The following is a 57,671-nucleotide window of genomic DNA, read 5'->3' on the forward strand; positions in this document are numbered from 1 at the left end:
CTTTTTCCAACAGTTCGTCGACCTGCGGATTGCTATACTCGCCGTAGTTGTTGCCGCCCGTCGTCGTCCACTGGTTGTAGACCGCTTTGTCCGGATCGACGATATTCAAGAGACCGAACATCGCGATATCGTACTTGTGAGCGAGCAGGTTAGCCAGGAACGTCGGCGCTTCCGTCGTCACGACTTTGGCGTCGACGCCGGCTTTGACAAACTCGTTCTGCAAGTATTCGAGCGCCTGCACGCGATTGGAGTCTTCCACGTACGTCGACAGCTCGATCGACAGCTTCTTGCCGTCCTTATCGACCATTCCGTCGCCGTTGGTGTCCGTCCAGCCGGCTTCGGCCAATAGCGCTTTCGCTTTCTCCGGATCGTAGTCGAACCCTTGGATATCGTCCGTATGCGCGAACAGCGGCGGGATAAGCGGCGACTTGGCCGGCTTGTCCATGTTCTGATAAATATCGGCCGAGATCACCTGCTTGTTGGTCAGATGCGCGATCGCTTGACGCACCTTCACGTCGGACAGGAACTGATTCTTCTGATTGTAGGAAAGGTACGTGTAGCCGAGTCCTTCCGTCTGGGTGACGGTAAACTTGTCATTGTCCTTGATCCGGTTAATGTCCTGCGGCGACAGCGGCGAATGAACGAAATCGATGTCGCCCGCCTCCAGCGCGGACACCCTTGTCGTGTTGTCCGGAATGACGAAATACGTCATTTGCTTTGTTTTGGCTACGCCGTCGTGGTATTTGTCGTAGACTTCGAAGAACAGCTTACTGTTCTTGTCCCACTTGACGAATTTGTACGGGCCGGTTCCAATCGGGTTCGTCGCCAGCGTCCCGTCGTTCTTCTCGCCGATATGCTTGGGCACGATGCCGAGATCGAGATAATACAGCAGCGGCGCGCTAGGCTGCTTCAGCGTGAACTTGACGGTGTAGTCGTCCGTCGCTTCGACGCTGTCGATCGCCTCGTACAGCTTGGCGTTCGGCGCTTTGAACTCCAGATCTCTGATCGAATCGTACGTGTACTTCACGTCTGCGGAAGTAAACGGCGTGCCGTCATGGAAGGCGACGTCCTTGCGCAGCGTAAACACGATCGTCTTCGGATCGGGCAGCTCCCATTTCTCCGCCAGATCCGGCACCGGCTCCAGCTTCTCCGTCAGACGGACGAGACCGCTGAACACGACTTCCGCTACGCGAGCGTTCGACGTATTGCGGCCAAGCCGCGGATCGAGAGTGTCGGGATCGACGTCCAGCCCGATTTTAAGTTCCCCCGAAGCGGCGGCCGGCAGATTACTCTCCGTCCCGCTGCTCTCGCTCGCATTTCCATTGTCGCTCGTGCCGCTCGCACTCGATCCGCTGCTGCTGCCCGAGTCGTAGCTGCAGCCGGCAAGCATCGCGCTTGCGAGCATCATGCAAACAATCAGTAAACTGACCAACGATTTTCTGCTCATATGACAACTATCCCCCCTGATGATTGTTCAAATGAATGTTTGCTCAGTTCGATCCCATCTGTCCGAGCTGCCTGTCCAACTCGCGCAGCTCGTCGAGGTTCGCCAGCGTAAGCTCTCTTTCCCCGCGCTCCGCTTCTTTAATTAGCCGGACCAGACATTCCAGACGAGGCACTGCGATCGACTTCTCCTGGGCGCGCTGCACGACCGGGCCGACGATCTCGTTCACTTCCGTCGGGCGGCGATGAATCGAGAGATCGCGCCATACGCCGGTGCGCCGCTGGTCATGCTTGTACCAATAGGCCTTCTGCGCTTGCCAGCAAACATTCACCGCTCCTTCCGGCGGCTCGGCCATCGCGAAGATTTTCGGGTCGAAACCGTCGATCACCTCGCATACGACGCCTTCCGCCTGGCACACCTTAACCACTTCGCCAGCAAGACTGCCTAACACGCCTCTGTATTCCAGCCGATCGAAAATGTCCGGGACGTCTTCGCTGACAAGCGCTGTGGCGAAATAAACGGCGCCGACGGCGGCTTTACCCCATAAAAATCCGAAAATGTTGTCGGTAACCTTAATAGGCTGCAACGCGGACAGCACCTGCTCCAGCTCGTTCAAGCGCGGAGTCGTCCGGCCGTCCATCTCGCCGATGCAGAACGAACCCGTGCCGCCGAACGATACTTCGCCCGGCTGTACGTAATGGCCGCCGAACGTCAGAAACGCGCCAACCGTTCGCTCCTCGCCGACGATCTTGGCGATCTTGTACTCCTCCAGTCCGTTCTGAAGCGAAAGTACGTAGCCGCCGGGCGTCAAATGCTTCGCGAGCGGTTCCAGCGCCGGGGCTGTATGGCGGGCCTTCACCGCCAGCAAGACCGTCTCCAGCGGCTCGTTCACTTCTTCCGGCAGCAGGATTCGCGGATGAACGACGAAATCGGCTTCTCCCGATACTTTCAGCCCGTTCTCCCGAATGGCCTGCACATGCTCCCGCTGCGCTTCTACGAAAGTGATGTCGTGACCCGCCCGAATCAGATGGGCGCCCAGAATGCCGCCGATCGCGCCTGCGCCCACAATTGTTATTTTCATTGCCGTCTATCCTTTCTGAAAATATTGATCGATGACCGCAATCGCATCGCGAAGGCTTACCGCTGCGCGATTGCGCTCCCTAATTAGTCGAGAGGCGAGAAACTTGAATTCGTCGCTGTCGGGATCTAGTCCGCCCAGCCGCGGCATATCGCTTAAAGCAGGCAGCGAGTGCTGCTTCAGTGCCGGATCGTGACTGAATCTGTCGCCGTACGTGTAATCGAGCGGGACGAGCACCCGGCTGAGTTCCTTCAAACAGCCGTTCAGCAGCGCCGCCGCCTTGCCGGACTCTTCGCCCTGCGCCCGAATCGCTGCATTGAGCCGATTGGCTCGCTCCTCCAGCTCTTGCGCCTGTTCCGTCAACGGCGCGAGCGACAGCTTGTCGCCCGCCTGCTCCTCGTAACGTTTCAGCGTTGCGAGCGCTTCCCGCGCATAGGCGGCGTAATCGAGCGGCAGCACCTGATCGGTAAGCAGCCGCCAGACCGTATATTGATAGATGCGTGTATCCCTGTCCAAAATGTCTGCATCGATCTTATCGCCCGTATCGTGCGGCGTATGCCACCACCAGCCGGTTCCGTGACCGAGTCGATTCTGGCAGCCGAATACGGCGGCGGAGGCGTTGGAGCTGCCCGGCTTGGCCGGCTGCTCGCTCATATTGCCGAAGATGGCGGGGACGCCAATGCCCCAGAACGACTGGTCCCCGGCCCGCTCCATCCGACGGCCGGTGAAGTCTTGTCCGGCCTGTGTGCTCAGCGCCTCCTGCGCCAGCTCGGCAAGCTCCGACGCCGCCGTCGTGTCGCCAACAACGGTATTGCCGAGACCGCCGGTCGAATCGACGTTGACATGCACGAGAGCCCGGCGCTCCAGCTCCTCCCAATGATGATCGGCGTACCAGGAAGAACTGGAGTAACGCCCCTGGGAGTGACCCGACCAATAGATGACGCGTAAACTGCGCTCCCATAAATCCGCCCGCTGCACGCACAGCCGCGATACTTCGAGCATCGTTGCGTTCGCGCCGCCATTGTCCATTACTCCGTAATACCACGTATCATGATGGCCCGTGTACAACACGAAAGGATCGTCTCGATCGGCTCCCGGACGAATGTAATCGGCCACCAGAATCGGCGTCTTGCGCCAGCCCGTATCGACCTCGGCGAACAGGGCGACGTCGACCGGCTCGTTGTCGGCGATCGCCTGCTTCAAACGCTGTCCGGTTTCGAGCGGCACAGTGACCACGACCGATTTGGGCAAAATCCCCACCTGATCGTCGCCCGGGCTGCCCCATACCGCCGAGATACACATCTCATGCACGTATTCGTGCGGACTGATATGAATCTGCCCGATCGCTCCCTGCCGATTCGCTTCCAATGTGGCAGCCGGGTTCGCGATACCTTCCAGCAGCACTACGCAACCGCTTACATTTAATCCCTCATAATCTTGCGGTCGGCCGATTCCCGCATAGACCAAGCGACCAGTCGTGCCGTCAGGACCGCTGGATCGGGAAAACGAATGGGCAATGCAGCCGAAGCTTTCGCCCAGCGCATCGACGCGGGCCTCGCCCGGCAAACTGATATAAGCATCGTGCAATATAAGTTGCGTTTCGTAACCGTAAGCCTGCATTTCCCTTTCCACATACTTCAGGCTCTCCAATTCGCCTTCCGTTCCGGCATGCTTCGTCCATCTGCTGAATTCTTCGATATGAGCCATCATTTTTTCTTTCGACATTTCATTCATAAGCGGGGCCAATTCAGCAATTTTCAACGTTGTTCCTCCTTCTCGACACTTCCATTCGTGTCGCCGCGTTGCTCAATAAGTAGGATGCCCACGATTTAATATAGAATTTCTCATAGAACAGATTGTTTTGTCAATAACATAATCTATATTGATTTCGTTATATATTCGTCGTATAGTTATACAAAACGTAAACCATTTTGCAAAAATGCCTACTTTATTAAACTTTCCAGGAGGTTCTATATGTTAGTTTATACCGAAGCGAACGGACTTCCTCCGATGCAGCTTGACGACATCGACAGACAAATTTTGGACGCTCTGCATGAGAACAGCCGCATCTCCTATACGGATCTCGGCAAGAAAATCGGCCTGTCCCGCGTTAGCGTTCAAGCCCGCATCAACGCCCTGATCGAGAGCGGCACGATCGAACGTTTTACTGTTGTTATCAACCCGACGAAGGTCGGTATTCAAGTGTCCGCGTTCTTCAACGTCGATATCGAGCCGGCATATTTGGATCAGGTAGCCGAGAAGCTGGCCGACGAGCCTTCGATTACGAGTCTCTATCATATGACCGGTCCGAGCACGCTTCATATGCATGGCATTTATCCGAGCAATCAGGAAATGGAGAAGTTTCTGCTCGAGAAGCTGTATACGATGCCGGGCATCGTTCGCGTGGAAACCCAAATGTTGCTTAAACGCTATAAGAGCAGGATGGGCATGAAATTGTAAGGAGGACGCTTGATGGCTGCCGGATCAGCAACGTACAGACATATTGTTTTCGCCATGGTGCGCACCGGCATTTTGGGTTACGGGGGAGGGCCTTCGGTCATTCCGCTCATTCGTTACGAAGCGGTCACCCGTTATCGTTGGCTGAACGACGACGAATTCGGCGAGACGCTTGCGCTCGCCAACGCCTTGCCAGGTCCGATCGCGCCGAAGATGGCGGCCTATCTCGGATATAAGCTAAAGGGCTCGATCGGAGCGACCGTCGCTATTCTTGCGCACATCCTTCCGACAAGCCTGGCCGTCATCGCCCTGCTCGGAACGTTGTATTCGCTACAGCATTCGAAGATTGTTGCCGGAATGATCGCGGCCGTCCGCCCGGTCATTTTTGTCATGCTTGCGATGATGGCCTATGAATTTATCGCCAAAGCATGGAAGGGTCTCGGGAAAGCTTTCGCGCTGTTGTTCAGCGCGGCGGCCTTTGCGCTGCTGTTCTTCGCGAACGTGCACCCCGGCATCGTCGTCGTGCTGTTTCTCGGCTACGGAGCTTTCCATCTGACGTTGGTGGAACGTTATCGGCGGCGGAAGGATACATCCGCATGAGTCTCTTAAACGATTTGCTTCAGCTGTTTTGGGGATTTTTTGTCGCGAATTTGCTCGGCTACGGCGGAGGTCCGGCATCCATTCCGCTTATGCAGCAGGAGGTTGTCGATCATTACGGCTGGCTGACGACGGCTCAGTTCGCCGATGTGCTGGCGGTGTCAAACGCGCTGCCCGGTCCGATCGCTACAAAGATCGCCGCCTTCGTCGGGTATCAGGTGGCCGGCTGGATCGGCGCTCTAGTTGCGACGGCTGCCACGGTCGTACCGTCCGCCGTCGCGCTTATCGTGCTGCTGAAAATCCTGAACCGCTACCGCCAATCGTCTGCGGTCAAAGGAATGACGCTGCTCGTCCAGCCCGTCATCGCCGTCATGATGCTGCTGCTCACCTGGGAGATGGGGGAAGTATCGGCGGAATCGATCGGCATCTGGCAGTCGCTCGGCATCGCCGCCGTCGCGCTGCTCGCGATGACTAAATGGCGGATTCATCCCGCCCTTGTCATTGTCGCCGCTTTCCTGTACGGAAGCCTAGTGCTCTCGCATTCGATGTAAGGAAACGAAAAAGACAGATGCAAACGGCTCGAAATTATTGATCCATTCCGGGAGGATGCCATGTTAAACATCGATCCGCTGTATGACCCCTATCCGTCGCGCCGCTCGGCCGTCTATGCCGCTAACGGAATGGTAGCCACCTCTCAGCCGCTTGCCGCACAGGCCGGCCTCGATGTTATGAAGAAGGGGGGCAACGCCATCGATGCGGCGATTGCCGCGGCCGCGGCGCTAACCGTCGTAGAGCCGACTTCCAACGGCATCGGCGGCGACGCCTTCGCGCTCGTCTGGACGCAAGGAAAGCTGCATGGCCTCAATGCAAGCGGTCCCGCTCCGCTGAGCCTGTCCATCGAAGCGCTGAAGAAGGCAGGCGTTGAAGCCATTCCAACCCATGGCTTCATCCCGGTCACCGTGCCGGGCGCTCCCTCCGCTTGGGCCGAGCTAGCCGCCAAATTCGGCAATCTTCCACTGACCGAATCGATACAGCCGGCCGTCGAATACGCCGAGCGCGGCTACCCGCTGTCGCCTGTGCTTGGCAGCTATTGGAGAAGAGCGTTCAACAACTTCAGCGCATCGTTGAAGGGCCCGGAATTCCAACCATGGTTCGATACGTTCGCGCCTAATGGCAGAGCGCCGGAAATCGGCGAGCTTTGGTCTTCTCCCGACCATGCCGCTACGCTGCGTTCGATCGCAGAGTCGAATGGCGAGTCGTTCTATCGCGGCGAGTTGGCCGAGAGGATCGACCGGTTTTCACGTGAGCACGGCGGATATTTGCGCTTGGCCGACCTCGCCGCCTATAAGCCGGAATGGGTCGAGCCCATCGGCGTCAACTATCGCGGCTACGACGTGTGGGAAATTCCGCCGAACGGCGGCGGGCTTGTCGCGCTGCTGGCGCTTAATCTATTGAAGGGCTTTGACTTCTCTGAACGGGATACGGTCGATACGTATCACAAGCAGCTTGAAGCGATGAAGCTCGCGTTTGCCGACGGCGCCCGACATATCGCCGCCCCCCATTCGATGAACGTGCGCGTCGAGGATTTGCTGTCGGACGCCTATGCCGACGAACGCAGACGATTGATCGGACAAACCGCGCAGCTGCCTGAGGCCGGTCAGCCTCCCAAAGGCGGAACCGTCTATCTCTGCACTGCAGACAGCGAAGGCAATATGGTATCTTTCATCCAGAGCAACTACATGGGATTCGGCTCCGGCCTTGTCGTTCCGGGAACGGGCATCGCGCTGCAAAACCGCGGCCACAACTTCACGCTCGACCCTAATCACGCCAACTGCCTGGAGCCGGGGAAAAAGTCTTATCATACGATCATCCCCGGTTTTCTCACTCACGGCGGCCAGCCTGTAGGACCGTTCGGGGTTATGGGCGGTTTTATGCAGCCGCAGGGACACGTGCAGGTCGTGATGAACACGGTCGACTTCCATCTTCATCCTCAAGCTGCACTGGACGCGCCGCGCTGGCAGTGGATGGAACGGAAGACGGTCGAGCTGGAGCATACGACTCCGTCTCATATCGTCGATGCGCTCGCGCGCAAGGGCCACGATGTGAAATGGGCGCTCGGCTCCGGCAGCTTCGGACGCGGCCAAATCATTTGGCGGCTGGACAACGGCGTGCTGGTCGGGGCAACGGAAGCGCGGACGGACATGTCGCTTCCTGGTAAAGCTGCTTCATATGAAAAGAGTCGTATGAAATGATAATCGATAGGGAATGCTGTCGTGCATGTGTCTCCTTAGAACACATGCACTTTTCTTTCTTAATCGTAGGACGTAAAAATAAATAGAGCGACACATTCGCCGCTCTATCTATAAAACTACCGCCGTAACGACACCCGGATTCCAATATCCCTACACCAGCGATTGCTTGGTTGATTGCCTGCTGCTTAATCATAGGAATCCTCATCAAAATCTTTATAGCTAAATGGTTTAGATCCGGTATATCCCCGACTAATAAGCTTATTATAGCCGTTGCTTTTGTTGTAGGACATGCTGCTATTCAGCAAAGGTGCGCTGTTGTAGGCATTGCTGCCGTTCAGCAGAGGCGAGCTGTTGTAGGCGTCGCTACCGTTCAACAGAGGCGAGCTGTTGTAGGCGTTGCTGCCGCCCTGTGCAGTCTCCTTTTTGTAACCCTTGCTGCGTGCTTGAGCTTTACCGCCATCTTTAATAGCAGCGCTATTACTCGCCACCGCACCCCAGACCTCATCAGCTTCGCTTGTCTTCACATTGTTGTCTCCGGCAACGGGCAGGCTGCTCCGGGAGCTGCGCTCGTTGTCATCCACTACCAGCTTTTTGTCGGGAAGATTGGATATCGAGCCATAGCCAAAATATTTCTCCTGCGGCAGGTCTGGAACAGGCGCTGCTTTCTTCCGTTTCGCCAGCAGTTCCTCCATCACACTTGCATGCTTCGACTGCACATCTCCGCGATAATCGTATGCGATGGGATCGTGACGCTTGGTCTTTATAAGCAGTTCTCTAAGCATTTTGTTTTTCTGATCGTGCGCGTCGCGCATACGCTCTTCAGCAGCATCGGGAACATGGTCCGCATACCCGAGCAATTCCAGCGCGGAGACTTGCATGTTCTTCGTGAACGATTGCTTCCCATTCTGCATCTTAGGCATCAGATTGCCGTCAACGTCGCGTCTACGCACTTTTTTCCCCGTCGTCGGATCGACCTTGTCCTCACCTGTTAAATAATCAAATTCGTACTGAAATTCAGGCTTTCCTACAAACTCCACGCCGAGCTGTTCAATCGGAACATTGTTTTTCTCCAGTTGTTGTACGGTCTGCACCATCTGCTTCGAACCCGGCTTGTAATGACCGCTTGCATCGGAAAGCAATTCAACTTGTCCATCGCGAACTTGAAGCTCGCCCGCACCGGCAATGTCATCCCCGGCATTAAAGGTGGAATGATGGATTCTCTCCATTGAAGGGAGCTGCATATTTCGCAGTTCCGCTTGAAGCTGCGGTTTATCCTTCAAATCTTTCAAATCCTGTTTGCGCTGATCATGAACACGCTTGGAGCGATCCGAGTTTTCCTTGACAGCATCCATCGAATGAAATTCGCCCAGAGCGTTCATCGTGAAAATATGCCGATCCGCCTTCGCCCCCACCGTCGACGATTCTAAAGCTCCCATCGTATCCAGCGATTTACCGTCTGTCGCGTTGATCATTTTACCGGACTTATCGAAACCGCGGGCATAGGAGGCTCGCTGGGATTCATTCGCATAGAAGGTCGTCGAATTCAGGTCCACCCCACGAATACCGCCTCCGTACAGCATATCTTTATCAAATTCGGATTCTTTGTTTTTCTCCAGCGCAAAACTCGATCCCGCTCCAGCAGGCTGAAGGGATTGAGCGATCAGCCCGGACAACTCGTCCTTGTTGGCGTTATTCGAGTCATCATCATAATCGTCATCGGAGTCATCGTCAAAATCGTCGGGCTCTTCGTCAAACAAATCCTCTCTCACCCGAGCCGGAAACACCCCTTGCTCCGGTGTAATCGCTCCTACCGCAGAGGAAGGCGATGTGTTGGTCGTCGGTGTCGTACTGCCGCTCTTGCTGCTGCTCTTGCTGTCCCAGTCATCGTCAAAGTCATCATCGTCCGACTCATCGTCGATCAACTCATCATCGTCCTTAAACGGCGTGTATCCCTGCGGCAACGGCTTCGACCCTGAGGATGTCGTGAAACTGCTCTTGGTATTCGAGTTAAAACTCAAATCAACATCGTCCGACTTATCGTCGTCCTTAAACGGCACATAGCCTTTCGGCAGTGGCTTCGACTTTGGCGCTGTCGTTGCACCGCTGCCGAGATTCCAGTCAAAGCTCGAACCGGCATCCTTCGTCTCTCCGGTATCAAACGGCACATAACCCTGCGGCAGTGGCTTCGATTGCAGGGAGTCCGACAACTGCTTCGGCGTTGTTGGGTTCTCGGTCACAGGCTTCGATTCCAGTGTCGGCTTCGTGCGATGTCCGCCGATTTGTGTCTTTATTCGATGCGAGCCAAGGGTGGGCTTTGGCACTGTCGGCACAAACTTCTGCGTCGCCTGATTTCCGATCATCCCCTGCATATCCAACACCTGCTGCGTACGGTGCCCGCCGATTAGAGACTTCGTGCGATGCGAGCCGATAATCGGCTTTTTCGACGGCTTAGCCCCGGTGAAAGGCGCATTCTTCGAAGAGACGGCGTTACTGCGTTCTCTAGGCATGGGATACCCTCCGGTTATCAGTATTCTTGCGGTATCTTTGATCACGATATTTCTAATGAGGAATCTTTAAAACGGCCGCCCTATTGATGTCCTTACGGTCTGGCAGACCGCGAGCGAATTCGGGCGGTCGACCGCTTCATGCAGTCCGGTAGGCGACGCTCGAATGAAACTGCGATCTAATCCACCATACCTAGCGCTTGCAACGTTCGGATAAACACGGTTGCCGCCTGCGCTCGCGTTACTTGACCCTGCGGATCGAACGCATCTTTCGATACCCCCATCATGATCTGCAGTTTGACCATTAGCCGAACGTCTTCTAGGTAGGCTGGATCTACACTTTCGATGTCTTTGAAGTTATCTGCGCCGATCAATTCCGTTGCCGTTGGCAACTTGCCCTGAGCGATGACGGCAGCGAGCATGCTTGCCATTTCTTCGCGAGTCAGCGGTTGATCGGGGTGGAAACTCATGCCGCTCACGATATCAAGCAGACCCAGTTCCTTCGCCTGCGCGACAGCATCGGCGTACCACGCTTCGGGCTTTACATCGACATACGCAGCCGAGCTTGCATCGAAAGCTCCTCTCCCTAACGACCGGACAAGCAGCGTTGCAAACTCCGCTCTAGTCATCTTTTTATCCGGAGCATACTTCTCGTTCCCGATCCCCTCCACAAGCCCTTTCACCGCCGCCAGATCGACGAACGACCTCGCCCAGTGCTGCTCCATATCAGAAAAGCCGACCGTTTTCGATGCTGCGAAATAAACGCTGTTCGTGAAAGATAAAATCGAGATGTAAACTACACCATCCTTCTTCACCTTCTTCGCAGGGACGAATTCGAGCTTGTTGTTCATCTCGTTATAACGAAAAGCACCCCATAATTCCGGCAAATCGGTCGAGTTGTTAGGCATCGGGATCAATCTCGTCAGCGCCTGATTAAACTGACCCGCCGTGCCGATCGTCAGCCCTGTATTCGTATGGACGATATCGATGCGGAAGTCTACAATCTCCCCTAGCACTTTGCCATTCGGCAAGACGCTTGCGATCGCCGCTTGCAAAGTCTTGTCGCCGGACTTGTCTGTTAACGTAATTTTGAAGCTGACATCTTCGGCTTTGAGACGATTTTTTTCAAGCAAGGCACTGAATTCGGGAATCCGCGAGACCAGATTAACAGGTACTTGGTAAATGGCGTACGGCGTTGTGATCTCCAGGTAAAAATCGGCATTCTTGACGGACAAGTCGGTTAAAATACTCGCCGGAACGCTGACATAAGCCGCCCAATCTTTCGGCGTTGCTGCCAGCGTAACGAACGGCTTCTTCGTGTCGATGCGAGCAGGGTCCAGCGTCTGTCCGTTCAAGTCGATGACAGGTCTGCTGATGAATGCACCTCCACCACCGCCTCCGCCGGGTGAAATACCGGAAGCCGCGCGGGTGATGTCGATCTTATAAGTTTTAGTCGCGCCGCCCAGCGTCGTTACGACAAGCGAAATCTCGTTGCTCCCCGCATTTAACGGAAGCGAAAAGGCTGCCGTTCCGCTCGTCATTGCGAAAGGTCCGCTGGTCAGCGTTCCGGTGCTGTTATAGACGCTCACCGTTGTTGCCGCCTTGTCCATATCCGACACTGTCATCGTTACCGTGACGTTGGAGATGGCAGCCCCCACGCTTGCCGTATATTGAATCGTATCCGGGTCGAACGCCGGGCTCAGCGTTCCGCTTGACAGAGATAATCCGCTCAGACTTGCTTGACCGCCGCCGGCAGCTCGCGTCACCGTCACCGTATATATCTTCGTTGCGCCATCCTGCGCCGTCACGACAACCTCGATTTTGTTGTTGCCTTCGCTCAGTGGAAGCGCCGGAGACGCCGTTCCGCTTAGCACGATATGCGGCCCGCCTACCAGCGTCCCGCTGCCGCTATATACGCTGGCCGTTACGGAAGCGTTCGCGGCCTCCGACAATGTCGGCGTTACCGTGATGCTGCTCACGGAATGCCCTACGCTCGCCGTGTAGGTTCCTGCGAACGCTGGCACCAGCGTCCCGCTCGACAGCGTTAAATTACTCAAATCCGCGTTGCTGCTTGCGCCTCTCATCGCCGTCACCGTATATGTCTTCGTAGTTCCATCTTGCGCAGTGACCAGCACGGTAATCGTATTGCTTCCCACAGCAAGTGGCAAAGAAGGAGACGCCGTCCCGCTTGGCACTGCAAACGGACCGCTAACCAGCGTCCCGCCGCCAGCATACAGACTGATCGTAACTGTGGCATGAACCGTATCCGCTACCGTTGGCGTCACCGTGACACTGCTGACTTGATGCCCCACGCTCGTTTTGAACGTTCCCGGCACGAACGACGGAATCAGTTCCCCGTTCGACAGCGTCAAATCGGTCAAGTCTGCATTGCTACTCTCTGCTCGCGTTACCGTTACCATGTAAAGTCTTTTCGTGCCGTTCTCTGCAGTAACCTCTACCTTAATCATGTTGCTCCCAACAACGAGCGGGAGCGGCGCAGAGGCAAAACCGCTATTCACCGGCACTTCGTTCACAGTCACTCCCGCGCTGCCGTCCGCTGTTGTCGGCGTCACTGTAATGCTGCTTACGCTATTCTCGACACTCGCCTCATAATCGGTCGTACCCGCTGCGAACGCCGGACTGAGCGTACCGCTGGACAATAATAATCCGCTTAAATCCGCATTTGCGCTTATCGTTCTCGTTACGTTTATCGTATAAGATTTGGTTGTTGTCCCATTCTGCGCAGTCACAACGATCTCAATCGGGGTGATGCTGCCCATGTTAAGCGAAATCGGCAGGGATGTCGTACCGCTCACAACCGGCGTCCCATTCACCTTCACCGAAGCCATAGCATCCGACAATGTCGGAGTGACCGAAATCTGACTCTGACTGGCAGTCGCCGTATAGGTCGTTGTTGTAGAGATAAATGTCGGGCTTAACGTACCGTTCGACAATGATAACTGACTCAAATTCGCATTACTGCTAACTTCTCTCTTTACAATTATCGTGTACGGTTTCTCTGTTACACCGTCCTCCGCTAAGACCACCAGGTCAATCCGATTATCCCCTACATCCAGATTGATGTCTCCGGACTCGGTTCCGCTTGCGATCCGCTGACCGTTCACCTTTACGGACATCAAGGAATTCGTGGTCGTAGGCGTCACCCGAATACTGCTTATGCCATTTACGACGCTGGCTGTGTAGTCGGTCCTGCCGGGTTCGAACGCCGGGCTGAGCGTACCGCTCGACAGCATTATGTTGCTCAGACTTGCTTCGCTTGAAGGAATATACGGATCTTGTATGCGTATCGCATAGTTGTATGTATCGGCGATGATCAGGTTGCCGGCGCTATCCAGCGTTATTCCAAGCGGCCCATTCAATTCCGCCAGAAGACCCGAGCCCCCATCTCCCGAATAACCCCCTGTCCCGATTCCTGCTATTGTCATGATCGTGCCGCTCGGAATCACTTTTCTGATCCTGTTGTTGTCCGTATCGGAGATATACAGATTTCCGCTGTCGTCTATCGCTACGCCTTCCGGTTCATTCAATTGCGCCTCAACGGCCGAGCCTCCGTCTCCGCCAAAACCATCGGTCAACGACGACCCGGCCACTGTGCTGATGATGCCGATCCCGCTCGAAAAATCTACTTTACGAATCCTGTTATTGTAGGTATCCGCGATATACAGATTCCCGCTGCCGTCCACCGCTATTGCGCTCGGATAGTATAGTCTAGCCTCGACAGCCTTGCCCCCGTCCCCCGAATAACCGCTATCATCCGATCCCGCTACTGTATGGATGTTGCCAGCAGCGTCGATTAGCCGAATTCTATGGTTCGATGTATCGGCGATATAGAGATTCCCGTCGTAAATCGCTACTGCGCTCGGATTGCTTAATGCAGCATCAACGGCCAAGCCGCTATCTCCCGAGTAATCGTTTACTCCCGTTCCTGCTATAGTGGAAATATTGCCGTCCGCGTCTATTTTACGGATTCTATTGTTGTATTTATCAGCAATATATACATTGCCGTCATCGTCCACCGCCACTCCGGTCGGGTTACGAAATTGTGCGCCAAGAGCCGAATTACCGTCTCCTGCATAACCATAGTTTCCATCCCCGGCGACGGTGCTAATTTTCTTGGTTACAGCATTCACTTTCCTGATCTTGTTGTTGCCGGCATCGGCGATATACAGATTTCCGATGCTGTCCATCGCAACGGCTGAGGGGTTCTCTAATTCGGCATCGACGGCTGGTCCCCCGTCGCCTTCGTCGCCATAACTCCCTCCAGCTACGGTGTCAATGATCCCGCCCGTCCCGGCATAGGCCCGCTCGTGTCCGAATGGCAGCCACCCTGCCAACATTCCTAGTGTAAGTATGCAAACTGTAAATTGCGCCATTCTGCGCCGAAATTGGAACTTCATCATCGATCTTTCCTTCCTGATTTCTAAGTAATCGACTCTACAAACGACTATATCATTGGGAGAGAATCGATAATCTTAATGAAATCTTAAAGAACTTGTCCACGAATCAACCGGCTTCTCTTGCTTTGACCACTGGTTAGAAAGATAAAAAACAGCGCACAGATAGAAGGATTCAGCCTGTACGCTGTTGTAGGATCTTAACTCTAATCGAATGAATCAATCAAGCCAAGCACTTGCAGCGTACGAACGAATACTGTGGCCGCTTGCGCTCGTGTTGTTACACCTTTGGGGTCGAAAGCATTCCGGCTCGTACCGGTCATAATCTGAAGCTTCGACATCAGGCGAATGTTCTCCAGATCGGACTCGGCCACGCTTCCGATATCCTTGTAGGCATCCAAGCTTACTTCACTTGACGCAACCGTCGGCTGCTCCAGTCTAATCGCCGCCGCCAGCATGCTTGCCATCTCCTCGCGAGTCAGAGCCTGATTCGGCTTGAAGCTGCTGCCGCTCATGAAACCCAGCAGTCCCAGTTCCTTCGCCGCTGCCACAGCGTTTGAATACCAGACGCCAGCTTTCACGTCGCCATAAGGCGCATTGCCGGCGGTCGATGTACCCCGTCCCAACGCACGGACGAGCATAACGGTAAACTCAGCTCTCGTCACCGCTTTGCCTGGGTCGTACCGTCCGCCTCCTACACCTTCGACAAGACCTTTGGCCGCCGCTAACTCCACATCCGACTTCGCCCAGTGCTTCTGTACATCGGCAAAGCTTACCGCATTTTCCGCAACCGCATAGGCGCTATTGGAGTAAGAACTTATCATCGCGTACCATACGCCATCCAGCTTCACAGCCTTGGCGGGAACAAACTCGAATTCCTTCGCATTGTTGTTATAGCGGAAGGCTCCCCATTGCTTCGGCATAGCCGCCACATTCCTCGGCATCGGGATCAGTCGGGTCAGCGCCTTGCTGAACGGATTCGTCGTCCCGATTGTCTGCCCTGTCTGCGTATTCACGATCTCCAGGTGATAATCGATCATCGCGCCCATCACTTTGCCCTTCGGCAGTCCATTCGCCAACGCAGCTTGCAAGGCCTTGTCGCCGGATTTGTCCGTTAACGTGATCTTAAAGCTGACATCCTCGGCTTTGAGATTGCTCTTCGCCAGCAACTCTTTGAGATTGGGAATCAGCGAAGCCAGTTTAACCGGAATCCGATAGCTCCCGTATGGCGTCTTGATCTCAATCATAAAGGCGGCGTTTTCGCTCTCGAAGCTCGCTAGGATGCTCGCCGGTATGCCGACATAGGCTGTTCCGTTCTTCGGCTCCACTTCCAGCGTGACCGACGGCTTGGTCGGATCGATGCCCGTCGGGTCCAATGATGTGCCGTTGCGATCGATGACCGGTTTATTCATAGTCGGCTCGTTCACAGACGGCGCAGAACCTCCACCGCCGCCACTGCTGCTATTTTTGGTGAACGTCGCGGATAATACGCCGCTATCGCTCATCCCTGTCTTGACCGCAATCGCCCTTAGCGTTACGGTAGCGGTCAATTGGATTGGGGCGGTATACAGCAAGCTTCCTGGCGTCGGCGTCGTGCCGTCCGTCGTATAGTAAATGTTCGCGCCCGGCGTTGCCGAGGACAAAGTGACTTGCTGACTACCGATGAAGGAGCCGCCCCCCGGCGACGCTGTCGGCGTTTGTACTTGAAGCAGCGGTAGGGTCAGGCTATCGCTTGCGGCCGGGCTGGCATTATAGCCGGGCCTTGCCGCCATGCGCTTATACCCTGTCACCGTTGCTCCGAATGCAAGACCCGACTTCGTATTGCCGCCGCCCCATGCGATGCCGTCAAAACTATATTCCGCACCTGACGTCGCCGGAATCGTCACCGTATAACTCTCGTCGTTCACCCGTTCGTACGTAAGAGCAAAAGCAGACGGAGCGCTCTGATTCCGGTTTGCCGTACTGACAATCGCGCTGGCGAAGTCGGAAGCGTTATAAGTAACCGTCTCCGCCAGACGGATATACAGCGTTACGTCCTCGGCGCTGCTTGAAATGTAGGTATTTACCGCACTGTAACCCCCGTTATCGAACCGATACTCCGCACCCGCAACCGGTGCGATCGTCACGGTTTTGGGAAAATCGCTTTCGCTTACAGTGTAGTCCAGTGACGGAGCAGGGCGTCCGTCCAGCTTGGCAAAGACGACTGCGTCACTCTCTCCCGCCGCACCCGCATTATAGTTAGCGGTTTCCTTAATACGAGCATAGAAGGTGTGACTGCTTCCCGGTGCAATGCCTGCAAACGTATTACCGGTCTGCCATGCGTCGTTGTCCATCCGATACTCCGCGCCGGGGATAAGGTCTACCGTGAAGGTGTAGGTGCTGCCGCTTACGGCGGAGCTTCCGGTTACGTCTGTCGGTGCGGAAGGCCCTGCGGCTTTATGGATAGCGAAAACAATCTCCCTCATCCCCGCAAAATTGCCTATTCCATTCATAGTCACAGTAGCGCTGCTTCCTGCATCTGTGTTGTGCGCGTCGGACAACGTATAATCCAGGCCCTTTATCAGTGTATTGCCGTCAAAAGCAACGGTTAACGCCGGTTGAATCGGGCTGCCGGTATAGGCATAGTTCCCCGTAATCTGAACGGAAGCGTGCGCAATATCCCGAATGATGAGGTGCAGCCCTCCTTCTCCGGACTGGGCGCCTCCGACATTTCTAAGCACGGGCAGCTTGCCGTCGTCAATCGTCCACACCGATTCATCCCATCCGCTGCCGTCCCAATTGCTCGCCGTCGTCCAGAAGGAAGAGGCGTTAATCTGCGGAAGGGCGATGTCCGCTCCGTCTAATTCGTCCGCGCCTGTATTGCTCCATTCGCCGGATATTCCGCTGAAGGCTGCGTTGCCGGATAAAACCGCGCCGGCTTCCCTGCTTCCCGCGATGCGTCCGCCTGCGCTAACAGCCGCGCTGACTCCGGCGTTCAGCGCGGCGCAATTTTTCAGCATCGTCTGATACCCCAAATTCCCTACCACGCCGCCGACGTAGGTGCTGCCGCTGATCTGGCCGGTTGCGTAGCAGTTTTGCAAAGTACTGGCGCCCTGCGCCTCCCCGATCAAGCCGCCCACATCGTCTGCGCCGCTGACGTTTGCGGTGCTGTAGCAGTTCTGGACTGTGCCCGAGTCGACATATCCCGCAACACCGCCGACACGGTCTGCGCCGCTGATCTGGCTGGTGACGAAGCAGCTTTGCACCGTGCTGCCGCTGATCTGTCCTGCAATGCCGCCAGTATAGGAGCCACCGACGATATTCGCGTCCGCTACACTAAGGTCATACACTGCGGCGGAGCTAATCATCCCGAACAGCCCTTGAAAATCGCTGCTTGAGCGGTTGATGACCAGCCCGGTAACCACCTTGCCTCCGCCGTCAAAATTGCCCTTAAACGGTGCAACGTTCGTTCCGATAGGCATCCAGCCTGAGCCGTTAGCGTAACCGGACAGGTTGAGATCGTTCATCAGCTTATAGGTTTTTCCCGCATCCGCATAGGGAGCGGTTCCCGCGTTCACGAGCTCGGCAAGCCGTGCCAGTTCCTCCGCTGTGCGAATCTGGTAAGGAGCTCCGACTGTGCCGTCGCCCACAAACTCCGCGCCGTCCTTGTCTACGAGATGGACGGGCATCTCTATCGCCGCGCCGAACAGACCGGGCAGCTTCCCGTTTTCGTAGGTCCACGCCGGAGCGTTCCCGAACAACGCTTCAAAAAAGCCCGCAACGCCGATATCCGCAGCAGTTCTGCTTTCCCCGTCAAAACCGTCTGAATAGTCATCGTTCCACGTACCGGGTATGCCGATAAATGCCGCATTGTCGTCAAGATCGCCGCCCATGGAATCTCCCGTAACACGCCCGACGTCCATGCTGCCATTTACCGAGATGTTCAGCGCGGCGCAGTTGCGCAACGTACCGTATATCGATCCTGCTAGGCCGCCGACGCTAAAGATGCCGCTGACACTGTTGGCCGCGTAACAGTTCCGCAATGTGCCAAGGTCCGTCGTATGTCCCGTCACTCCGCCGATATCGCTATTGCCGTTGACGCTGCCGAAGGCGTAGCTGTTTTTCACCGTTCCGTCCACATACCCGGCAATGCCGCCGATATAGTTCCCCGTCCCGCTGACACTGGCGGAGACATAGCAGTTTTGCACCGTTCCATTCGGCGCAGCTGCGGTTTCGTCAACATATCCGGCTATACCGCCGATGGTATTGACGCCTTTGACACTGCCGGTAACATAGCAATTTTGCACGTTCCCGACAACATTACCGGCTACGCCGCCAACATAGCGTTTGCCAACGATATTCACATTCGTCACGCCAAGATTTTGTACGTTTCCGCCCGAACCGACGGCTCCGAACAAACCTTGGTCATCGCTGCTAGGGCGATTGATAACCAGCCCGGCGATTATGTGGCTACCGCCGTCAAATTTGCCCTTGAACGGCCTGGCATCCGTTCCTATGGGCGTCCATCCCGTCCCGGCAGCATACCCGGAGAGATCAAGGTCATCCATTAACTCGTAGTATTTATTCGCGTTGGTATAGGGGGCCGTTCCCGCGTTCACGAGCTCGGCAAGGCGTGCCAGTTCCGCTGCTGTGCGAATCTGGTAGGGAACTCCGACTGTGCCGTCGCCCACAAACTCCGCGCCCCCCTTGTCTACGATGTGGGCAGGCATGTTCACCGCCGTACCGAACAAACCGGGCAGTTTGCCGCTCTCGTAAGTCCATGCCGGATCGTGGGCGAACCAAGCTTCGAAGAAACCCGCCGCACTGATTTCGGCGGCGAGTTTACTTTCCCCGTCCACGCTGTTCGCACCGGGATTGCTCCATATACCGGGTATACTGTTAAATGCCGAGTTGCCGAAAAGAGTATACCCGCCGCTTGCCTGTCCCAGCACGCGCCCAATAGCGGTATTTCCCGTAATGCCAAGGTTCAGCGCGGCAGAGTTTCTTAGCGTGCCGCCGTCCATGCTTCCTGCAATGCCGCCGATCTTGCCGGAAGCCGTTATACCGCTGACGCTGCCGGCGGCGTAGCCGTTTTCCATTATGCTGCCGGGCAGAAGCGCTCCCGCAATGCCTCCGACATCGTCTTTGCCTCTGACGCTGGCGGTAGAATAGCCGTTACTAATCGTGCCGCGAACGCCGCCCGCCATGCCGCCGACATAGCTGTCGCCAAGGACGCTGCCGGTCGTATAACAGTTCTGTACTCTGCCATGGACTTGACCCGCTAATATACCAGCAAAGCTGGAAATGCCATTTTGCACGTTAATATGCGCATGGACCACGCCCAGATTTTGCACGATACCGCTCACGCCGATCTGTCCGAACAGCCCCTGGTCCGTACCGCCGTGTCGGTTAATGGTCAGCCCGGCGATTATGTGGCCGTCTCCGTCGAAGATGCTCTTAAACGGCTGTGCACTTGTTCCAATCGGCAACCAACCCTCGCCAGTTGCGTACCCGGATAAATCGATGTCGTTAGCCAGCTTGAGGGAAACTGTCGCAGCCAAATCGTTGAGCAGGAAGGTTTCCAGTCTGCCTGCATTTACGAGCACGGCAACCTCGGCAAGCTGCGCCGCCGTGGTGATTTCTACCGGGCTTGCTTCTGTACCGCTGCCAACGATGCGCGCCGCCATCCCGCCTGCGTTCGGCGGTATGTAAACCGTAATGCGGGGCGCCTCCACTCCCGCTGCCATCCCAAAGCTCCCATCGGGAACAGCCGTGAACACATACAATCCCTGCGCCGGAAAATTGGCATCGTAAGTGCGGTCCGCCTGCCAGATCACCGGTATAGAGGTTTGTTTCCCTTCCAGGATGCCGGAAAGGGTATCGGGAAGCTCGGGTACGGACGTATTTTGCCATCGCAGCTCATCGGGAAGCTCGTTAAATGCCGCAACTCCGCCTCCAACGCTTATCCCGTCAGGATACGCTTGCGCTGTCGCCGCAGCCGGCATCATTCCCAGCACCAAGACGATGGACAATGCCACCGCCAACAATCGCCTGATTCGTATGTATGGATTCATCTACGTTCCTCCGATTCTTCTCTATCAGACTTCTCTAAGTCAAAATTATACTCACTGCCTCTCTATAAAAATCTTAATGAAATCTTAAAGGATTCGAAGTCGGCGCCCTGAAAAAAACAAATCCCGAAAAAATCGTGCTATGATCAAGCTAACTCAAATTTCTGGACGGTGGCGACCCTACAATGGAACAAATACTCGTAGTGGATGACGATCCGCAAATCCGCGAAGTAATCCGTACCCATATTGAACAATCGGGCATGAGCGTCCTTGAAGCCGAATCCGGACGTCAAGCGATTGAACGACTGGAAGCGGAACGCATAGATGTCATTATTCTGGATCTCATGATGGACGATCGCGACGGGTTCGAGGTGCTGCGCTACTTGAACGCCCGCCGACTCGACACCTTGACGATCGTCGTCAGCGCCAGAAGACAGGAGCAAGACAAGATCGACACCCTGGGCCTGGGAGCCGACGATTATATGACGAAACCTTTTAGCCCAATGGAATTAATGGCCCGTATTCGCGCCGTTCTGCGCAGACGATACCCGGTCTCCAATCATCCCTCTCTGGTCATCCGCTTAAATCATCTGATTCTGGAGGTCGACAACTATTCGCTGCTCGTCGATAACGAGAAAATTCCGCTGACTTATGTGGAATGCGGTCTCATGCAGCTCTTCATGCAAAATCCCGACAAAGTCATGACGAAGCTCGAAATCTATCAACAGGTGTGGCAGCATGAGCGCTATGACGACAACAATCTGAGTGTATATATGAGCCGGCTGCGCAAGCATTTGGAACGGGCGCAGTCCACCTGGGAAATTCAAACGGTTCGCGGCGTTGGCTACCGGTTGACTGGAGCCGGAATATGAAGCTGCGCACGAAGCTATGGCTGCTGCTTGTCGTGAGTACCGCTATGAGTATGGTTCTGTTCGGCTACAGCTCGGTCTGGATCGGAAAAGCCGTGAATAAGGGCTACGCTCTGTTCCAGCTTAATCCGCTGGCGCAATCTATCGTGGACTCGATCGAGGATGGACCTGAATTCGGAGAAGATACGCTGAAACGAATTTTGGATAACGCCCATGAGGAGCATCCCGCTATTCGATGGCTGTGGCTGAATGATCAGGGTCAATCTATCTATGATACGGCAGGGATCAATCCGACCTTATCCTTCAAGGACTTGGCCGTACTGATGCAGCAAATGCCCCGGAGGTTTTTGACGGATGACGACGTTCATATTCTTACGCCGGCAACGAGAGACGGGAAATCGTATTTCTTGCTCCTCAGCATTCCGGCTTCCGAGATGAAACAAGGCGAAGTGTATTTTATGGTTCGTACGTATAAATCGTTGCTAACGCTCGTCGTTCCGATCATTCTTTCGTTTTCGTTGCCTTTTTTATTGGCCATCTGGTTGTTTACCTCTATTAATAAAAGAATCCGCAAGCTCAATCATGCCCTGAATCAACTGAATATCCAGAGCGATTCCCCGGTAGTACAATTAGTGGATTCCTCCAAGGACGAGTTGGGCCAGCTTACTCAGCATTATAACTCCATGGCGCATCGAATCCGCTCCCAATTCGCGGAAATTCAGCAGTTCGAGAGCAAGCGCAAACTGCTGCTGTCCAATCTGTCGCACGATCTGCGAACGCCTCTGACGACGATGCTCGGCTGCGCCGAAATGATACGTACCGGCAATTATAAGGATCAGCAAGAATTACAGAGCAGAGCCAAAATCATTCTTCAACGCTGCAGATATATGGACAAGCTGCTGGATCAGATGCTGGACATTTCCCGTCAGGATGCGGACGATCTGACCATTCGCTTGGCCGAGCACAATCTGTCCGAGATCGTTCGCAAAATCGCGGTCGAATATATCATGATCCTCGACGGCGATCAGGTTCATCTCGATGTCGAAGCCCCGGATGAGGATATTCATCTCCCCGTTGACGCTTCTCTTATCGAAAGGGCCCTGCGAAATATTTTGGACAATGCGATTCGATACGGAAAAGATGGACGATATCTCGGCATTCAGCTGACGGCGGACGAGCATTCCGTGAATATTATCGTGCAGGATCGGGGTAAGGGGATCCCTGCTGAGCATCATGCGTATATTTTCGATCGTTTTTATCGGGTGGACAGCGGAAGGAAGGGCGAAGGATTGGGGATCGGCCTAGCTATTGTCAAGGACATCGTCGAAGCCCACCAGGGCAGCGTGGAGATGAGCAGCATTCCGAATGTGGAAACCGTATTCCGGATCTCTCTGCCTCGACTTAACCTCCCGCAATAAGCAGCAAAGCGAGATTACGCCAACGCCGCTGGCTGTAATCTCGCTTGTTTTATTTCCTTGCCGCAGATAGCAGCTCCAGCCACATCAACCGCAAAGACCCTGCTGTGCAACGAACAGTCAGAGCATGGTCGCCCGGCCCCGCAGCGCCCAACTCGATGTCGCCGTAATCCCGCCAATTTCCACCTCGCGCTTCCACGCTTCCCAGCGTTTGCCCGTTCAGTGCCGCCTCCAGCTTTCCGCCCCCACCGACCGCCTGCAGCTTAAAACGGACGGCCAGTTCCTCCTGCGGCTTGCTATCGTCTCCGATAAAATCGTAGACGAACCAATCGCCGGCCGACATCTCTACGCAGAGCCATTGGTCCGGCTGCCACTCCTCGCCGCCGCCATGCGCAAACGTTGCAGCCGTCCGCTCGCTGTCGACAAATCGGATCGCAGTGCGATCCCCCGTGCGGAAGCCCACGCCTGCGGCAGTCTGTTTCGCTCCCGATTCGGCGGCAGCGCGTCCGAAGCTGACCCCCTCTCCCTTATAGCCGTAGAAAACTGCCGGAATGCGCACCGGAGCCCGGCGCAGCAGCGACCGCACGACCTCCGGCCTGTACTCGCAATCGGTCAAACGCATATTGTCCAAATAGCTCCACAAAATGCGCTCAGCCGTCTCGGCGGACGGCTTGGCTCCGCCCTGCAAGTAATCGACCAGCAGCCCCCAGCCCTCCGGTATGCGGATCGAGCAGGGCGAATTGGTCGTGCCGAGCTTTTTCCAAGTCCAGAAATTCCACGAAATGTCGTGATCCTCGAACAGCCGAAAAGCTCCCGCATACCACTCCTTATTATTTTCGCCGCCCTCGCCCATAAAAATCGGCACATTCCACTTGTCGCGAAGCTCCAAATACCGAGCGATGCTTTCCGTATCGGGATTGTTCCAATACTTATGGAATTGCAGCAGCACATTGTCGTCCAGCGGCTCATCGCCGAACGCCCGCTCGAAGATCGACCAGTCCGTCGACCAATGCACGCCTTCCAGAATGATCATATGCCGTGAGTCCACCTCGCGAATAGCCCGTACGATCTCTCGATACAGCGGCATCACTTTGCCGTACAGCGACGAAAACCATTCGGGCAGCGGCTCATTCAGCAGATCGTACCCGGCCACGATCCACTCGTCCTTATAGCGGTCGGCCAGCATACTCCACAGGTCTATGGTTTGCCGCCAGTTTGCCTCCAGCGTAAACAATTCCGGACGGTCGAACTCCGAATCGTCGATGTTCGCTCCGGTTTGCCCCCCGGGAGCGCCGTGCAAATCCAAAACCACATAAAGCCGGTACGTCCGGCACCAGTCGATCACACGGTCGATCAGCTTGAGCCGCTCCTCGCGATAGATCGGCGCGTCGCCGCCCGTCGCTCCCGTCCCGGCCAACAGAAACCGGGCGTTAATCGGCAGCCGCACCGAATTAAACCCATCCTCGGCAATTCGGGCGATATCCTCTTCCGCGACATAACGATTATAATAGCTGTCCCAGAATAGCTCCGCCTTCTCCCTGCCGATCAGCCTTTCGATCATAGCCTCAATGCGACGGGGACGATCGCCCTCCTTCGGAAACTTCCACATATACCCTTCCGGCAGCAGCCAACTGCCGAATCCGACGCCGCGCAGCAGCAGCTCCTCGCCCGCGCCGTTGCGCAGCTTGCGGCCGTCCGCCCTTACAAATCCCGTTACTTCCTGCTTCCTTCTCTGCGACACAGGAACGTCTCCCCCCATCGATAATCGAGTCTATCAAGCTTTAATAGCCCCTTCGGCTATGCCGTGCAAAATATATTTCTGAAGTGCGAGATAAAGCGCGATAACCGGCAGCATGGCCAGCACGAGCGATGCCAAAATCGCCGACCAGTCGTTGTTGTATTCCCCGAACAGCATGTTGGTCGACAGCAGCAAGGTGTAGCTTTTATAGTCCGTCAAAATCAGCAGCGGCAGCAGGAAGTCGTTCCACATCCACAGCGTGTTCAAAATGGCGATTGTCGCCGTAATCGGCAGCAGCAGAGGCAAAATCACCGTGAAAAACAACCTAAATTCGCCGCAGCCGTCAATCACCGCCGCTTCGTCCAACTCCTTGGGCACCGACTTCACAAACCCGTGATACAGAAACACAGCTACCGCTACGCCCAGTCCGATATACAGCAGGCCGAGCCCGACCGCCGAGCCTTGAAGCCGCAGCTCCTTGCTGATTTTGACCAATGTGATCATAATCGAATGAAAAGGGATCAGCGTGGACATGACCAATAGTCCGAACAGAAAGCCGCTCAGCTTGCCGGGCGTCCGCGACAGCTTGTAGCCGGCCATCGATGCAAACAGAATAATGCCCGCCAGTCCCACCGCAACTACCACAAATGTATTCCATAGGCTGCGAAAATAGTTTATTTTCCGAAACGCGTCGGCATAATTGCCGACCTCTAGCGACGAAGGCAGCGCCAAAATATTCGTCAGCATCTCGCCTTGCGTCTTAACGGAGTTAAGCAAAGCCATATAGATCGGAAACAGCGTAACAACTGCCGCCGCCAGCAAAAACAGCAAAGCGGTCCACGAGCCGAGACGTCCGCCCAACCGATTCATGCCTGCACCTCCCGCCGCTTCATGATCGCCAGCTGAATGATCGTAATGACGACAACGATGCCGAACAGAATCATCGCTTTGGCGCTGGCATAACCGTAACGGTTGCTGAAGCTGAACGCCTCTTCGAAAATATTGAGCGCGATCACCTGCGTCGCCCGCCCCGGACCGCCGCCCGTCAGCGAATACACCGCATCGAACGCCTTGAATGAAGCGTTCAATGTCAAGAACACGCCAATCGTCAGCGCCGGATAGATCATCGGCAGCGTGACATGGCGAAATATCGCCAAGGGGCCGGCTCCGTCCATCGCCGCCGCTTCCTTTAAATGCTGCGGAACGCCCTGCAGAGCCGCGATATAGATGACCATCAAGTACCCGACGCCGCCCCACAGCGACAGCGCGAGAATCGCAAAGAAGGAATAGCGCGGATCGCCGATCCAGGATTGATCCAGCAGCCGCCAGCCCGTCTGGTCGGCCAAATACGGAAACACGCGCGTAAAAATAAACATCCACATAAACCCGCCGATAATGAGGCTCAGCATGTTGGGCATAAAAAAGATCGTCCGGAACCATACCTTGCTCCGCCCCATCGCCTCCACCAGCACCGCCAGCAAAATCGCCAGCGCGTTCTGCAGCACCAGCATGTACAGCACGAACTTGGCCGTAAACGCCAGCGATTTCAGAAAAAAGCGGTCGCTCATCGCTTCAATGTAATTGGCCAACCCCACCATGCGATAGGCGGGGTTCAGTCCGTTCCAATCGGTCAAGCTGTACGCGATGCCCCCGAAAGCGGGGGCAAGCGTAAAGGCGATGTAGAATAGGAGCGCGGGAAAAACGAAGGCTAGCAGCATGGCGTGTTTTTTCCATGATCTCGTTGTTGCCATTGTATTCACTCCCGATATCCGGGCGCCGCGTTTGGCGCGCGCTTCGTCAATTGCTGTTGACGGACGTCCGCCATACTTTATCCAGCGAAGCGATGATGTCGTCCTGCGTGACGTCTTTGGCATAGTAGCTTTGCAGCAGCTTGGCCGTCTCGTCCGTCACGCCATTCGGCAGCTTCAGGTCGAGATACGCTTTGCCTTTGGACACGTATTCGCTCGCTTCGTTTACCCATGGGAACACCTCGTACGTATGCACAGTAGCAATCGGGTTAAACTTAAGCTCTTCGAACAGTGCGGAGGAATCTTTGTCATCCAAAATGTAGTTAAGCAGGTCGAGCGCCACTTCTTTATTCGCGCTTTTTGGGGACAGCGCCAGAGAGGTCGAGGTCGCCAGGTTGATCATCGTATCCTCCGGATTGTTGCTGACCGGCAGCGGTGCGACGCCAAACTCCATGCTCGGGTTGACCTTGAGAATCGTCTCCGCGTTCCACGGTCCCTGCACCCACATCGCGGCGCCGCCGTTTGCAAACTCGGCGGAGCCCGCTTCGTTGCCCGTCTCGAACGGCTTATCAGTGCCATTGGCCATAATCAGGTCAATACTGTCGAAGACGGACCGGACGTCGGCGTAAGACGCTTCGCCTGCGTTCATCTTCTCGATCCAGTCGGGATGAGCCGAGGATACCGTGCCGCCAAGCGATAAGGCCATCATTAACTGCGGGATCCACGATTCCTGGAAGGCGAGCAGGAACGGCTTGACGCCGGCCGACTGCAGCTTCTCCGCCGCGGCTTTCATCTCGTCCAGCGTTTGCGGCGGCGTCAGCCCGTTGTCGGCAAATATTTTCTTATTGTAGAGATAGCCCCAGGACAAGCTTTCCAGCGGCAGCGCGGCGACTTTGCCGTCGTACTTCACCGTTTCGGTTACGGCCTCGTACAGCTTGCCAACGAACGGCTGCCCCGTCAGATCGGCGACATACCCCGCATCGAAGTAGGTCGGAATATCGTTGGCATGAAGCGTGTACAGATCGGGCGCGTCGCCCGAGGACAGCCGCGATTGCAGGATCTGCTTCGCCTGATCCGCGTTCGGCATCTCCAATTGGATCGATACGTCGATATTTTTTTCCGCAAGCTCCTTCTCCTTGAACTGAGCAAAATAATTTTCGAATTGATCCTTGAAGCGAGGAAAACTCATAAATACTTTCAGCTCGACCTTTTTGGGAGTTGCCTTCGTCGCCTCTCCGGTCGTCTCGCTTGCGGTCGGCAATGACGACGCCGTGTTGTTGCCGCTGTCGGTCCCCCCGCCGTTGTTTCCCGAGCTGCACGCCGCCAGCGCGGCGGTCATCGTAAGTGCCAGCAGCAGATGAAGCGCTCTTTTCATGCTCGATCCCTCCTATGAGTAAGTTGCAGCTTCAGTATAGCCGAGGGATAAAACGCTTTCTTTCGAGGATTTTAACATCGGTTGTTGTACAATATTGATAGGAATCCCCGCTCACCCGTCCTTGCGCAGCTCTCCGGGCGTCATGCCGTAATGCTTCTTGAACACGCGATAAAAGTAGGCGATATCCTCGTATCCGACAAGCTGCGCCGCATACTTGATCGATACGCCTTCTTCCGCGATCAGCGCCTTCGCTTTTTCCATCCGCCTTCGTACGATGTAGTCCGATAGATTTTCCCCGGCGAACGCCTTGAACATTCGGCTAAGATGCTCTTTGCTGACCAGAAACTGTCCCGCCACCGATTCCAGCGAGATCGCCTCCTGATAGCGGGCATCGATATAGTTGGCTACCTCTGCCATATCAAGCCGGCTGCGCGAATTTCTGAGCTCCAGCAGTGCGTCGATTGCCCGCCCGTAGAGCTCACGCGCTCCCCTCAGCGCCTCACTTCCGCCAGGCGACGAGAACTGCTCGCTCTCCGGGTGCAGCTGCCCCAGCGTCAGCGATTGCTGGGACAGAAACTGCTCCAGCATCAGCGTCAAATCCGCCGTCACCCGTCCCTCTTGGCCCTCTTTCGCCTCACTCTCGTCGGTGCTTCTCATCTCACGATGCAGATGGTCGAACGCCTCCTCCGCCCGCTCTCTGTTCAGCTCCAGCAGACTGGCGTACAGACGCTCCCGCTGCTCCGCGTATCGCTGCAGCGCCGCCCTGTTCGGGAAGAGCGGCGAAAGCGACTGCGCCTCGGACTTTCGCGCGGCTTCCAGCTCCTTTTTGCTCTGCTTAAGCGCAGCCTCCAACTCCTCTGGGCTGATCGGCTTTAACAAGTATTCGATCGCTTTAGAACGGATCGCCTGCTTCAAATAGATAAAATCGTCGTAGCCGCTCATTACGATAATTTTGAGCTGCGGCCAACGGCTTCGCATTGCCTCCAGCAACTCAACGCCGTCCGTTCCCGGCATCCGCATATCGGTGACGACAATGTCGGGTTGAAGCTCCTCGATCTTCCGCAGCCCTTCGTTGCCGTCCTCCGCTTCGCCAACGACTCGCAGCTCCAGGCGATCCCACGGTCCGAGCGCCTTCACTACTTCCCTCGACCACGGCTCGTCGTCGATAATGAGCACGTTAAACATGACGCTCTCCCCTTTCCGCATCCGGCGTGTCGCCGGTTGCCGGCAACGTGATGACCACAAGCGCGCCCGCCCCGCTCTTGCTGAACAGCCGGACACCGTACCTCTTGCCGAAGCGCAGCGTCAACCGGGCATGCACGTTGTGCAGCCCGATGCCTTTTCTTCCGGATCGCGTCTCCGCTTCAGTCTCCTGCTGTCGCCCGCCGCCGCGCAGCTCCGCCCGCAGCGCCGTCAGTCGGGCGGCCTCCATGCCGAGCCCGTCATCCTGCACCATCAGAACAAGCCGCTCGCCGACGACTCGAACGCGCACCTCAAGCCGCCATTTTCCTTCCTTGCGCTGCAAGCCGTGCTCAAAGGCGTTTTCCACGATCGGCTGCAGCGTAAACTTCGGCATCCGCGCCTCTCCCACGCTGTCGTCGGAAGAGACGATCACCTCACATCGGCCCGCAAACCGCTGCTCCTGAATAAACAAATAGTTGGCCGTATGCTTTAATTCCTCGCTAAGACTAACGGTCTGATCGCCTTCGGCGCTAATCGAGTAACGAAGCAGGTCGCCGATGACTTGCGTAATGCGGTAGATTTCCGGCGCGCCTTTCGTCAGCGCCATACCGCCGATCATATGAAGCGTATTATTCAGAAAATGGGGATTAATCTGCGCCTGAAGCGCGATCAACTGCGCATTTTTGACCTCGATTTCGTGCTGGTATTCGTTTTCGATCAACGCTTTGATCCGGCCCATCATAAAGTTGTAGCCCGCCTCCAGCAGCCCGATTTCGTCGCGGCTTTGCACCGATTTTATCTCGAAATCGTGAATGTGCGATTTACGCATCGTTCTTGCAAGGCTCACAATAGGGCGGCTGATGCGCAGCGATACGATAATCGACAACAGGATCGATACCGCCGTAAAGATCGCTCCCGTCCACAACCCTGCCACAATCGTTTTTTCGGCGCTATGATTAATCGTCGCTACCGGAATCGCCTTCACCAGAAACAGTTGGCCGCCGCTAACCCTCCTGGAGAACACATAATGGTCGCTCGTTCGGTCTAATACGACAGACGCCGGCTCCTCGCGCAGTTCAGCCAGGCTCGCCGCCAACTCCTCGGGCGTGAATAACGGCGAAGAGCCGGGAAGCACCTCCCCCTCGTCGTTGAGAAGAAAAATCGCGCTCTCAGGCTCCGATTGCAAGATGGCTGCCGCTTGCTCCCACACCTTGCCGTTAATTCGCGCGGAAATACCGCCAATGAGCGCCTGCCCCTTAAACTCGTTCATTGAATGGTAGGCGCTAAGGGAATCCCCCGCCGCCTTGAAATAAATCCCCACGGGCGTTGTCAGCATCCGGCTCCACGGCCCTTGCCCGATATCGAGCGAATGCGTCAGGCCGCTGCTGGCGTAGTTGACGGAATAAGCCCTGCCCGTGGAATGGATATACAGCGTCAATTGGTCGATTTTGCGGGAAAACGAATAAAAGGCGGTATTCAGCGTGCCGAACAGCCGGTTCTGCAGCGGATACCGATCGCCTGCGTCCAGCGCGTCCACGCCGGACAGTTCGTCGATCAGTTCGGTCTGGATATGAAGCGAATAAAATAGTGTGTCGAGCTGCTGGATCAATTCGTCCAAATACTGGCTCGCCCACTGCATGCGCGACTGGTTGGCATCGATCATTTCCTTTTCCACCGAATCCCGCGTATTGTTGGTCGCCAGCCATGTCACCGTAATGACGGGCAGCGTCGTCATGCAAATCATTAGCATCATGAGCCGGAAGCGGATGCTGATTCCTGTGAACGGCATAGTCTCCTCCTGCTCCCGGTCTGTCGGGAAATCCTTGGTCGGCTTTGTTTTCGACTACAAAAACTCGTCTTCCTGCCGAATTCATCGTTAGCGCTTTCAATATTGCCGGATTAGTATAGAATTGCCTTATAAGTATATCCCAATCCCGTCGCCCGTTCATTTGATTCTATTAATCCGATGTATTGTACGATATTGATGGGGAATGAAGGAGCAACGTCGGCAGATCCCTATAGGACGACATACGCTTGGCTGAACCGAGAAAAAGGCACAGACCTCTCGATTAAGAAAGGCTTGTACCTTTGTCGCAAAATTGACCATCTTCGGCACCCGATCAAAGACTCGAAGAATCCAACAGCCCCCGGTACACGCCAGGAACGGAATCGGGAAGCTCGGGCAATTCATACAGCTTGGCAAGCATATCCGGCATGTTAACGGTTTCCCCTGCTATCTCCTGTTTATCCTTCTGTCGCGCAGCTTCCTCCAGATCTTCCTCAATGCTAAAGCCTCTTCTCGAGCCAGGCCCAGTCCGTCTATCAGCAGCGCCTTGTCCGTAATCTCCAAAACCTCTTCTATTCGATTGAAGCGGATCAGTTGATCAATCTGCTCAACATCCAGCTTGTCCGCTCCGCGCAGGGGCAGCGGAAGGCTTTCGGTTTCGCTTGGCTCAAAGGTCAATACGCCGGCCCCGTAGCTTCTGCCGGTCACCTCGGAAAAAGCAAGCGTAAGAGAGTTCAAGAAAGCCGCGGAAACCCGCGCCCCTTCGTAGCCTTCCTTAAAGCGGACGCGATGAACGGTATCCGTACATGTTGCTTGCGCTTCGTTTAATATAATTTTGGGGTAGCTGTGCACCTGGCGAAGCATAAAAGCATCCGGAACCCATACGGAAGGGACGACGAACCAGTTTTTGCGGATTCTGCATTTGTATCCGGTATGAACGCCTTGCTTTTCGCCGGAAACAATGTACTGCCGAACCTCCTCGGCCTGCTCGCTAAACGGGACATTCGGCAAATGCAGCAAAGCGGTCGCATATTGCCTGGCTACATTGTCGGCCCAATCCTCCTCGGTCATAACGACCCCTTCAAGATGGGCGGACTTCGTAATGATTCTCTTCGTATGCGCGCCCAACTTATTTTTGGCAACTTGAAGCTCGTTTAACGCAAAAAATTCGTTCAGCCCCGTAACTACGCCAACATCGACGTCCAAAATATCCCCTGACACCGCGATTTCAGGGTGGGTGCGCCATTTTCGCAGCAGCGTGATCTCGTCGGCCGTTAAGTAATATTGCGTCCATTTTTCGCTGGTGTGGTCCAGCGGTTTTAATTCGATATTCGATAAATCCTTTGGGTCAAATGCCTGTAAGTCTCCCATCTCCTCAAGCTCCACGACTCTAATGCCGGAATGCCGATCGCCGTCTTTCTCGCACAGCAGCAGCACGACCTCCTGGTTGATCTCGCTGAAGACAAGCTTCTTAAAGGTGATGATCGTCAGCTTGCGGAAATAGTCGCTCAAAAACAAGCGGGTTTGCGCGGCGTAACCGACCTGGAACAGCTCGGCCGGCACCACCATGCCCATTCTTCCCTTGTCGGTCAGCAGCAAAGAGGAGGCGATCAGAAACGGAACCCATGCGTTGGTAAACCGATTGGGGGTCAGCCCGGCTTCCTGCATGATTTCAAAGGCCAGCTTCCTATGCTCCTCCATAAAACTCTGATAGCGAATAAACGGCGGGTTGCCGACAATCGCCTCGAACCTAACCCCGCCATCTATAAAATTCCGGCAATAAGAGAAAAAGTCCCCGTTCCGGACTGCGCCGCCGGCGGGAATCCCCAGGCTCTCCAGCCTTTCTTGAGCCTTCCTGGCCTCTTCGGGATCGAATTCGATTGCGCAAATCTGCCTTGAAATACGGTCGCGGTCTTCAAGTCCACGCTCTCTATAGGTTTGCGCCATCGATTCCAAAAAGTTCCCGTCTCCGCAGCTGGGTTCAAGAATCGTTGCTGTCGGGGAAGAGACGGCCCATCTTGTAATAAAGTCGGTGATCGGCTTAGGAGTATAATACCCCCCTCGCAGCTTCTGATGTGTAAGTTCGCTTTTCATGCTAGATATAATTCTCTCTGGGAGCTCGAAAAACCTCCTCTACGATCAACTTCGACACACTAATGGGCGGAACCGGCCGGATCGATATGGCGTAAATGCTTACGCGTCGCCAAAATGAACAGAACCGATATCAGTACAAAAGCGCCGCCAACGTAAAACGGAACATGCGGATTAAACCATTCGGCCAGCTTGCCGGCAAAAAAAGGCGCTGCCGCCCCGCCAAGAAAACGGAGGAAGCTGTATGCCGCCGAAGCTGTCGAGCGTTCGACCGGGGCAGCGTGCATGACGGCCGTCGTAATCAGCGTATTGTTGTTGCCAAGGAAGCCGCCCGCGAGGATGACGGCCGCAATCACGACTTCTCTGGTCGAAGTCCAGATTCCCATCGCAATCAGCGTCAAAGCGAATAAGGTCAGCATTAGGCACATAGCTTTGATCGTGCCCAGCTTTCTCTCCAGCCATGGAGCCATAAAGACGGAAGTGACGGCGAGCAGCAAGCCCCAACCGAGGAACACGTAGCCGAGACCCTTTTCGTTCAGATGCATGACAAACGGAGAGTACGCGAGCAGCGTGAAAAATCCGAAATTGTACAGCAGCGCCGCAATGCCCAGAATCAGTAGCGCCGGATATTTTAGAGCGCGGAACGGGTCCAGAAGAGATGTTTTTTGAGCCGGTGCAGTTGGTGCAGTTGATGCGATCGGCGCAGCAGGGACGCCCGATACGGCCGTCTTCGTCAATACAACATTCGGATGGCGGGAGGGCATCATAATCAAGAGCAGCAGGAACGCAAGTCCCATCAAACACGCCACGCCGTAAAAAGGCCCTCTCCAAGAGATAGAGCCAAGGCTGCCGCCAAGCAGCGGTCCAACGGAAATTCCCAGCCCGATGGCTGCTTCGTATAAAATAATCGCCTTGGCTACGCCCAGCCGCGAGAACGACACAATCGCCGACAAAGCCGTTGCCACAAACAGAGCATTGCCCAGCCCCCAGCCTCCTCTAAGCCAGACGAGCTCCCATATGCCGCCGGAGTTTCCGCCAAGCGCAGAGAACAAGGCGATGATGACGATCCCGCACATCAGCGTCCATTTGACGCCGAGTCTGGACGAAATTGCCCCTGTCACTAGCATGGCGACCGCCATAACCAAATTATAGCTGGTAAATAATAAAGTCACCTGGCTCGCGGAAGCATTGAGCTTCTCCGCAATCGCCGGGAGAATCGGATCGACGAGCCCCAGTCCCATAAAAGCGATTATGGAAGCAAACACGATCGCCCATACCGCTTTGGGTTGGTTCCAAATGCTTTCTTTGCCTAAAGAATGATTCATAATTAACCTCTTTCCTGATGCGTATAATCGACATTATCCATTATAAAAAGCGAATGATCTGCTGTATAATACATAGTTAGTTATCGATTGATAGCCTTGAGTCTATATATCGAGGGAAGAGGGGCTGCAGAGGCAATGGAATGGCTTCAATTAAAGTATTTTCAGACGGTTGCTCGGTTAGAGCATATGACGCAGGCGGCAGAGCAATTGCACATTGCCCAGCCTTCTCTAAGCAAGACGATCGCCCGACTGGAGGAAGCGGTCGGAGTTGCGCTATTCGATCGCCAAGGGCGGCAAATTCGGTTGAACCAGTTCGGACGGGTTTATTTGGAGAGAGTGGATCGGGCTTTTCGCGAGCTGGAGGAAGGGGAACGACAAATACGCGAAATGGCCGGACTTGCCCGAGGCAGCATCCGGCTGGGCGTATCGATTACGAGCGTGCTTCCGGAGCTGATCGGACCGTTTATTCAGCAGCATCCGTCCGTTCATTTTCGGCAAATCCTCGGCCCTACCGCCGAGATGATTCAACGGTTAGAGGACGGAGACATCGATCTATGGATCAGCTCCGTTCAAGCCGAAGGGGCGGATTTGGAATGGCAAGCGCTGATGACGGAACAGGTATGGATCGCGGCCTCTTCCGAGCACAGGCTGGCCGAACGCGATAGCGTCACGCTCGAAGAGCTGGCGAACGAGCCGTTTATCAGCATGAATACCGGATTTTCCTTCCGCGATTTAATGGACGACCTGTGCCGCCAAGCGGATTTCAAGCCGAACATTACGTTTGAGGTGGACGAGCCGGACGGCATCGCACGCTTAGTTGGGCAAGGGCTGGGAATCGCGTTTATGCCCGAGCTCTCCTTCAGGGCGCGATCTCGGGCCGGTCTTAAGAAGCTGCAGATCGTGAATCGGGATTTCAAAAGAACGACCTGGATCGCGTGGTCGAGGAGACACTATTTGTCGCTGGCTGCCAAACAATTTCGGGAATACATTATCGAGAGCTATAGGCACATGCAGCGGGAGCTTTATGATTAGCCGTTCCAAATTTCCCCGAGCGAACAAAATAACGCCCTTGATCGGCTGCTGAGATCAAGGGCGAATAATTTTATTCTGTTTCAATTGTTACCCTGTGCACGTAATTGATCGATCTTATCCAGAGAAAAGCCGGTTACTCGGGAAATCAGATCAGCGTCCAACTGCTCCTCAATCATCCGCATTGCAACTTGTTCCCTTTCCTCGAGCTTTCCTTCAATCTTTCCTTCAATCTTTCCTTCAATCTTTCCTTCAATCTTTCCTTCAAGTCTACCTTCGAGTCTCCCCCTAAGCTCACCCTCACGCTCAATATCGTCCAAAACTTTTTCCAGCGCCATGTACGATGCATCTCCTTTCACATTTTGGATAAATTGCTGCAGGTTCGGTTCATTCTCCGGCAGCTTTTGCAAAAAGATATTGGCCATCCACGCCATAAATTTCTGCTGGCTATCCTCCGGCATTCGCTGGATGGTGCCCATCAGCTTGCCAAGACGGCTTAACAACTGCTGTCTGTCTTCCGTCTGATCCAGCAAAAACACAGAGCCGATCGTGTTGGACAACGATAGCAGCTCATCTTCTGTATATCGCGCTACGTCAATAAACAAATATTCAAAATTCAGCAATTCCGAGCCAAACATCTCTTCATTAGCCAACAGGCTGCGAAACTGCCGCTCGGCGCTCCACTTCTTCTTCCCATTATACAATACAATCGGAATAATCGGCGGCAATTGAAAGCTTTTCCGGTTGGCAAGTGAAGCTTCCTCGTTCTGTAATAAATAACGCCAAATTTCTACCTGATACAGCAGCAGCCGGTAAGGCATGCGATAATCTACACTCGATTGCATCTCCAACAGCAGGTAAAACACGACGTCTTGTCCGTTCAAGTTAACCCGATACACCAGATCCGCCTCTTGACGCTTGAAATCCTGAAGCACGAAGGAATGCGGAATCTCCTGAACGTGCTCCTCGTCTACCGCCTGCACCCAGCCTCTATCTATGAAGGAACGAAGAAGTTCAACAAACAGCTTTTTACTCGATAATAAAAAACGATACGAGGTGTCGTGTCGCTGGTGCAGGCTTTCAGAATTCGAATTTGAGCCCATAGCAATAGTCCCCCGATCCTTTTTAGTAAATTATATCTATTTCTGGTTATCGAAACAATGAAAAGCGGCAAGCCCCGCTGCCAAATGGGACTTACCGCTTTTCGAGCCATATAAATGCCGCCTGATTTTGACGACTACGCATCCCCCTCATCACTGTGAGATGAAGGGCTATTCCTAAATCCCCCCTCACTCCGAGCTCCCAACCATCGCAACCCAGCTTCTATAATCGTGGATTGCCATTCCGGCATAACCGGCATGCTGGGATAGCTCTCGATGAGCGGTTTGCAGCTCTTGATCCATGAAATTCGGATTCTTGGAATAGAAGGACACGCGATCGCCTTCCAAGCTTCTAGCGGTTTCCACCGCAATGATCAAAGACTTGCCGAGAGCAGAGGCTTCCTTCAACATCGCTTGGGCGTTGGCGACGATCCCGTCTTTCCCCAAGGCATGATTGCGATAATCCATAATCACAAGACTGTCGAACTTCTCAAGCAGCCATGCGCTGAAGCTGTATTCGGTGTCGGGCACTTTAACATTATGAAGCCAAAAAGGGACGTCCAACGCAATTTCTAATCCGCTGCCTTTGGCTTCCTGCTCAATGAATCTCAAATTATGTAACCAGTTTTCAAGAATCATCCGATTATTGGCATCCCATTCAGCCAGCAGATAAGGTTCGATATCGAAATGCAGACCGGCAAAGCGCTCTTCCGACTTAACGGATGCGTTGTACTGCCGAACCCATGCCATAAATGCTTTTATTTGATCCTGTTTAGATTTAAGCCCCCAATCGGGACGACCGGCCAGAGCCTCCACTCGAATTTTCCGTTCTTTGGCGCTTCGAATGAAATCTGCATATACCTTAGGCGCAATATCTCTATTCATGTGAAGGTAGATGGCATTTACGTCGTGCTCGCTTGCAAAGCCGAGAATTCGATCCCGATCGTTTTCAATGATGCGGCTATCCCAAATCCACGTGCCTTTAGGAATTTTCGGCGGAGTCGTCACGACGGCCAGCCTATGCTGCGCATCCCACTCCACTTGAGCTTGAAAAAGCTCGCCGATCAGCCGCAGCGGGATCATAACGCGGTTGTTTTTGATCACCGCCGGCGTATCGAGCGTTATCGTCTCTCCATTCGCCGCTTTCGCGTTGTTTTGGCCGATCGTTACAAGGATCGTTCTATTCGGCATCGAGAAAGCGACTTGGTTGGAATCCTTGTTCCACTCCATCTTGGCGCCCAGCTTTTCCGATACGAATCTTGCCGGGACCATCGTACGGTTCGATTGGCGATCGATATACGGGGGCGCATCCGGAAAATCTACCTTCTCGCCGTTTACGACGATTCGGATTTGGGAAGCGGCGGCAGCGACGGGTACGACAAGCGATACGCATAGGACGATGACCCAAATCCAGATCAGCCATTTCTTCATCATCTACCGCTGAATGCCAATTCTTCCTTAATCGCAGCGACGATTTGCCCGACAAAGCCGGCAAGCTCTTGTTCATTCGGGCCTTCCGCCATCACTCGCACGATCGATTCCGTCCCTGAAGGGCGAACGAGCACTCTCCCGCTCCCGTCCATCCGATTCTCTACCGATCTGATGGCTCCTTCGACTTTCGGATTTCCCGCCAGCTTCGACTTGTCCTCGACTTGAACGTTGATCAGCAGCTGCGGATACTTGGTCATGCCTCGCGCAAGCTCGCTTAGAGATTCGGACTCGGATTTCAAGACGTCCATCAGTTGAATCGCGCACAGCATGCCGTCTCCGGTCGTGCCATAGTCCAGCATCACGATATGGCCCGACTGCTCCCCGCCCAGATTATAGCCGCCTTGCAGCATTTCCTCCAAAACGTAGCGGTCTCCGACTTTGGTTTGTTTGGTCGCGATCCCCTTCCGCTCCAGCGCCTTGTAGAAGCCCAAGTTGCTCATGACGGTAGACACTACCGTATCATTCTTCAAGCGTTGACGCTTCTTCATGAATTCAGCCAGAATGTAGAGGATATGGTCTCCGTCCACGATCGTCCCCTTCTCATCGACGGCAATAAGCCGATCCGCATCCCCATCGAAGGAAAGGCCGAGGTCGGCCCGATGCTCCAACACCGCCCGCTGAACCGCTTCGGGGTGCGTAGAGCCGCATCCATCGTTAATATTCAAGCCGTCCGGTTGATGGGACAACACCACCGTATCTGCTCCCAAGTCGCGGAAAAGCCGGGGCGCCAACCTCGACACCGCTCCGTTGGCGCAATCCACGACCACTTTAAGCCCTTCGAAGCGATGATTAACCGTCGCCTTTAAGTAGGAAAGATAGGCTTGTCCCCCTTCGAGGTCGTCCTGCACCGCACCGACGCCGGCGCCGATCGGACGCGGAATGCGATCCGCATCCGCATCCAGCAGCGCTTCGATCTCCGCTTCGATCTCGTCCGACAGCTTAAATCCGTCGCCTCCGAAAAATTTAATCCCATTATCCTCCACTGGATTATGGGATGCGGAAATCATCACCCCCGCATCCGCTCCCCTTGCTTTCGTCAAATACGCCACGCCCGGCGTAGAAATAACGCCTAATCGGAGAACGTCGGCGCCAATCGACAATAAGCCTGCGACAAGAGCCGCTTCCAGCATCTCCCCCGAAACGCGGGTATCCCGCCCGATCATTATTTTCGGACGTTTCCCCTGCTTGTTCCGAGTTAACACATATCCGCCTAGTCGTCCTAAACGAAATACCAATTCAGGACTTAACGTCCCGTTAGCTACGCCGCGTACACCGTCGGTACCGAAATATTTCCCCATACGTATCGTCCTTCCTTTCATTCCTGCAGGCCGGATTCCGCGGCTCCCTTCCAGCTCTTGTAGTCATGGATGGAGAAGCCTTCATATCCGGAATACCGACGCATAGCCTTATGGCTCAACTGCATTTGCCGCTGTAAGCTGGAGGCGTCCTGGCCGAAAAAAGTAACGTGCTCCCCTTCGTCCGAAGGCGCCGTTTCCAGACCAATGATCACGGGCTTCCCCGCTCGGGTTCCTTCCTTGATCATCGGCAAAGCATGTTCTACAATTCCGTTATCGCCGATGGCGAAATTCCGATAATTCATCAGCACAACGCGGTCGAACCGCTCCAGCATCCAAGCTCCCAAGCTCTCGCCGGATCGGGCGGGAATCTTATGAATCCAGAAAGGGAGATCGGCCGATACCCGCAAGAAGCCGACCCGCTTGGCCCTGTCAACTAAATATGCCGCGTTATCCATCCATTGGCTTACAGCATCGTCACGATCCTGTTCCCATCCCTCCAGCAGATAAGGCTCAATATCGACATGGATGCCGTCAAATGCGGCTTGTTCGCTCACCGCGTTCCGATAGTCTTCCATCCACCCGATAAAAGAGTCGATCTCCCGTCGATAATCGGTTAATCCCCAGGTGGGGTCTCCTCCCAGCGCTTCGACCTCGATTCCCAACCCGTGCGCTTCCTCGACGAAAGCCCGGTACGGTTCAAAATCTTGGGATTCGCGATCGATGTGCAGGAAGATTACGTTCACTCCTTGATCTTCGGCAAATGCGAGTATTTCGTTTTTGTCTTCTATTAAAGCCGTTGTATCCCATACCCAAGTCGCCATAATCGACGGCTTGTCGAAGCGGTCTTTCAGCATAAGAACCGTTGCGATCGCCACGCAGACCAGCATGGCGATCAAAATCATTTTAAGAGGCGGGAGCTTGCTGGGAATGTTGGATTTAAGCGCCGACAAGAACTTTCACGTCTTGGTGTTGAATTCCGGTTCCTAGCTTATGAATGTTATCCGACTTAATGTCTGCAAAAGCATTGCGCGTATCGATAATCGGAACGCCCATTTCCGCCAGCTCATGATAGCTGAAGCTGCGATGATTGGTGATCAACACCATGCAATCGTATTGGGCAAAGGCGTCCGGATCGTATTTCACCGTATGAACGCTGCGGCCCTGTTCGTCCTGGAACGAAGTTGCGTACGGATCGTAATATTCCACCTTTGCTCCGCTTTTTTTGAACAATTCATAGATTTCCAGGCCGGGAGATTCGCGCAGATCGTCGATGTCCGGCTTGTAGGACATGCCCAGCAGCAATACTTTAGAGTTGCGGATCGATTTGGCGTATACGTTCAGCACTTGAGCCGTCTTGTTCAGAACGTATTCCGGCATATTATCGTTAATCGACTGGGCCAATTCGATAAACTTGCTGTAAAAGCGGAATTCTTTGGCTTTCCAGGATAGATACATCGGGTCCAGCGGGATGCAATGCCCGCCGATTCCCGGACCCGGATAGAAGGCCATAAATCCGAACGGTTTCGTAGAGGCGGCCCGAATGACTTCCCATACGTCAATCGCCATTCGATCGCACATCATGGCCAATTCGTTGACGAAAGCGATGTTGATGCTGCGAAACGTATTTTCCAGCAGCTTGGACATCTCCGCGACTTTAGGCGAAGACACCGGAACGACGGTTTTGACCACGTTGTTGTACAGCGATACCCCGAGCTCTTTGCATCTCTCCGTCGTGCCGCCGATGACCTTGGGCGTATTGTACGTATTGTAGTTGGGATTGCCCGGGTCTACACGCTCCGGGGAGAAACAGAGGAAGAAGTCCCGACCGGCCTTTAATCCCAGAGCCTCAAGCTCGTATTCGATTAACTCTTCCGTCGTTCCGGGATATGTCGTGCTTTCAAGAACGATCAACGTTCCTTTGCGGATATATTTCTTGATTTCGTTCACAACGCTCACAATAAAGGAAGTGTCCGGATCCTGGTTTTCGCTGAGGGGGGTCGGCACACAGATGCTGATCGTATCCAACTCCCGCATCGTTTCGAAGCGGTTCGTCGGCACGAATTTCCCGCTGCTCACGGCATCGGCCACGACGGGACTCGGCACGTCTTGAATGTAGGATTCGCCGCCAAGAAGGGACTCTACTTTACGGTTATCCAAGTCAATGCCATATACGGTAAAACCGCCTTTTACCATTTCCATCGCTAGCGGCAAACCGACGTATCCCAGACCTACGACGCCGACTTTCGCCGTTTTATTTTGCAGATTTTCTTTTAAGATGTTGTATGTCATACTATCCGCTCCTCGCGTTTTCAAGTTAAAGGTTTCCAGCCAGTCTCTTGATTTTCCATTCCAATTCGGAGATCGACAGCGGCTTGGTCACGTAATCGGCAGCTCCCGACTCGTAAGCGCGGCTCCTGTTGTCCGCGAGATGATTGTCCGTCAGAACGATCACCTTGCCTTCATTCGGTTCATGGCGTTGGATGCTGCGAATCAGCTGATATCCATCCAGAATCGGCATATTTAACTCGGTAATGACGAGGTCCGGCAATTCCCGGAAGAACACATCGTAAGCCTCTTGTCCGTCTTGCGCCTCATAGACGCGATACCCTTTCAGCTCCAAGCGGATCTTGATGAATTCGCGCACGAGATCGTCGGGCTCGGCAATGAGTACAGAAGTCGCGGCATCGTCCGACGTAAGAAAACGAATGTCCCCATCGTTGCCTTTGCTCCGGATCGCCTGCTGAATGAAATCCGCGATTGCGGACTCGGTCGGCTTTCCGCTCTCCGGAAAGCTGGACACGATTAATCGTCCGTGCAGCAGACGCCGAGGTTGAAGGAAATCCTTCAATACGAGCGATGCATAATGGGTGCTGCCCAATGTACCGCCGTCCAGTACCGCGCATAAAACCTGATTCGAATCGTCATAGAATAATTGGACCGACAGAGAGATGTCGTTCTTGCTTATCACCCCTTTCGCCTGTTCGAGCGTTCTTGGACTCAAGTCCGCGCAAGGAGCCAGAATGACTCCGCACGAAGCGCTCTTTCGGGTCGCCACATGGATGAATTGTAAAAGCTGCAACGTCGTTTCCTGAATGCTGTTGCGAATGACGGCCATGATCTCCACTCCTATTTATTAAAATTGGTACGAACCATCGTTCCCCACGTATTGTTGTTGCGGAAGAAGTCGATGTGTCCCATTAATCTCCACAGCACGCCGACTTGTCGGTAACCAAAAAACATGAGAACAGAGTACAGCATCATTTTGTGGAGATCGCTCAGTTTCGGATAACGATTAAACGCTTTTTCCTCGATAAACAAAGCGCCGAGGCTCAGAATGAAACAGGAGAAAAAGTTCACCAGCATAAAGACGACGACGGTTTTCCAATCCGCCATATTCAGCAGCCAGTACCCCAGCATCGCAATCAGACCGCTTAAGCGAAAATATGGGTTCAAGGTTTCAAACAATACGTTATACGGAAGCGTTAAAAGCCCGAACACTTTGTACCGAGGGCGGAAAATCATATGGAACCCTTCTTCGACCATGTTTTTCAAGTTCCCGCGGCCCCAGCGCTTCCGTTGGCTGCTTAGTATCCGATAAGTATCCGGCGCTTGCGTCCAACATACGGCGTCCGGGCAAAAAGCGACATGGTAAGGGATTTTATTTTCCAGGCAATAACGGTGAAGCTTGATGACGATGTTCATGTCTTCTCCGGGATATCCGCCGCGATATCCGCCTACGGCGATGACCTTATCCTTCTGAAAAACGCCGAAGGCGCCGGACACGATGATCAATCCGTTAATGGCGCTCCAGCCGATCCGGCCGCCCAAGAAAGCTTTGATATACTCTACGTTCTGCAGCGCCGGCCACACTTTTTGCGGAAAACGGATTTTTTTGACGATCCCGTCTTCTACCGTACAGCTGTTCACGATTCGTACGTTTCCGCCGACCGCCACAGTCTCTTCGGGATTTTCCATGTACACTCTGGCGATTCGGGTTAGCGCGTCTTTCTCCAGCAGCGAATCGGCATCGATCGTCGAAATCAGAGAATGGCGGGAAAGGTTGATTCCTGCGTTTAAGGAGTCCGCTTTGCCTCCGTTTTCTTTATCAATGAAAAACAAATTCGGATACTCGGGATTATGATAATAGCCTCTGACCTTCTCGGTTTTAATAGGTTTGGCGACAAAAGGCTGAATCTCTTGAAGCTGGAACTCTTCGATCATAATTCGGGTCGTATCGTCATTGGAGCCGTCATTCACGACGATAACCTCGTATTCCGGATAGTTCAAAGCCAACAAGGATCTTACGTTTTCTTTGATCATTAATTCTTCGTTAAACGCCGGGACTAACAAGGACACCGGCGGCAAGTGTTCGGAACCGGACAGCTTCTGAATGCGATTGTAGCGAATCCCTCTTTGAAGAGGCGAAGTATGGCGAATCGATAAAGCGAAAATCAGAAAATAAATGAAAGTAATCGCCAAGGCATAATACATCGCAAAGTAGCCGTAGCCCAGTAATAAGTCGCGCAAGAAGTTTAAAAACTGCTGCAAATAATATTCGAATATTCTCATGCTTCGGTTTCCTCCTAACCCATCCTCCTAAATCGGCTAACTACACAACGCGATAGATTCGTTTGTTTTTGCCGAACGCTTTTTCGTAATGGTAAGTCAACGAATTATATCGCGTCAGCCGATCAAGTTCGTGGTGCCGGCTGGAAAGGGCCTCGATTTGTTCCTCAATAAGCGTTCGGAGGAATTCCCCTTGCTCCGATCCTCTTGCTTCTGCGGCGACTTCGCACAATTGGGCGGCTCCTTCTTCTCCGAGCAGCAACAGCCCGTTCGCGCTGGCGGCGGATACCCGCTTGCTTTCATCCAATAAGGCGCCTCTCATAACATCGATATACGGAACCAGCTTCAGATCCGCGATCGCTTGAGCCGCCAGAACGCGCACCTCGTCCAACGGGTGCCTGAGCAGCTTTTGAACGACGTTTCTGGGTATAAAATGAACGGATTTCAGATAGATTTCCACGGCTTTATACTGAATGGTGCTATCCGGGGAATCGAGAAGACGATAGACGGCCGATGCCGCCGTCGGCTCGGTATACTCCTTCAATCCGCACAGACCGATTCGGATGAATTCATGGGTGTCCCGTTGCAGAAATTCCGCAAACAGCGCCCGATGATCGATGTCCGCTTCCTTAATCATGTCGACAAGCAGCTCGTAAAAGCCTTTGTTATGCTTCAGAAGAATCTGTACCATTTCTTTGACGTCCTGTTCATCGCGAGCGCATTTCGCAATCGAGCGGGCGACGACGAAGAGGGACGAATTCCGTTTATGCGTTCGGAGCAGCTTGAGCAAAGCCGGAACGGCTTCCCGAACTCTCATGCAGCCTAAGTGATACGCCGCATCGATTTTCGCGGAATAGACGCCTTTGCTCAGACGATTAAGGTGTTTTTGCGCCAGCCCCAGGCGGACGCAGAGCTCCATGCATTTCTCGCGAGGAGCTCCGGTAAAGTTCTCGATCATCTCGTTCAAGCGTTCCTGCAGCGCTTCTCGTTCCATTTTGCTTAATGCAAACGGCGGTGCGTTTAACGGTTCTGTTCCTTCGATATTCAATTGGATGTAGGTGAGATAATCTTTGATTTTGACCTCGAACCTGCGCTCCGTTCTGGCTTTGCTCACACTTTTGATTTTCAAGGCATAGACGGCCAAAGCGAATACGAGATTCAAAATAAGAAGTACGTATAGAAATTGGATCGCCACTTCGATGTTGATATACACAAATAAATCCTTCCTCTCTTCGCTTTATTCAGTTACCGGTTGATTGACTTCGCGCATCGCTTTTTGCATCGTGTAGTAGCTTTGTTTCGGGCGTTCCACATAATCGACATCGACATCCTCCCACCTGTCCCACGCGTAAAACGGAAGCTTCGATACCGGATACGGATCGCTGCCTTCGAGACCGATCACCTTTTGCGAATCTTTGCTGACGATCCAGGGAACGAGGCGAACGCCTTCGACTTTCACCGATTCGAATTCTTTCGTTCCGGTATCCGTGTAGCTAATGGCGCTGAGCGAGCTCGGGTCGCTGAATCCAAGCAGCATCCACGGAATCCGAATTTCCAGCGTATTGCCTTTGACCTGCCACATCGCCTTCGAATTATAATTCGGATCATGCGGGTTGCTCGTTCCTCTTCGCAAGTCTCCGACGTCGATATCTCCGAAGGGATGATCGAACCGGGCATCCGGATGTTCCAGCAAATAATTCACGACCAATTTCCATGGCTTAAAAAGTCCGCTATCGTCCTGCAGCTCTTTGGGATCAAAAGCTAATATTTTCGATAGATGACCATAGTACCGGGTATGGAAATCGTAATTGGAGGCAATCATCATCCGGCCTTCGTCCTCGTCGCCGAGCTCGATTAACGTCTCCAAGCCCTCGTCCAGCGTCTTTCCTTGGAGCTGCGGAGCATGGCGATTGCCGCCTTTTAAAGTGTCAAAGCCCAGATAGATTGAATGATTAGAAAATTCTAAAGATTCGGAAAAATTAACCAAGAGGTATAGATAACCTTCGTCATGCGTGGCCCATATTTCGTTAAATCCTTCGCTCTGCAGCTCCAGCTTTGTCTTGTCTCCGTTATCCAGCTTGTCCCAGTCCGAAGCGTCCCCGTCGATGTGGATCTTATCGTCTTTGCTCGGATACATACCGAGTACGCCGAAATGGGATTCGTTCGTGAGCGTGTTATACCAGTAGGCCCGGCGATCGGGAACGTCGTAATGCATCGTGTTCCATGTTTTCTTAAACCATTCGTCCTGCCACGTAAACAGAATCGCTCCGGAGTATCCCTCCTGATGGATCTGACGGAACATATCCGCATCCATCTCCCCCTGCTCCTTATCGTCGTGACCGCCCTGATCGCGCCCCAGCATGCCGGTATGGGCAATTCCTTGCGAGGCGGGAACGCCGAATTCGGTAATCATAATCGGCATCTCGTTATGATATTCCTTCAGCTTGTGGAGATAGGTTTTGTAGCTATCCGCTTCGCCTTTGTCGTTTTTCATCGTTTGGAACGATTTGTCGAAGGTGAAGAAATCCGGATAGTAAGGGTACACGTGATAGGAGGCAAAATAACCGGCATCCCAATCGACGGCCGCGATATGCGTCGGATCGACGCTGACCATATCCTCGGCAACGAGCGGCTCGCCCGGATGCTCCAGCGGATCAGTCGTTACCCAATTCGAGAAGGCGATCGGATGCTGCCATCCGTGCTCGGCTTCCGTGGCAGCCGTGATGTCGACCATCTCGGCCAACCATTTTTCAAAGGGACTTGCTCCGGGTTGGCTTTGAAAATGCTCGCCCTTATAATCCGCAACGTCCGGATTGTTCTTATTCGTCTTGACCACCATCACAGGGTCCCATTCCGTGCCGACGATCCAGCTCATGAGATAAGGACCGGCATTAAAGACATAGCTGCCGCTGGCTTTGCCGGAATGCTCTTCGGCTTCCAGATCGATATTTCCGTACACAGCTTCTACAGCCTCTTGAATCTCTTTTTCAAACTTCTGTTTAACCTTCGGATCAAATGCGTTCTGCCCCTCGATCAATTGCTCTTCCGGACTCCACACCCCTTGAATAAAAAAGAGCGGATTATCCCGATGCTTCGCATTATATCGGACCAGAGCCTCGTAAAACTCCGGTTTAAGTACGGTGTACACGCGAATAACGTTGGCGCCCATCTCTTGAATCATTTCAAACCATCTCATATAGTCGTCTTTTGAAATCTCGAGCTCGCCGGGGAAATGTCCCGGAACCGCAGCTCCCATATTCACCCCTTTGGCGAAATAAGGATTCCATGACTGGTTTTGAAATTGTTCGATTTGCGTTCCGTTCGTTTTGAATTTCACTTTAACGCCATTGCCGATCTCGGCGCTTTCTACCTTGGCGATTGGCGGCATCAGCCAATAGGCGACCGCCCCGCCCACGACGACGACAACAAGTCCTAATCGGATAAAGCCGTTTTTGAGTAACTTTTTCATTGCCTTAATTTAGCACAGACCTATGCCTTTTCGGCATTAATTATTTTTTAGAACTTTAATAAATCTAGCCGTTCCTTCTCTCGAATTCTGTGTAAAAGAAAAAGGCTACCCCCTCGCTTAAGAGCGGAGATAGCCTTTAAATAACGAATTGGATATACTTTATGAAACATTAACGCATTTTTAGAAATTACTTATTCAGAATTAATACAGGGCAACTTAATCGGACTCAAAAAGCCGTTCGCCGCGGTGCAGTCGCCAGGCGATCCGAGCCGTATGCGGCATCTCTCTTGCTGTCGGAGCATGGGCGGCAAGATAGCGGGCGCATGCGATCAGCATCGTATTCGCGGCGCGATCCGCCAACGCTTCGGTTCCGTTCATGGCGCGCCAGTGGTCATATTCGGCGATTGCGGCCTCGTACATTTGAAAAGAATGAAATTCCGCGTCTTCTCGCAGCAAGCTGTGACCGAGCGTATTGAGCAGCGGCGCATGGTCGCGGCCGGAGTCCAGGTAGGCGGCAACCCAGCCGGCCGCCTCTTCCACCTGCTGGCGTCGATCCAGCAGCGAGAGCAAGTCCTCGGTCGAGGCTTCGGCTATGCCCGCCTTGTATTCGTCCTTCTTCGGCTTTGGAGCGCGCGGAACGTTCAAGAAACGGTCATGATAAATCGCGATCGCCCCATAAAACAATGCGCGGTACAGCAGAGGCTCCTGCGAACGCAGCAGCCTTTCGTGCACGGCATGTGCGTAAGTAAACGTATGCAGCACGGCCAGCCAATCCCCGAAGTCGTTCTGGGTATGGAAGCGTGCGATGCGTTCCGCGGCCGCCAGAGTAATGAGTCGGGCTAACCTAGCAGGAGCAACGCCCCCCAACAGCGCATCGGATATTTGTTGAATCGTTGCAAGGGGTTGGTCCCCGAGCAGCTGATCTACGAAAGCGTCTTCATTAAAGGCGGAGGTGGCGGGCTTTCCGGACAAATCATCGCTCCGTAATTGTTCAAAGGCTTGCTTCAAGGGCGTAACCAGATCGATCGGCGATTGCCAATGATGCTGCTCTTCGCTGCGCGACGGATTTCTCATCAGAGGCGTGAGCGAGGCAAGTATGATTTCGGCAGCGTCCGGCCCAAGCGCATCAAGCGCTTCGAACGCTTTATTATGAAAGTCGAACGTATGCCCTCCGTCCAAATAGAAATGGTCCGTGACCGCAGTAAGCAGCATATCTGCAAGTTCATCCGACGACATGCCGGCGGCAACCGCGGTCAGCAGCACTTTCTCCGCTCCTTGCGAATCGCGGACTTCGACACAGTTGCGGTACCAGTCGGCGAGTCGCTTCGGTGAAGTGTCCGCAGACGGCAGCGGACCAAGCAAGTGGCGAGGTGCGCGGCCAGCCCCGGCGCGGGCAACGTGTACAAGTCCGTGATAGAGCGCCAGGATGCGGCCTTGCTTATCGAGCTTCGGAAGAACGTTGCGCATAGCGGTCAGAATCGTCAAGCCGCTGCCCCAACCGCTGCTTAGCGATGTCCCGTACAAAATGCCGATTCGCACGATTTCATCCTCGGACACGCCTGCCTCGATCAGACCGACAACCGCTTTGGCAATGACGATGCCGATGTTCTGCTCCAAGCCTTCCCGCAGCCGCTGATTCAACTTTTCAATACTCATCGTTTGCCGCGGCGCCGTGTTAACCCATACTTCCCCATTCTCTATCTTCACGTCGTGAGCCAGCGCATCGTCCGCCCAAGGATCAAGCGTGCCGCCGCTGCAGATGTCGAAGCGCGCATGATGCCAATGACAGGTCAATATTCCGTCGCACAGACTGCCTAGGTGAAGCGGAAAACCGAGATGCGGACAGCGATTGTCCACTGCCGCCGCTCCGTCCTCATGGGCAAATACGGCGATTCCCCCTTTGATGACCTTGGCGCCGTCAGACTTCAGTTGGTCCAGCGTTCCGGCAGAAATCCATTCCTCTGTTCGCATTGCTTTTCCTCCTATTTTATAAATTCTCGGACAGAGCTAGGTTGAACTTATGAAGTGGGAACCCCTTGCATTCCCTTTCTCCATTCCATTGGGCCATCCCTTGATGTCTTTGGTTCAACTCACCGCCCTTATTTATATTAATTCTAATCTAATAACAATTACGAAACAATGCCAATTAATTTCGTGTACCTTTCGAATCCGCTGCCCCTTTCGCTTCGTGATCCAAATCGGGCATTTTTGCTGCCTTTAGACAATTCGACGAGTCCGTATCCAGAAAAGCAACGCTACGGCGCTTACCAAGGCCCCAAGCCAGCATACGCCTATCCAGCCTGCGCGGGAATAAGTCAGCGTGGCGGCAATCGCACCGGCGGCGCTGCCGAAGGAATAAAACATCATATAGGCGGCGGTAAGACGGCTGCGCGCTTCAGGGCGCACGCTCAAAATCAGGCTTTGGTTCGTCACATGTACGGCTTGCACAGCAAAATCGAGAAGAATGACCCCGACAATCAATCCCCACAGCGTTTGCGACATAAGACTCATCGGCAGCCATGACGCAAGCAGCAGGAAAAGCGCCCAGCCCGTCGTCCGTTGGCCCAAGCCGCGATCGGCCAGTCGACCGGCCCCCGCTGCAGCCAACGCACCGGCCGCTCCGGCAAGACCGAAAGCTCCAATCGCGCTGTGCGAAAGCGAGAACGGCGGGGAGCTAAGGGGCAGTACAAGCGAAGTCCACAAAATGCTGAACGCCGCAAATATCAACAGCCCCAGCACACCCCGAACGCGCAATACCTTTTCTTGAGCGAATAGCAATATAACCGAACGAATCAAATGCGAATAAGTCAAATCGGTTATGACGCGCGAACGGTTCGGCAATGCCCGCAGCAGAATGCTGGCCATTAGCAGCGTCATAGCGGCGGAGACGAGGTAAACCGAGCGCCAGCCGGCCAAATCCGTCAATATGCCCGCAACGGTTCTTGCCAGCAAAATTCCGATCACGACGCCGCTTGTTACCAGGCCGATGACTCGCCCCCGTTCGGATGGTGCTGCCAATGTTGCGGCGAAGGCGACGATGGTCTGCACGATTACGGCGAGCAATCCGACTGCGGCGATCCCGGCAATCAACACCGCTGCCGAGGAAGCCGTGCCGACGACGACTAATGCGGCCACAGACAGCAACATCTGACCCACGATCAAGCGGCGCTGATTCAACAAGTCGCCGAGCGGCACTAGCAGCAACAAGCCCAATGCATAGCATATTTGAGTCGCCGTCGTAATGATGCCGATCGTGGAATTCGCCATAGCGAACTCTTTCGACAACACGTCAAGCAGCGGCTGAGCATAATAAATGTTGGCAACCGCCAATCCGCATGTCGCCGCAAACAGCAGCGCCAGCTTGCGAGATACGGATGAGCCTGCAGCGATCCCATCGACTTCCGCTGCAGCAGTCTTCGATAAATTCGTCAATTTCATTTTAGTTGTACATCCCCTTATTCCGCAGCATATTACGTACCGATCGGTACATAATTAATATTAAAAATATTAGTTGATGGTAGGGACTCCTGTCAACACTGCGCTTATTTTTTTGACAGTTGAAGTTTATAAGGGTACAATATTTTATACTAAACGGTATGAAAAGAGGTTCTATGATGGTACGACCGCGCGAATTCGATGAGGAGCAGGCTTTAGAGGCGGCTATGCGGCTGTTTTGGGAGAAGGGGTACGAGGCGACATCGCTAAGCGACTTGACGTCTGGCATGGGCATTCAAAAGCCCAGCATCTATTCCGCCTTCGGCGACAAAAAAGTGTTGTTCGAAGCAGCGCTGCGCAAATACACGCAGTCACACGCCGCTTCCGTCCGCTCCAAGCTCCATAACAACCGATCGGCCAAAGAAGCGATTCGGATATTTTTCGAGGATTTGATCGAGGAGGCGTACGGCGAGCAGCCTAACCGCGGATGCTTCTGTATCAATACGATGGTGGAGTTGGCCCCCCACGACGAAAAATTCGAGGTACTGACGAGGGAGCATCAGATGTATCTTGCGGTTATTTTTCAGGAGACGATCGAACGAGGTGTACAATCCGGAGAGCTTGCGTCCCATTTGAACTCCAAGGCATTGGCTCAGACCTTTGTCGTTTCCTTGATCGGGCTTACCGTAATGTTGAAATCGCGTCCCGACCGGCTCGTAGCCCGCAATTGCTTAGAATCGATGCTGACGTTGCTTTAACCATAGGAAGAATAAACGGGCAACCCGCCCCGTTGTGGATATTAAGCGGAAACTCCGCCTTAAATTCGCCGCCACACCGTTTTTGGGGTATTTAAAGCGGAAACACCGCTTTAAATCTACAATTATGCTCATTTGGAAAATTTAAGATGGATTTCCCGCTCTAAATCTGCGTATTTTCCCTATTCGACAAAATTAGCGCGGACTTTCCGCCTAAAATTTTTCTGCCTGTTGCTCTTCGGTAGCGATCGCGCTGACGAACAAGAAGGACTTAGTAGATAAACAAAACAACGGGAACAGTCGACCGCAATGTCAACTGCTCCCGTTGTTCATGTGTCGCGGTCAGCCTCGGGACACCTGTTCGCGAACGTTCAAGAATGTCTGATAGCTGCGTTCCGCGCATGAGGAAATCGAGACCGGATCAAAGCCGGTCATATCGGCGTAAAACGTATCGTTAAGCGGCTCGATCCATGAGGCCGGCAGCGCGGAGGCTCCTATGGAAGCGCCGAGAATCGAGCCGACGGTCGCGCCGTTGCAGTCCGTATCCCAGCCTCCGAGCACAGCGGTCGTAATGCCTCTCTCGAAATCGCCCTTCGAGTGAATGAGCGCGGCAGCGACAAGTGCCGCATTATTGTTCGTATGCACCTGGTGGTAGTGCTTAAACGCCTCCCAAATACGGTCGACAAGCTCAAGCTGGGTGCGGGACGAATCCGCGATGTCGACGGCTCGGGCAATATCGCTCGCCAGACGGGACGTGGACGGGATTTCCCGCAGCCCGGCGGCGACAATCCGATGGGGATCGGACTCGACGAATCGGCTGCAATCATGGCGGCCACGAACATTTCGCCGTATATGCCGTTCTTCGTATGCGAGAACGAGGCGTCACGCCAGGCTAATTCCGCCGCCAGTTCCGGATTGCCCGCGGCGGTATAGGCGAAGCCGTCCGCGCGAATCTGCGCCCCGATCCATTCGCGGAAAGGATTCAAATACGTCCGCACCCACTCCTGTTTCTCGAGCCAGTCGGCCGGCTTCTCCGGCGGCATGTGCGAGACGACCTTAGCAAAGTTATAGTAGGCCTGCTGTTCCGCAGTGAACACTTGGCCATAGGTCAGGCGGCTGTGCCACAGCTTGCCGATGTCCCAAGAATCCCAATCCAGCCCCTTCTGCTCCATCATCAGCATGCCAAGCGCCGTATAGCGCACATCGTCGTCGCTTTCCATAAACCTGATCCGTTCGCGGGTGCTTTGCAGACACGATAGACGAAGACCCTGCGATTCGGCTCGCGAACGCTCCGGCGTATACCCGCGAATCGGCCAGGCGTCCGCTCCCTCAAACCACAGCTGAACGTTGCGCCAGCCCGGATTGCCGTTCGCGCCGGCCATCAACGGCTCGGACTCCAACGGTTTGCCGAGCGCGCAGCCGCTCAGTCTTCCCAACCATGCGCCGCGAAATCTGTCGCGCCACTGTTCCTCGCTGTAGCTAGCCTCCAGCCGTCTCAGCCCATCCGGCCGCAAGCGGCGAATCGCCTCCAGCTCCGACGGCTCATCGTAAGGAAAATCCGGCGACGGCGCAAGCCGACTCAGCTCTTCATACAGCTTCATTAGCTTGCCTTCTTCCTCGCCGCATGCTACGCGAAGCTCCTCGAAGCCGTCAACGTTACAGCCTTCCTCGCGTCTTTGTATAATTTCCATGCGAATTAATCCGCTTAACCCCGTCCATACCGCCATGCTACGCACCCTTTCGATTAGGTTATCTCTTCTTCTCCAAAGATACCCCGAACAGGCGCTTCGTTCATCTCGTTTTCATACGACGCACTTCTTAAAAACGGCTATCCTCATCCTGCTGTCGCATACGGTATTGCTGCGGATTCACGCCCACGAGCTGTTGAAACGAACGATAAAACGGCGCAGAGCTCTGGAAGCCGCAAGACAAAATGACTTCCGTTACCGAGAGCTTGCTCGTCGCCAGCAGACGCTTCGCTTCCTGAATGCGGACTAGCGTCAAATATTCCTTAAATCGCCTGCCGACGCCTTCCTTGAACAGATGTCGCGCTCGCGATTCGCTTAAATTCAACAGCTCCGCGATATCCTTCAACTCGAGAGGCTCATGATACCGATCAGCCATGTAATCGAGCGCCGGCTTAAGCCGCTCCAACGCGTCGCGTCTCTCCCTACTGGCCTCATGCGAGTATAGGGCTTCCGCTGCCCGATACAGCCAAGCGCTTAGCTCCAACATTCGGGCGCGAAGCACTGCGCCGTACTCCGACCGCCGCGATTCGTATTCCGTGATCAGGAAACAGAAAAAATCGGCCAACGACGACAGCCCGCGCAGCATCGGCCGCAGATCGGCCTCCGTCCAGACGCAGGTGCGCACGAACGCATGAAGAAGGCTGCGATGCTCGGCGGGGAGCAATTCGTCGCCGAAGTAGACGAAGGCGCACCGGCAGCCCGTCCTCGCATCGGCTACGGCGATATGCGGCTCATAAGGCGGAAAAAGCAGCAGCGTCCCGGCTTCGATCGGCACGGCCTCATCGCCTATGTAGAACGTGCCGCGCCCTTCGAGGCAGAAGCCGATTTCGTAAAAGGAGTGCCAATGCTGCTCGGTGGGCTCCGGCTTCAGCCGATATTCGAACGTATGCATGGGCACGGAAGCTTCAAAGCCGAACATCTCTAGCATATTTTCTCCTCCTCCACATTGCCTGTTCCATTCCCCTCAAGTATACCGTACGAAATCGGGTTTGTACGTTTGCAACTGCCTTCTTGCTTCTTGAATCGTTATATCGTAATATTACGATATAACGATTAGCGGAAAGGGGATTAACAACTTCAGTGGAAAATAATTTTAAGCATTACGAAGAGACGGCGGAAATTTTGAAGGCGCTCGCCCATCCGGTGCGGCTGTGCATCGTCAGAGGGCTGCTGACCAAGGAAAGCTGCAACGTGTCCTATATGCAGGAATGTCTGGGACTGCCGCAATCGACCGTATCCCAGCATTTGCAGAAGCTTCGCTCGCTCGGCATCGTGGAGACGGAGCGCAACGGACTTGAAATCAACTACTCGGTCAAGAACGAACGCATCAAACAATTGATTCACATCTTCTTAGGGGAGGCAAAATGAGATGACAGGCAAAAAGGTGTTAATTGTCGGCGGGGTAGCAGGGGGAGCATCCGCGGCGGCGAGACTGCGGCGGCTGGACGAGGACGCCCATATCGTGCTGTTCGAACGCGATCCCTATATTTCATTCGCCAATTGCGGCTTGCCCTACTATATCGGCGGATCGATTGCCGACCGTTCCAAGCTGCTCGTTCAGACTCCGGAGGGCATGAGAAGCCGCTTCAATATCGATGTGCGCACAGGCAGCGAGGTCGTTGCGCTCGATCCCGCCAGCCGCACCGTGCGCGTGCGCAGCGTTGAGCACGGCGAATATACGGAAAGCTACGATGCTGTGATATTGTCGCCTGGCGCCAAGCCGATCCGGCCTAACCTGCCCGGCATCGACAGCAGCCGCATCTACACGCTGCGCAACATTCCGGACACCGACCGAATTAAAACGAAGGTGACCGCCGAAGGCACGCGCTCGGCTATCGTGATTGGCGGCGGCTTCATCGGAGTGGAGATGGCGGAAAACCTGCGCGAGGCCGGACTATCGGTCAGTCTGGTCGAAGCCGCGCCGCAAATTCTGGCTCCGTTCGATGCGGAGATGACCGCCCCGCTCGCTCAGGAACTGGAAGCGCATGGCATCGACTTGCACCTATCCGAGATGGTAGCAAGCTTCGCCGATACGGAGAACGGCATCACGGTAAGACTGGCAAGCGGCCAAGAATTGCATGCGGAAATGGCGCTGCTGGCGATCGGCGTTACGCCGGATACGGCTTTTCTGAAGGAGAGCGGCCTTGCCTTCGGACCAAGGGGACATATTCTTGTCAATGAGCGCATGGAAACGAATCTGGAGAGCGTATTCGCAGTAGGCGACGCTATTGAGGTAAAGGACTTCGTCAACGGCAGCCAAACCGCCGTCCCGCTCGCCGGCCCGGCCAACAAGCAAGGGCGGATCGCGGCGGACAATGTGTGCGGACTCGGCACGACCTACAAAGGCTCGCAGGGTACGGCCGTCATTAAAGTGTTCGGAATGACCGGCGCGGCCACAGGAAATAATGAAAAAACGCTGCAGCGGCTCGGCATTCCGTATCATGTCGTCCATGTGCATCCCGGCTCTCATGCCGGCTATTATCCCGGCGCTACCCCCATCTCGCTCAAGCTGCTGTTCAACGCAGAAGGAAAAGTGCTGGGCTCACAAGCGACGGGCTATAACGGAGTAGAAAAAAGAATCGACGACATGGCTACCATTATCCGTCTGCGCGGTACGGTCGCCGACTTGACGGAGCTGGAGCTGTCCTACGCTCCGCCTTACTCCTCGGCTAAGGACCCTGTTAACATGGCTGCTTATGCTGCGGAAAATGTGCTCGCGGGATTAACGGACGTGTTCACGACGGCGGAGCTGGTGCGGCGAGATGCTGCGACGACTTTACTGATCGACGTCCGCACGGCGATGGAGCACGCCAATGGCCATATACCGGATTCCGTCAACATTCCTGTCGACGAGCTGCGAGGACGGCTGCAGGAGCTGGATCCTTCGAAGGAAATCTGGGTCTACTGCCAGGTCGGACTGCGCGGTTATACCGCCTCGCGCATCTTAGCGCAGAAGGGCTTCCGCGTTCGCAACCTGACCGGAGGCTATAAAACCTGGCAGTTGAGCCGGTATACGCCCGGGAAGCATACCGCAGCACCGGCGGCTCCAATAACGACGGCTACGATGACAGCTGTCCCGGAAACCGCCGCGGCATCCGCGCCTCCCGCGCCCGTCTCCGTCTCGGTCTCCGATGAGCCCGACGCCGTGCTGGACGCCTGCGGACTCTGCTGTCCCGGTCCGTTGCTTCAGGTGAAGAAACAAATCGACGGCATGGAGCAAGGGCAGATCTTGAAAGTTACTGCGTCCGATCCCGGCTTTTACGAGGACATTCAGGCATGGGCGCGCATGACCCGCAATTCGCTGCTGAGCGCGGCCAAACTGTCCGGCGGACTTATTGAAGCGGTGCTGCGTAAAAGAGAAACCGATGCGGGCGCGCCCGCCGTCGCCGGAAGCGGCACGCCGCTCGAAAGCCAGCAACCGGCCGGAAACCGTGCCAGCACCATGGTCGTATTCAGCGGCGACCTGGACAAAGCGATCGCTTCGTTCATTATCGCCAACGGAGCGGCGGCCAGCGGCAAAAAAGTTACGATGTTCTTTACCTTCTGGGGATTGAATATCATCAGGCGGCCCGACAAAATCAAGGTCAAGAAGGATCTGTTCGGAACGATGTTCGGAGCGATGCTGCCACGCGGCAGCGGCAAGCTGGGCATGTCCCGCATGAATATGCTCGGCGCCGGTCCGAAGATGATCCGCCAGCTAATGCGAAGCAAAAATGTTTCCTCATTAGAGGAGCTCATTCATAGCGCTCTTGAACAAGGAGTTGAGATTGTCGCTTGCCAAATGTCCATGGATCTCATGGGCATCACGCGCGAAGAGCTGATCGACGGCGTTCAATTCGGCGGCGTCGGCCATTATCTCGGCAGGGCCGAGATGGCCGGGCATAATCTCTTTATTTAATATCGGCTCTATATATAAAGCGCAAGCCTGAGAGTTAACTCCTCTCTCAGACCTTGCGCTTTTTACATCGCCAACCTGCGGCGACAGGCGACTCGTTTAAATATTCTACATCATGTTTCTACTATTCTACGATATCGCCAGATCCCTGGTCGTAAGCGGGAAAACACCATTTATAATAGTCTTGTCAGCCTTTATGATGAAGATAGAAAGCACATCTGGAACAGACAGGGGGAAGCAGCAATGCTTAAAGTCGTAATCGCGGATGATGAACGAATCCAAAGAGAAGGCATTGCCAAGCATGTCGATTGGCCTGCTTATCAAATGCAGGTAGTCGGACTGGCCGAGGACGGTTTTCAAGCCTTGGAATTAATCGAAAAAAACGGAGTCGATCTGCTCATCACCGATATCAAGATGCCCAGAATGCACGGTCTGGAGCTTGCCGAGCGGGCCAAGGAATTTAATCCTCAGCTTAAAATCCTGATCATTAGCGGATACGACGACTTTGAATACGCCAGAACCGCCATCGAGTTGAAAGCGTATGCCTATTTGTTGAAGC

At 54.3% G+C, this 57,671-nt stretch carries 37 protein-coding genes and 1 pseudogene (2 of these 38 only partly in view); 11 read left to right on the forward strand and 27 right to left on the reverse strand.

The window, feature by feature from the left end; all coding sequences use genetic code 11:
* The 3 genes in view from J4772_RS23365 to J4772_RS23375 are tightly spaced (at most 43 nt apart) and all read right to left on the reverse strand, a layout consistent with a single transcriptional unit that may run on beyond the window.
* Positions 1 to 1,447 carry the 5' portion of an ABC transporter substrate-binding protein gene (locus tag J4772_RS23365; RefSeq protein WP_209071605.1) on the reverse strand. Its footprint begins 191 nt before the window's first position, so only the first 1,447 of its 1,638 coding nucleotides appear in the window; the start codon lies at positions 1,445 to 1,447; the stop codon falls past the left edge of the window.
* Positions 1,448 to 1,490: 43 nt separating this feature from the next.
* Positions 1,491 to 2,525 carry a ketopantoate reductase family protein gene (locus tag J4772_RS23370; RefSeq protein WP_209071606.1) on the reverse strand — a complete coding sequence of 345 codons (1,035 nt, stop codon included), beginning with the start codon at positions 2,523 to 2,525 and terminating at the stop codon, positions 1,491 to 1,493.
* 6 nt (positions 2,526 to 2,531) lie between these two features.
* Positions 2,532 to 4,283: a M28 family peptidase gene (locus J4772_RS23375; RefSeq protein WP_209071607.1), complete on the reverse strand. Its 1,752-nt coding sequence runs from the start codon at positions 4,281 to 4,283 to the stop codon at positions 2,532 to 2,534.
* Positions 4,284 to 4,496: 213 nt separating this feature from the next.
* Between J4772_RS23375 and J4772_RS23380 the strand changes: the two genes are divergently transcribed.
* The 4 genes from J4772_RS23380 to J4772_RS23395 are packed head-to-tail and all read left to right on the forward strand — an operon-like array spanning position 4,497 to position 7,828.
* Entirely contained in the window at positions 4,497 to 4,982 is a 486-nt protein-coding gene (locus J4772_RS23380; RefSeq protein WP_181918112.1) for a chromate efflux transcriptional regulator ChrS, read from the forward strand.
* Between the two features lie 12 nt (positions 4,983 to 4,994).
* Complete coding sequence (locus J4772_RS23385) at positions 4,995 to 5,579, forward strand: chromate efflux transporter ChrB (RefSeq protein WP_209071608.1); 585 nt, start codon at positions 4,995 to 4,997, stop codon at positions 5,577 to 5,579.
* Positions 5,576 to 6,127, forward strand: coding sequence for a chromate efflux transporter ChrA (locus J4772_RS23390; protein ID WP_116064982.1), 552 nt, complete (start codon positions 5,576 to 5,578; stop codon positions 6,125 to 6,127). The genes J4772_RS23385 and J4772_RS23390 overlap by 4 nt, the downstream gene beginning before the upstream one ends.
* A 60-nt stretch (positions 6,128 to 6,187) precedes the next feature.
* A complete protein-coding gene (locus J4772_RS23395; RefSeq protein ID WP_209071609.1) occupies positions 6,188 to 7,828 on the forward strand; it encodes a gamma-glutamyltransferase family protein in 1,641 nt (546 codons plus the stop codon).
* Positions 7,829 to 8,013: 185 nt separating this feature from the next.
* Here the strand turns inward: J4772_RS23395 and J4772_RS23400 are convergent, their stop codons facing one another.
* From J4772_RS23400 to J4772_RS23410, 3 genes are all read right to left on the reverse strand, one after another.
* Positions 8,014 to 10,335, reverse strand: coding sequence for a hypothetical protein (locus tag J4772_RS23400; protein WP_209071610.1), 2,322 nt, complete (start codon positions 10,333 to 10,335; stop codon positions 8,014 to 8,016).
* Positions 10,336 to 10,511: 176 nt separating this feature from the next.
* Positions 10,512 to 14,753 carry a cadherin-like beta sandwich domain-containing protein gene (locus J4772_RS23405; RefSeq protein WP_209071611.1) on the reverse strand — a complete coding sequence of 1,414 codons (4,242 nt, stop codon included), beginning with the start codon at positions 14,751 to 14,753 and terminating at the stop codon, positions 10,512 to 10,514.
* Between the two features lie 200 nt (positions 14,754 to 14,953).
* Entirely contained in the window at positions 14,954 to 20,800 is a 5,847-nt protein-coding gene (locus tag J4772_RS23410; RefSeq protein WP_209071612.1) for an S-layer homology domain-containing protein, read from the reverse strand.
* Between the two features lie 182 nt (positions 20,801 to 20,982).
* Between J4772_RS23410 and J4772_RS23415 the strand changes: the two genes are divergently transcribed.
* Positions 20,983 to 21,669, forward strand: coding sequence for a response regulator transcription factor (locus J4772_RS23415; RefSeq protein ID WP_209071613.1), 687 nt, complete (start codon positions 20,983 to 20,985; stop codon positions 21,667 to 21,669).
* A complete protein-coding gene (locus J4772_RS23420) occupies positions 21,666 to 23,084 on the forward strand; it encodes a sensor histidine kinase (RefSeq protein WP_209071614.1) in 1,419 nt (472 codons plus the stop codon). The genes J4772_RS23415 and J4772_RS23420 overlap by 4 nt, the downstream gene beginning before the upstream one ends.
* 49 nt (positions 23,085 to 23,133) lie before the next feature.
* Here J4772_RS23420 and J4772_RS23425 read toward each other — a convergent pair whose 3' ends face one another.
* The 8 genes from J4772_RS23425 to J4772_RS23460 all read right to left on the reverse strand — a co-directional run bounded on the left by J4772_RS23425 (position 23,134) and on the right by J4772_RS23460 (position 34,326).
* Positions 23,134 to 24,822 (reverse strand): glycoside hydrolase family 5 protein, encoded by a 1,689-nt coding sequence (locus tag J4772_RS23425; RefSeq protein ID WP_247740826.1) that lies wholly within the window; start codon positions 24,820 to 24,822, stop codon positions 23,134 to 23,136.
* Positions 24,823 to 24,855: 33 nt separating this feature from the next.
* The gene (locus J4772_RS23430; RefSeq protein WP_209071616.1) at positions 24,856 to 25,689 is read right to left on the reverse strand and encodes a carbohydrate ABC transporter permease; all 834 of its coding nucleotides are present in this window, start codon (positions 25,687 to 25,689) and stop codon (positions 24,856 to 24,858) included.
* Positions 25,686 to 26,570, reverse strand: coding sequence for a carbohydrate ABC transporter permease (locus tag J4772_RS23435; RefSeq protein WP_209071617.1), 885 nt, complete (start codon positions 26,568 to 26,570; stop codon positions 25,686 to 25,688). Before J4772_RS23435 ends, J4772_RS23430 begins: the two co-directional genes overlap by 4 nt.
* Positions 26,571 to 26,616: 46 nt before the next feature.
* Positions 26,617 to 27,942 carry an ABC transporter substrate-binding protein gene (locus J4772_RS23440; protein ID WP_209071618.1) on the reverse strand — a complete coding sequence of 442 codons (1,326 nt, stop codon included), beginning with the start codon at positions 27,940 to 27,942 and terminating at the stop codon, positions 26,617 to 26,619.
* A gap of 111 nt (positions 27,943 to 28,053) precedes the next feature.
* A complete protein-coding gene (locus tag J4772_RS23445) occupies positions 28,054 to 29,127 on the reverse strand; it encodes a response regulator (RefSeq protein ID WP_209071619.1) in 1,074 nt (357 codons plus the stop codon).
* The gene (locus J4772_RS23450) at positions 29,120 to 30,913 is read right to left on the reverse strand and encodes a sensor histidine kinase (RefSeq protein WP_209071620.1); all 1,794 of its coding nucleotides are present in this window, start codon (positions 30,911 to 30,913) and stop codon (positions 29,120 to 29,122) included. Before J4772_RS23450 ends, J4772_RS23445 begins: the two co-directional genes overlap by 8 nt.
* A gap of 444 nt (positions 30,914 to 31,357) precedes the next feature.
* On the reverse strand, positions 31,358 to 33,004 hold the full coding sequence (locus J4772_RS23455; protein ID WP_209071621.1) for an N-6 DNA methylase: 1,647 nt from the start codon (positions 33,002 to 33,004) through the stop codon (positions 31,358 to 31,360).
* Positions 33,005 to 33,063: 59 nt separating this feature from the next.
* Positions 33,064 to 34,326 (reverse strand): MFS transporter, encoded by a 1,263-nt coding sequence (locus J4772_RS23460; RefSeq protein ID WP_209071622.1) that lies wholly within the window; start codon positions 34,324 to 34,326, stop codon positions 33,064 to 33,066.
* Between the two features lie 135 nt (positions 34,327 to 34,461).
* Here J4772_RS23460 and J4772_RS23465 point away from each other — a divergent pair, with 135 nt between their 5' ends.
* A complete protein-coding gene (locus J4772_RS23465; protein ID WP_209071623.1) occupies positions 34,462 to 35,358 on the forward strand; it encodes a LysR family transcriptional regulator in 897 nt (298 codons plus the stop codon).
* 80 nt (positions 35,359 to 35,438) lie between these two features.
* On the opposite strand, the gene J4772_RS23470 is transcribed toward J4772_RS23465, so the two are convergent.
* From J4772_RS23470 to J4772_RS23520, 11 genes are all read right to left on the reverse strand, one after another.
* Entirely contained in the window at positions 35,439 to 36,458 is a 1,020-nt protein-coding gene (locus tag J4772_RS23470) for an Rpn family recombination-promoting nuclease/putative transposase (protein ID WP_209071624.1), read from the reverse strand.
* A gap of 186 nt (positions 36,459 to 36,644) precedes the next feature.
* Positions 36,645 to 37,889: a copper amine oxidase N-terminal domain-containing protein gene (locus tag J4772_RS23475; protein ID WP_371822724.1), complete on the reverse strand. Its 1,245-nt coding sequence runs from the start codon at positions 37,887 to 37,889 to the stop codon at positions 36,645 to 36,647.
* Positions 37,886 to 39,244: a phosphoglucosamine mutase gene (glmM, locus tag J4772_RS23480; RefSeq protein ID WP_209071625.1), complete on the reverse strand. Its 1,359-nt coding sequence runs from the start codon at positions 39,242 to 39,244 to the stop codon at positions 37,886 to 37,888. The genes J4772_RS23475 and glmM overlap by 4 nt, the downstream gene beginning before the upstream one ends.
* A 17-nt stretch (positions 39,245 to 39,261) precedes the next feature.
* Positions 39,262 to 40,194 (reverse strand): hypothetical protein, encoded by a 933-nt coding sequence (locus J4772_RS23485; RefSeq protein WP_209071626.1) that lies wholly within the window; start codon positions 40,192 to 40,194, stop codon positions 39,262 to 39,264.
* Complete coding sequence (locus J4772_RS23490; protein ID WP_209071627.1) at positions 40,181 to 41,533, reverse strand: nucleotide sugar dehydrogenase; 1,353 nt, start codon at positions 41,531 to 41,533, stop codon at positions 40,181 to 40,183. Before J4772_RS23490 ends, J4772_RS23485 begins: the two co-directional genes overlap by 14 nt.
* A 25-nt stretch (positions 41,534 to 41,558) precedes the next feature.
* Entirely contained in the window at positions 41,559 to 42,359 is an 801-nt protein-coding gene (locus tag J4772_RS23495) for a response regulator (protein WP_209071628.1), read from the reverse strand.
* A gap of 11 nt (positions 42,360 to 42,370) precedes the next feature.
* Positions 42,371 to 43,771 carry a glycosyltransferase family 2 protein gene (locus J4772_RS23500; RefSeq protein ID WP_209077381.1) on the reverse strand — a complete coding sequence of 467 codons (1,401 nt, stop codon included), beginning with the start codon at positions 43,769 to 43,771 and terminating at the stop codon, positions 42,371 to 42,373.
* Positions 43,772 to 43,853: 82 nt separating this feature from the next.
* Positions 43,854 to 45,023 (reverse strand): HEAT repeat domain-containing protein, encoded by a 1,170-nt coding sequence (locus tag J4772_RS23505; protein ID WP_209071629.1) that lies wholly within the window; start codon positions 45,021 to 45,023, stop codon positions 43,854 to 43,856.
* A 24-nt stretch (positions 45,024 to 45,047) separates the two neighbouring features.
* Positions 45,048 to 47,279: a hypothetical protein gene (locus J4772_RS23510; RefSeq protein ID WP_209071630.1), complete on the reverse strand. Its 2,232-nt coding sequence runs from the start codon at positions 47,277 to 47,279 to the stop codon at positions 45,048 to 45,050.
* A gap of 216 nt (positions 47,280 to 47,495) precedes the next feature.
* Complete coding sequence (locus J4772_RS23515) at positions 47,496 to 49,250, reverse strand: Rieske (2Fe-2S) protein (RefSeq protein WP_209071631.1); 1,755 nt, start codon at positions 49,248 to 49,250, stop codon at positions 47,496 to 47,498.
* A 246-nt stretch (positions 49,251 to 49,496) separates the two neighbouring features.
* Positions 49,497 to 50,717 (reverse strand): MFS transporter, encoded by a 1,221-nt coding sequence (locus J4772_RS23520; protein ID WP_209071632.1) that lies wholly within the window; start codon positions 50,715 to 50,717, stop codon positions 49,497 to 49,499.
* Between the two features lie 176 nt (positions 50,718 to 50,893).
* Here J4772_RS23520 and J4772_RS23525 point away from each other — a divergent pair, with 176 nt between their 5' ends.
* Positions 50,894 to 51,472, forward strand: a complete 579-nt coding sequence (locus tag J4772_RS23525; protein ID WP_209077383.1) for a TetR/AcrR family transcriptional regulator — start codon at positions 50,894 to 50,896, stop codon at positions 51,470 to 51,472.
* A gap of 339 nt (positions 51,473 to 51,811) precedes the next feature.
* On the opposite strand, the pseudogene J4772_RS23530 reads toward J4772_RS23525, so the two are convergent.
* Together J4772_RS23530 and J4772_RS23535 are read right to left on the reverse strand one after the other, a co-directional pair.
* Positions 51,812 to 53,196: pseudogene (locus J4772_RS23530) on the reverse strand (ADP-ribosylglycohydrolase family protein).
* A gap of 91 nt (positions 53,197 to 53,287) precedes the next feature.
* On the reverse strand, positions 53,288 to 54,145 hold the full coding sequence (locus J4772_RS23535; protein ID WP_209071633.1) for an AraC family transcriptional regulator: 858 nt from the start codon (positions 54,143 to 54,145) through the stop codon (positions 53,288 to 53,290).
* A gap of 152 nt (positions 54,146 to 54,297) precedes the next feature.
* Here J4772_RS23535 and J4772_RS23540 point away from each other — a divergent pair, with 152 nt between their 5' ends.
* The 3 genes from J4772_RS23540 to J4772_RS23550 all read left to right on the forward strand — a co-directional run.
* Positions 54,298 to 54,585, forward strand: a complete 288-nt coding sequence (locus J4772_RS23540; protein WP_209071634.1) for an ArsR/SmtB family transcription factor — start codon at positions 54,298 to 54,300, stop codon at positions 54,583 to 54,585.
* A gap of 1 nt (position 54,586) precedes the next feature.
* Positions 54,587 to 57,115: an FAD-dependent oxidoreductase gene (locus tag J4772_RS23545; protein WP_209071635.1), complete on the forward strand. Its 2,529-nt coding sequence runs from the start codon at positions 54,587 to 54,589 to the stop codon at positions 57,113 to 57,115.
* Positions 57,116 to 57,355: 240 nt separating this feature from the next.
* Positions 57,356 to 57,671, forward strand: partial view of a response regulator gene (locus tag J4772_RS23550; RefSeq protein WP_209071636.1) — the start only. It continues 1,286 nt past the right edge of the window; only the first 316 of its 1,602 coding nucleotides appear in the window; it begins with the start codon at positions 57,356 to 57,358; its stop codon lies off the right edge, out of view.

Origin of the sequence: Cohnella sp. LGH (genome assembly GCF_017671885.1) — a bacterium.
Classification (GTDB): Bacteria; Bacillota; Bacilli; order Paenibacillales; family Paenibacillaceae; genus Cohnella; species Cohnella phaseoli.

Bases quoted from the DNA above. Each gene is read 5' to 3' on its own strand.
- J4772_RS23440 (WP_209071618.1), bottom strand. From the start codon at position 27,942: ATGAAAAGAGCGCTTCATCTGCTGCTGGCACTTACGATGACCGCCGCG.
- J4772_RS23470 (WP_209071624.1), bottom strand. From the start codon at position 36,458: ATGGGCTCAAATTCGAATTCTGAAAGCCTGCACCAGCGACACGACACC.
- J4772_RS23410 (WP_209071612.1), bottom strand. From the start codon at position 20,800: ATGAATCCATACATACGAATCAGGCGATTGTTGGCGGTGGCATTGTCC.
- J4772_RS23495 (WP_209071628.1), bottom strand. From the start codon at position 42,359: ATGGCCGTCATTCGCAACAGCATTCAGGAAACGACGTTGCAGCTTTTA.
- J4772_RS23420 (WP_209071614.1), top strand. From the start codon at position 21,666: ATGAAGCTGCGCACGAAGCTATGGCTGCTGCTTGTCGTGAGTACCGCT.
- glmM (WP_209071625.1), bottom strand. From the start codon at position 39,244: ATGGGGAAATATTTCGGTACCGACGGTGTACGCGGCGTAGCTAACGGG.
- J4772_RS23465 (WP_209071623.1), top strand. From the start codon at position 34,462: ATGGAATGGCTTCAATTAAAGTATTTTCAGACGGTTGCTCGGTTAGAG.
- J4772_RS23545 (WP_209071635.1), top strand. From the start codon at position 54,587: ATGACAGGCAAAAAGGTGTTAATTGTCGGCGGGGTAGCAGGGGGAGCA.
- J4772_RS23515 (WP_209071631.1), bottom strand. From the start codon at position 49,250: ATGCGAACAGAGGAATGGATTTCTGCCGGAACGCTGGACCAACTGAAG.
- J4772_RS23525 (WP_209077383.1), top strand. From the start codon at position 50,894: ATGGTACGACCGCGCGAATTCGATGAGGAGCAGGCTTTAGAGGCGGCT.
- J4772_RS23415 (WP_209071613.1), top strand. From the start codon at position 20,983: ATGGAACAAATACTCGTAGTGGATGACGATCCGCAAATCCGCGAAGTA.
- J4772_RS23445 (WP_209071619.1), bottom strand. From the start codon at position 29,127: ATGTTTAACGTGCTCATTATCGACGACGAGCCGTGGTCGAGGGAAGTA.
- J4772_RS23430 (WP_209071616.1), bottom strand. From the start codon at position 25,689: ATGAATCGGTTGGGCGGACGTCTCGGCTCGTGGACCGCTTTGCTGTTT.
- J4772_RS23475 (WP_371822724.1), bottom strand. From the start codon at position 37,889: ATGATGAAGAAATGGCTGATCTGGATTTGGGTCATCGTCCTATGCGTA.
- J4772_RS23535 (WP_209071633.1), bottom strand. From the start codon at position 54,145: ATGCTAGAGATGTTCGGCTTTGAAGCTTCCGTGCCCATGCATACGTTC.
- J4772_RS23520 (WP_209071632.1), bottom strand. From the start codon at position 50,717: ATGAAATTGACGAATTTATCGAAGACTGCTGCAGCGGAAGTCGATGGG.
- J4772_RS23400 (WP_209071610.1), bottom strand. From the start codon at position 10,335: ATGCCTAGAGAACGCAGTAACGCCGTCTCTTCGAAGAATGCGCCTTTC.
- J4772_RS23370 (WP_209071606.1), bottom strand. From the start codon at position 2,525: ATGAAAATAACAATTGTGGGCGCAGGCGCGATCGGCGGCATTCTGGGC.
- J4772_RS23380 (WP_181918112.1), top strand. From the start codon at position 4,497: ATGTTAGTTTATACCGAAGCGAACGGACTTCCTCCGATGCAGCTTGAC.
- J4772_RS23510 (WP_209071630.1), bottom strand. From the start codon at position 47,279: ATGAAAAAGTTACTCAAAAACGGCTTTATCCGATTAGGACTTGTTGTC.
- J4772_RS23450 (WP_209071620.1), bottom strand. From the start codon at position 30,913: ATGCCGTTCACAGGAATCAGCATCCGCTTCCGGCTCATGATGCTAATG.
- J4772_RS23390 (WP_116064982.1), top strand. From the start codon at position 5,576: ATGAGTCTCTTAAACGATTTGCTTCAGCTGTTTTGGGGATTTTTTGTC.
- J4772_RS23460 (WP_209071622.1), bottom strand. From the start codon at position 34,326: ATGAATCATTCTTTAGGCAAAGAAAGCATTTGGAACCAACCCAAAGCG.
- J4772_RS23490 (WP_209071627.1), bottom strand. From the start codon at position 41,533: ATGACATACAACATCTTAAAAGAAAATCTGCAAAATAAAACGGCGAAA.
- J4772_RS23385 (WP_209071608.1), top strand. From the start codon at position 4,995: ATGGCTGCCGGATCAGCAACGTACAGACATATTGTTTTCGCCATGGTG.
- J4772_RS23395 (WP_209071609.1), top strand. From the start codon at position 6,188: ATGTTAAACATCGATCCGCTGTATGACCCCTATCCGTCGCGCCGCTCG.
- J4772_RS23435 (WP_209071617.1), bottom strand. From the start codon at position 26,570: ATGGCAACAACGAGATCATGGAAAAAACACGCCATGCTGCTAGCCTTC.
- J4772_RS23455 (WP_209071621.1), bottom strand. From the start codon at position 33,004: ATGAAAAGCGAACTTACACATCAGAAGCTGCGAGGGGGGTATTATACT.
- J4772_RS23405 (WP_209071611.1), bottom strand. From the start codon at position 14,753: ATGATGAAGTTCCAATTTCGGCGCAGAATGGCGCAATTTACAGTTTGC.